We start from the raw sequence: 57,671 nt of genomic DNA on the forward strand, positions 1-57,671 counted from the left end.
CGATAGGTTTGGACACTTTAGGTGCGAAGTTCGGCGCTACGGCAGCAGCAGCTTTCTTGCCGGGAGGAAATAGCTCCTGGTCAATTATTTCCTGCGCATTGGCTACACAGTTTTCACAAATGTGTCCTTCTGCGCCAGCTATCAATATCTGCACTTCTTCTTTAGAGCGGCTGCAAAAGGAGCAACGAATTTTTGATTCTTTCATTTCGGAATAGATTATTTTTCTACGAAACTGTCATTGCCTGCAATGATAATGCAGGGTTACAAATTTACACTAAATAGCCGAAAGCATAAGTCTTATTAGCGTAAAGCTTAAAGCATAAAGCTCAAAGCTATCGTAGCGAATGATTGTAGCGATATGTATTAAAAATCCGCTATATCATTCGCTACGATAGCTTTGAGCTTTATGCCTTGAGCTTTAAGCTTTTACTGTGGTGTATCCAGATTTTTCTTTGGATTCTTCTGGAGTACGTCATCGATGATGCCGTATTCTTTCGCTTCATCCGCAGTCATCCAGTAGTCACGGTCAGAGTCTTTTTCTACTTTTTTCACCGGCTGTCCGCAGTGACCAGCAATGATTTCGTTCAGTTCCTTTTTCAGTTTAACGAACTCACGTGCAGTGATTTCGATATCTGAAGTCTGGCCTTCTGCACCGCCATGAGGCTGGTGAATCATTACACGGGCATGCTTCAGTGCGGTACGTTTTCCTTTAGCGCCAGCTACCAGTAATACAGCGCCGAAAGAGGCCGCCATACCGGTACAGATAGTAGCGATTTCAGGAGAAACTACCTGCATGGTATCGTAGATACCTAAACCAGCATACACACTACCACCAGGGCTGTTGATGTACATCTGGATATCGCGGGTACGATCAGAAGATTCCAGGAACAGCAGCTGCGCGGTAATCACGTTTGCTACGTAGTCGTTCACCGGGTCTCCGAGGAAAATAATACGATCAGCCATCAACCTGGAGAAAACGTCCATCTGTTGCATATTCAACTGACGCTCTTCAAGAATGTAAGGAGTCAGGCTGTTTAACTGGTGGCTTTTAGCGTAACTATCTACTACCAGGCTGCTGATTCCCCGATGCTGGATGGCATATTTTCTAAATTCATTATTAATGTTCATGATGGTGATGTTTATGAGGTAAATTAACAAAATCTTCTGCTTTGATTTCCTCTTCTTTCACGTTCACCTTTGCTTCAGCCCAGTCAAATAACTTGGCAGTGATCATTTCACGGTAAGTCTGGTCTACAAATTTTTCATCCTGTAACAGGCGATCCAGGTAGCTGTCTAACCATTCTGCTCCATCAGCAGCGGCGCCGCCATAGTAGCCTAATACTTTCTGTTTGGCATTTTCTTTCAGTTCTTCGAAAGAAACTTCCAGTTTATTTTCTTTAACCAGTTTATCGCTGATCAGTGTCCAACGTAATTGGTGGTCGAAACTCGGGAATTCTTTTTCAGCTTCTTCCGCAGTTTTTGGTTTTTCACCGCCTACCTGCAGCCAGCGTTTGAGGAAATCCTTTGGTAAATCTATCGGCGTTTCATGCACCAGTACCTCAAACAAGTCGTTGTGAAGGTGATTACGGCTTTCAGAATCCCAGTATTTTCCGATTTCTTCTTTCAGTTTAGCGCGGAAAGCTTCTTCTGTAGTGATTTCATCTCCCGGATAAACTTCTTTGAAGAACTCTTCATTCAGTTCTCTTTTCTCAATCAGACCAACTTTGGTAATGGTCAGTTTGAAATATTTATTGGCTGCTTCTTTATCAGTAGCTTCAAAGCCCAGATCTTTCAGGATCCAGCCCAGACGCTGCTCATCAAAAGAGGTAGCTAATTGGAATACGATGCTGTCATCGTTCTTTTTACCCTGCAGTTCTGCCTGGATAGCAGGTGAAAAGTATTTTACCAGTAACGCATTTTCTTTTACAATACCGCCTTCTACTACATTGCCTTGTGCATCTGCTTCTTCGAATTTAACGTTAATCACGTTATCTTCTGAAGTAATTGTTTCAGGTTCTGTTGTTTTACCACCTTTCAGCTGTAAACGCTGAATTTCGTCGTTTACCATTTCTTCGGTAACGGCTACTTTATATTTGGTAAGGGTGGTTTTGTTGGTTTCAAGCGGAGTAATAGCGAAGGAAGGTTTCAGACCAACTTCAAATTCGAAGGCGTAATCAGCAGGTTTGCTGAAATCCAGATCTTTTGCTGTTTTGTCCAGAGACAGCGGCTGGCCGAAGATTTCCAGCTTCTCATTCTGTACATAACCCATCAACTCTTTCTCAACAGTTTTCAGGATTTCATCACCAAAGATAGCCTGACCGTGCATCTTCTTAACCATGCCTGCAGGTACCATTCCTTTACGGAAGCCTGGTATGTTCGCATTTTTGCTGAATTGCTTTACTGCTTTGTCAAAATTAGGAAGGTAATCTTCCTGGCTCACTTTCACAGTGATCTTATCGTTCAATAAACCAATGTTTTCTCTCGTAACGGTTGCCATAATTGAATTGTATAAAAGTGTTCTTTAAGAAGCAATAATGATTCCTTGTTTATTTTTCTGCCATGAAGTCACAACGGTAAGTAGGAATGGCAGGAAACTTTTTTTGAATAAAATCAGGTGAAACTGTGTCTGAACAAGACAGAAGTGACAATGAAAGTGAGGGAGAGCATAGCATTATCACGTTGCCATATTGACGCATTGCCACATAATATTATATGTGCGGGTGGATGGAACGCATGCTGTGAAGCAGTAGATCCTATCGCTGGCCTGTTGACCGCTTTCTCCACATCCGCGCGTTTTCGTACCGTATCCTAATCTAACCTTTTTCAAATATAAACAACTAATTTTCAGGTAGTTGTAGATATCGTTCAACTTTATGATCGCGCGAAGATAGCTAATTTTATTCTGTTTTCAGGCTAATTCTGTTGTAAATGAGCACAAGAGAACGACGACCGTTTACCTCCTGTTTACGCTACCTTTGCCATGCTTCAACCAATCACGGATCAGGTTGAAAACCTGGGGGATAGTGTAAATTTTAAGCATAAAGGTTAATCAATCTAAAAGGAAGAATGCTACAGATCCAAGCCTGGCAGCTGCCCGAAAGGCTGTATCGCTGATATCGATGCTATGCTTAACACCTGCTTAGTACCTATAGAAGCAGTGCAGCAGAGGTGGACTTGATGTGGACTTGATGTGGACTTGAGGTGGACTTGAGGTGGACTTGATCCGGGGATGACGTCCGGATGTATAACCAGGATAGTATTGATATTTAGAGAATATTGAAAAAAGATATTCCCCCGTTTTCAACCTGATCCCGAATCATTCAACATGATAAATTGATCACATCGTCATTGACAAATAAAAGAATGTAAGAATAAAACCGGCATGCACTTGCCTTTTGAAGGAGGGGGATTATTAAGCATGATTTTCCCAAGCTGGCGAAAATCAAAATGTGCGGATGAAGGGACTCGAACCCCCATGCCTCGCGGCACCAGATCCTAAGTCTGGCATGTCTACCAATTTCATCACATCCGCAAAAAATTTAAGAACTTCCTTTTTGAGAGTATATGCGCCCGGAGGCGGCAAAAATACCTGTTTATTTAGCTCAAAAAGGATTGCAAAGGTATTGTTTTTTGCGAATTAACAAAATCATTTATAAGAGAACTTTACCAATCTTTCTGTGCTGATTTTAAAAAAAATTAGAATTAAGCTGCTTAAATTGGAGAGCAATTATTGTAAAAGTCTATCTGATGCTATGGCTAAAACCTTTTTCGAAGAACTAAACAGTGCAAGTGCTACCGGTGTAGCCTATAAAAATATCAACCTGAAAAAGGCTGCCCTGGCCTATTTCGCTAATACCGGCAACGCTACTATTGCAGATCTGTGTAAAGAACTGAACCTGAGCACCCCTAAGGTCACCAACCTGGTTAATGACCTGATTGTAGACGGGTTGGTAATGGATTACGGCAAAATAGAGTCTACCGGCGGCCGCAAACCGAATCTGTATGGCCTGGTGCCGGATTCGGCCTTCTTTATCGGGGTGGACGTAAAACAGGACCACCTCAACCTGGGCTTGTCGGATCTGCATAAAAACCTGGTCACCACGGTAGAGGGCCTACCATATGAACTGGATAATACAGAGGCTTCGCTGGAACAGTTATGCCTGCTCATCAATAACTTTATTGAAGGTCTCACTGTACCCAGGGAAAAAATCCTCGGCATCGGTATCAATATCGCCGGGCGTATCAACTACGCTACCGGCTACAACTATAGCTTGTTTTATTTTGATGAAAAGCCGCTCAGCGAAGTCATTGCTGCAAAAGTAGGTATCCGGGTTTTCCTGGAGAATGACTCCCGCGCCATGGCCTATGGCGAGTTTTGCTCCGACCTCGTCAATGGTGAACGTAATGTGCTGTTCCTGAACCTGGACTATGGTATCGGTATGGGCGTGCTGATAAACGGAGAACTCTATTACGGTAAATCCGGCTATAGCGGGGAAGTAGGGCATATTCCCATGTTTGACAATGAAATTATTTGTCACTGTGGTAAAAAAGGCTGCCTGGAAACAGAAGCCTCCGGCTGGGCACTGGTAAACATGTTCCGCCAGAAGCTGGCCACAGGATCCTCTTCCATGCTTTCCCGTACCCATCAGTCGGCAGATGATATTCACCTGCACGATATCATTGAAGCCGCCAACAATGACGATATGCTGGCTATAGAGCTGATTGCTAAAGTGGGAGAGAACCTGGGGAGAGGAGTAGCTTTGCTGATGAATATTTTTAACCCTGAACTGGTGATTCTCGGCGGAGCCCTGGCGGCTACGCAGGATCATATCCGCCTGCCCATCAAAAGCGCTATGAAGAAGTACTCCCTCAGCCTGGTTAGCAACGACTCCAAGCTGAAAATGTCAAGTCTGGGAGAACGCGCCGGTATCATCGGGGCCTGCCTGCTGGTAAGAAACAAGGTATTAATAAGTTAATTTGAAGAAGGCCGGGTTTTGGTTAACTTTAGTATTCACCTGAATTCCAATTTCTTACCCTAAAAAAGATTTGTTATGTCTACTACATTAACGGCCTACCTCGTTTTTAACAACAACTGTCGGGAAGCAATGAATTACTATCATGAAATATTGGGTGGCGATCTTAGGATCATGACCATGGGCGACTCTCCCATGAAAGATCAAATGCCTCCTGATGCGAAAGATCTTGTCATGCACGCTTATTTACAAACTCCCGGTTTTGATCTGATGGCTTCTGATGGAATGGTGGGAGCACCTCCTGTAAATGGTGATTCTGTACAATTAGCACTGGGCGTAACTTCTGTTGAAGATGCAGATCGTTTGTTTAGTAAACTGTCTGAAGGCGGAACAATTCAAATGCCTATCCAGGAAACATTCTGGGCACACCGCTATGGTCAGCTGACAGATAAGTTCGGGATTCACTGGATGGTGAGTTATAATAAGCCGATGTAGCTATTAGCTTTTAGCCTTTAGCTTTTAGCAAAAATGCAGCGGAGATAAACATATATACTATGTTCTCCGCTGCATTTTTGCTAAAAGCTAATAGCTATTTCTCTATTTCTTCTTTCTGAAAAAGGAAAATAATCCTCCTCCTCTCAGTTGATTTTTTTTGGATGCTGCCGGCTGAAATCCGGGATCACTGGCTACGATCAGATCAATCAGCTTTTTACAGGCGCTCACATCTCCTTTTGCTTCGTAAGCCAATGCCATAATGTACCTGATAGAGGATGCCTCTGTGTCCCAGGCCCAGTTGTTACCGGCATATATGTTCACACATTGGGTACCATAGGCGATACATTCGTCATACTCCTTTTCACCCAGCCAGGCTTCTGCGATAAAAGCGTATACCCCAAACCGGTAGTTCGGTGAATTGTCTGCCGCATCGCCGGCAGCCATGATTTCCAGTGTTTGCTGCATATCAGCAATAGCCGCTTTATACCGACCCAGTTTCAATGCAGCCTTTCCCCTGAAGTAGTAGATTTTCATTTGTGAGATGACCGGTAGTTGAGGTACTCCGCCGATGGAAATACGATTGTTGATAGCGCCAATACAATGTTCATATTGCGCATTATCAAAGTAGAGGTACATCAGGTTGAAGTAAGCATCACTGTCATCCGGTTTCTCTACCAGGTGGCTTTCCAACGCCAGTATACGCTCTGACAGATCGTCTTCACTATTGGTTCTGATAAAGGCGCGACCGGTTTTAATACGGTCAATATTGTACGTGATGGTATTGCGGTCGTACGCTTCCAACTCTTCCATGTCGCGGGCAATCCAGCTATTGTATTCCGACAGTATTTTTTCGTACAGGTCCAGTGCTTCTGTATGCCGCTCCAGTGTACAAAGGTCATCTATCATGCGTTCATGAATAGATACATAGTACGTCAGGGGCAATACGGTTGTGAAATTTTCGAGTATGGTGCTGCGGTCGTCAATAGCTTCTGCCAGTTTACCCATGCTGTGATACGCGTCGGCCCTGGATTCCAGCTGTTCCCAGAAGGGCGACATATTATAACCGATGGTATGTACATGTACTGCTTCTACAAAAATGCCGCCTTCATATAATGCAATGCCGTAGTTGTTACAGCACATCGCAAAATGATGTGGGTGGCCGGCGTAGGAGCTACCGGTATTTTCATACCAGTACGCGTGATAAATATCAAAGGCTTTCTTATAAAGAAATCTTTTCAATGGAATCGCAAACTGTTTTGCGCTGCTGTCTTTTTCCAGCTGTATAATTTCACTGAAAATAACACCGGCTGCATACCAGTCGTAGGGTACGTTATGCTCAATGTCCGGCCATTGCTCCGGGAATTGTCCCGTTACTTTATAGCTGGTGTAATACCATCTTACAATGCTGAATGGGTAAGGGCGGATGGCCAGTGATTTTTCATACCAGGGAAGCGCTTCCCGGTAGCTGCCAATGTTAAAAAAGGCCGTCGCAGTGTAATGGTAGAAGTAAGCTTCTTCCGGATACTGAGCGATATATCGTTTGCCGGTAGAAATCTGTTCCAGTGTACCTTCATCATCGTCCTCTCCAAAAAACTGTTGCCAGAATTCAGTGGTACCTTTACAAAATTCCCTGGCCAGTGCGGCATGACGCACGCCGTCTGTCAGCAGTTGCTGTACATGTTTGAGCAGGCGTAGCATCTCGTCTTTGGTGTTTTCCCCTGAGCTGATCATTATTTGCAGCATGGCCGCTGCAAAGTCGTAATCAGCCATATCGAGTGCAAACCAGGTGGTAGACAGCAACCGGTTGTTATATACGGTGCAGTCAAATGCCAGCTTATAGTACCCGAGTGCTGCTGGCCTGTTTTCGGTATGATAGTATACGTCTCCAATGCGGGTATAGCACTGGAACCTGGCTACATTGAGCTGTGGTAAATCGTCTGCGTAGAGCGACTCATATACCTGCAGATTCCGATGCATATCGGCCAGTGCCTTTTCTGTTTCATTTTTCAGTACCCATACCTGGAACCGGTAGAGTAATGCTTTGGTGGTCAGTTCCTCATCGCCACCGGCAATCAGGATATCACAATCGCTGATGGCTTCATCTCCCTTATCGGCCATTACGTTGGCGCCCATATAAGCCCGGTGTACCCTTGCCTGTGTATGGGTAGGTTCCAGGTTCAGCACCTGGCTGAACGCCTCGTAAGCGGCTTCGTACATAGCGGTGGCAAGGTCACGGTTGTCGGTGGCCTTGGCATTTTCCAGCTGGGATAAGCCCAGCAGCTGCCAGCCCCGGGCTTCTCCGGGGTTGTCCTGTAAGTATATTTCCAGCTTCGTTATTGCTTCGGTATATGCCTGCTCATTGTACAGCCTTTCCAGTTCGTCTAAATGCATATGCTGTTAATTAGGACGTGTAATTTATTAATTATGGGCCACGATGATAAATAAATTCTGAATAGTTCCGTCCGAAGATTTATATTTAAAGACCATTTATTATCAGCCAGAAACATCCAAATCCTTTGCCATGAAAGCAATAGCAGTATTGTTATTATTCCTGTGCAATACAGTCGTATATGCACAGGAATGTGATTGCAGGAAGAAATTTGACAGCGTACAGGTCTATCTCAGGAAAAATTATGTAGGATTTATTGACAAGGTAACTCCTGTTACCCAGCAAACTTATGCCGCAATGGTGGGGAAACTGCAGTTACAGGCGGCTACGATCAGGGGCGCCACACATTGCCTGTTGCTGGTCAACAGGTACCTGCGTTTTTTTAAAGATCAGCATCTTGCATTGCATATCGGTTATACGCCGGTAGTAGAAAAAATCACACTCAGCCAGCTACAGCTGGACCAGCTGCAAAAGCAGCCTGTTACAGCCGTTGCCGGCATTTACGAGTCCAACCATCTTTATAAGATTGCCCTGGTAAAAAATCCCCGTGGATTACGCAGTTATGCAGCAGTGATCCTCGAATCCTCTGTACCTGACTGGAAACCCGGAGAGGTGATCTTCGAATTGGCTGCCAGCGGAACAGATAAGTTCGATGTTATCAGCTATCAGCAACATCGGGTTGACTTTGATACGGTGACTATCAATAAACAACGCGATGGATTGTCTGCTCTTGGCTGGCAACGACCCGGTAGCACCCGCCCGCCTGTTGCCCGGGAAATACCTGCATTTGGTGATATGCCCACTGCGGCTTTCTTTTTCAGGCAGATGAATGACAGCACGGGTTATCTGCGCATCGGTAGTTTTGAAGCGGCTGATTATTACCAGATGGATTCCGTGCTTAACGCCAATGATGAGTACCTGCGGAAAAATACCAACCTGGTAATCGATGTCCGCGATAACGGGGCCGGTACAGATAAACTGACAGAACGTCTCCGCCCTTTACTGTACACACAGCCGGTGAGAATTATCGGGTCAGATTTTTATGCTACTCCGGATAATATTAAATCCTGGAGCCACCTGCTGGATGAACAGGCAGGGAAGCTGCCGGATGAATACCTGGAACAGCTGCGGAATGCGATCCATCAGGGCGATGGTTTGCAGGGCCGCCTGGTAAGTATGGGACCGGATGAAAACATGATCCTGCCTTCTCCTTTGCCCGTTCCCGCTAAAGTAGCAGTGATTATTAACGGTAAGTGCAGTAATACCGCAGAGCAATTTTTACTGGAAGCGGTGCAAAGTAAAAAAGTGAAGCTGTTTGGTACCTCTTCTGCCGGAGCATTGGATTATGCGAACGTAAATGTGGTGAAATATACTATGCCGGACTTCTCGATTGACTACCCCGTAACCCGGTCCCGCAGGGTGGCTATGGGGCAAGGTATTGATAACAAAGGTGTTCAGCCGGAAGTGAAACTGGATTTTCGCAGTCCCGGATGGCTGGAAGAAATCGTGAAAAAATTATAATGCAATAGTCGTTAAGAACGGGTTAACACTTGAGAGTACATTAATAGTCATCTTTACCTCAACAAAGCATATGCTCACGCATATATGAGGGTTTAAAAATAGTAACAATGGTAGAAAAGCTGCCTCACAATTCTTTGTGAGGCTTTTTCTTTTAAAACATCTTCTGCTGCAGTATATCTGTCAGTATATGAGTAAGTTCGTGTAAGCTGTTTGGCTTGGTCAGAAAATAAGATGCGCCCAGTTCACGGGTCTCTTTTTTGTCTGACTCATGAGAAGAAGTGGTATAGATGATTACAGGAATATGCTTTAAGTGACTCAGCTGTTGTATTTCAGCCAAAAACTGTTTCCCGTCTACCCTTGGCATATTGAGGTCCAGGAATATTAAATCAGGTATCAGGTGATTGTTTAACTTGATTAATGCATCTTCCCCGTTTATAGCTTCATGGTAAATAATATCTGGCGCCAATTCTTTTAATACTTCACCAAATATCATTCTATCGTCTATATCATCATCAATTAAAAGTACTGAGGTATATTTACAGCTATCAGGCATATCATTTTTGAATAGGGACAAATCTATGATTTTGTTGTTATTTTATTATCATTATAATTCAGTTTCGCCAGCCGTTTTGGAATGAAATGTGCATGAACCCGTCAAGGATGCTGTGTATGAATGATATTGGCTCTTAAAATTAAACAAGCTCAGGCAGATGAAGAAATTCTTTATGCAGCTTCCCTTGCCCCGGAAGTTGATGTTAATAGCGGTAATACCACTCGTCTGTCTTATTTATTTTGGAATAGAAGTATTCAATAAACAGAGTGCGGATATTGATACCATCGACAACCTGGTTCAGAAAGTAACCACGGCTACCACTATCATGAAGGTGGCAGACGAAATACATATGGAGCGCAGAAACAGCGTAAACTATGTATTACAAACAGGAACACTCAATGATCTGCTTACCCAGCGGGCCAAAACAGATCTTGCAATAGATGCGGTCAAAGGCCGGCTGCTGGCCAGTGATAGCCGTTTCTTTCAATATTCCCTGTTAAATACACTTCCCAAAAAACGAAAAGATATAGACAATAAAAGTATGCCTCAGCGGGAAGTACTTGATTATTACTCTAATCTGATTTTCCGCCTGAATGATCTGGCCAATACCAATACGCCGGATATTCCCGTATTGAAAGGGTTGCAGCAGGATATGAATGCGCAATATCTGCTGGCACAAATGTCGGCTTACCAGGGTATGATTCGTATGGATATTTACTATTTCATGCTGAAAAAGGAAGTATGGCCGGAAGACTTTGCCCGCATTGAGAACAATACGGATATGTATAATTCCCTGCGTGCAGAGCTGCTGGATAAGGCTACCCCCACCGTTGTAAAAGATTTTCAGAAGATGGAAACATCCAGTGAATACACCATCACGAAAGATTTTACTAACAGCACCATCGCAGCCCGTAAAATAGATACGCTGTTTAACGCAGATTCCTGGTGGGATAATTCTTCGCTTGCAGTAGACCAGATCAAACAATTACAACGTACCATTATTGATAAAGTGGGGAGAGATGCCAAAGCCATCTCCAAAAAAGAGAATGATCTCAAAACCCGCTATCTTATTGCCATGGTATTGATCGTGGTATTGGTCATTGTTTTCGTAACCATTACCATTAAAAGTATTACTGATAGCCTGGAGTTATTACGGATTGCTGCCGTAAACATTGCTAAAGGTGTTCCCGGCTCAGCGCCTGAAATGCATAGCAAGGATTCCATTGGCAGCCTGGCCCGTTCATTTATAGCCATCGATCAAACCAGCCAGGAATTGGCTGTTGCGGCAGATAGTATTGGTAAAGGAGATTTTAATATAGATGTAAAACCCCGTAGCAGCGGCGACTTGCTGGGACATGCCGTGGTACAGATGGCGGCAGATCTGAAAATATTGCGTTATCAGAACGACCAGAAAATATGGATTCAAACGGGACTTAATAACATCAGTGAAACCTTACTGGGTGAAAAGGATCTGACCACGCTCAGCAAGGATGCATTGACGGATATCGTACAATATACCGGTGCACAAACAGGCGTGCTGTATATTAAATATGCAGCTGAACTCCATTTGTCAGCAGAATATGCGTTGTCGCCTGCTTATCCTGCACCCGCTGTGATTGAGGTAGGTAAAACATTGCTGGGACAAAGCGTGCTGCAAAGAACACCATTATACTTACAGGAAGCACCTAATGATTTTCTGCATATAGCCGGTGCTGCAGGGGCGGCACAACCCGGGTATGTACTCATCATTCCGTTGATTCATGCCGGCATTACAGAAGGTGTGATAGAAATAGCATCTCTTTTTCCGTTTAAAGAAAATGTAATCGACTTTGCCAAACAGGCCGCAGTAAACATTGCCATTGCCCTGCAAAGCACCAGGAGTCGTACAAAACTGCAGGAACTGCTGGAAGAAACCCAGGCGCAGGCGGAAGAGTTGCAAACGCAACACAGCGAACTGGAAAGCATGAACGTAGAACTGGAAGCACAAACACAGAAGCTGCAGGTATCGGAAGAAGAACTGAAAGTGCAACAGGAAGAACTGATGCAATCCAACTCCGAGCTGGAAGAACGAAGCCGCCTGCTGGAAGAAAAGAACCAGATCATCGTGGAACGTAACCTGGATATACATAAGAAGGCAGAAGAGCTGGCACTCAGTACCCGGTATAAATCGGAGTTCCTGGCTAATATGTCGCATGAACTGCGTACTCCACTGAACTCTATCCTGTTGTTATCAAGACTCCTGTCAGAAAATCATGACCTGAACCTGAACGGCGACCAGATAGAATATGCACAGGTAATTAATAGCTCCGGTAAAGGCTTACTGACACTGATAGATGAAATACTGGATCTGTCGAAAATAGAATCCGGAAAAATGGAACTGGAATTTGGAAACGTATCAGTAGCTGATATCTGTTCCAATATGCAGGCACTATTTGAGCCTATTGCAAAAGAAAAAGGATTACAACTGATATTGCATACCGCTGATGGTGTGCCTGATACGATTGAAACAGATCAGGTGAGACTGGAACAGGTTTTGAAAAATCTGTTGTCCAATGCGCTGAAATTTACTGCCCGTGGCAGTGTAAGGTTGGAGGTGCAAACAGCAGAAACGCCGCAAGTGATCCGCTTCACCGTAAAAGATACCGGTATCGGTATACCGGAAGATAAACAGCAGGTGATCTTTGAAGCTTTTCAACAGGCAGACGGATCTACCCGTAGAAAATATGGTGGTACCGGCCTGGGGCTGTCTATCAGCAGGGAGTTAGCCAAATTACTGGGTGGACAACTAAGCGTGAACAGTGTTGTCAATCAAGGGAGTGAATTTTTCATTACTGTTCCCGTTACGCGCGAAGCAACCACACCTGTCAAAGATTCTTTCGTACTGCCTTCACCGGTAGTAGAAGAGCCGGCGGCTATTTCAGATAAGCGCCGTTTCCTGTCGGCTACTATTCCGGAAGGCATTAACGATGATCGTGGGTTAATTAGCAAAGGTGATCCCGTCATATTGATAGTGGAAGATGATACGCATTTTGCCAAAGCATTGCTGAATTTCACGCATGCCAGAGGCTACAAGGGGATTGTTACGGTACGTGGAGATGAAGCGGCGGAAATGGCCCGGATCTATAAGCCTATTGGTATTTTGCTGGATATTCAGTTGCCCATAAAAGACGGCTGGCAGGTGATGGAAGAATTGAAAAATGATCCGCAAACAAGACCTATACCAGTGCATATCATGTCTTCCATGGAAGCTAAAAAAGAAAGCCTTCTGAAAGGCGCGGTAGATTTTATCAGCAAGCCGGTAGACATGGAAAGTATGCAGCTCATTTTTGAGAAGATGGAGTTTGTATTGCAGCGTTCTACCAAAAAAGTATTGATACTGGAAGAAAATGCGAAACATGCCAAAGCCCTGGCCTACTTCCTCAGCAACTACCAGGTGAGTTCTGAAATCAGTAACAGCGTGGCAGATGGCGTTTCTTTACTACAGCAAAAGGATGTCGACTGTGTGATCCTCGATATGGGTATCCCCGATGAAAAGGCTTATGAAGCATTGGAGATGGTGAAAGAAATAAAAGGGTTGGAAAATCTGCCTATTATCATCTTCACAGGCAAAAGTTTGTCGAAGGCAGAAGAGCAGCGCATCCGGCAATATGCAGATTCTATTGTCGTGAAAACAGCTCATTCTTATCAGCGTATGCTGGATGAGGTATCTCTTTTCCTGCACCTGGTATCTGAAAATGCACCGGCAATAGCCGGAGGCAATGGCAAAATGGGCATGCTGAATGAAGTGCTGAAAGATAAAACGGTGCTGATAGCTGATGATGATGTGCGTAATATTTTTTCCTTAACCAAAGCACTGGAAAAGCATCAGATGAAGGTGTTGTCTGCCATTGATGGAAAGGAGGCATTGCAGCAGCTGAAGGAACATCGGGCAGATGTAGTGCTCATGGATATGATGATGCCGGAAATGGATGGTTATGATGCCATTGCGGCTATACGGAAACAACCGGAGCTGAGAAATCTGCCGATCATTGCTGTTACAGCGAAAGCCATGATGGGGGACCGGGAGAAATGTTTGCAGGCAGGTGCTTCTGATTATATTTCCAAACCAGTAGATGTCGACCAGTTATTATCCCTCTTACGGGTATGGTTATACGATAAAGCCATGAAATAATTTTATGGAAAAGAGGCAGGTATTAATAGTTGATGATGATATGCGCAACATTTTTGCGTTGAAAGCAGTATTGAAATCCAGGTCTATTCCCTGTTTATCAGCTGCCACGAGTGCAGAAGCGCTGCAGTTGTTATCCGCAGATCATCACGTAGGTGTGGTGCTGATGGATATTATGATGCCGGACATGGATGGTTACGAAGCCATTTCCGCATTACGGGCCATGCCCTGGAACAGTCAGCTGCCGGTGATTGCAGTTACTGCAAAGGCGATGGTTGGTGATCGTGAAAAGTGTCTGGAAGCAGGCGCCGATAACTATATTTCCAAACCAATTGATGTAGATGAATTACTCGTACAGCTACAACAATATTTATCCATGTAAAAGTGAGCAGGAACCAGATAAGTGAGCCCGAAGTAAATTTGTTGCTGAATGATGTACTGGAAAGGTATGGCTACGATTTTACGGAATATGCACCCGCTTCTATTCACCGGCGGGTGAATCATCTGTATCATGCCGACCGCTTTCCGAGCTTTGCCGAATACCGTTACCGTATCATTTCTGATCCGGCGTACGCCTTGCGTTTTGTGGAAGAGATCACCGTTAACGTAACGGAAATGTTCCGGGATCCCTCTTTCTACCAGGTTTTACGTACACAGGTGTTGCCCATACTGGCTACTTATCCGTTTATCCGCATCTGGCATGCAGGATGTTCCACCGGGGAGGAAGTATATTCTTTTGCTATCCTCCTGAAAGAAGCCAGGTTGCTGCATAAAGCCGTGATATATGCCACAGATATTAATGCCAGTGTATTGGAGAGGGGGAGGAAAGGAATGTTCCGCTTATCGCAGATGCAGCAGTATTCCCGTAATTACATGGAGTCTGGCGGAAGGGAAGATTTTTCTTCTTATTATACTGCCAATTATGAATATGCCAAATTCCGTGAAGACCTGGGCGAGAAGATCATTTTTTCACCGCATAACCTGGTAACAGATGGATCTTTCAATGAATTTCAACTGATCATTTGCAGAAATGTATTGATCTATTTTAATAAAAAATTACAGGACAGAGTACTGACCCTATTTAGTGAGAGCCTTGAACAGCTTGGGTTCCTGGCACTCGGAAGCAAGGAAACGCTTAACTTTACCAGTGTAACCGGGAAGTTCAGACAATTGGACAGCAAAGAAAAAATCTGGCGGAAGGTGCAACTGTAATAATGAAACAACAGCCCTTATGACAACAGCGCCGTATTTAATTGTAATAGGTGGTTCGGCCGGAGGGCTACAGCCCATTTTAACGCTATTGCCCGGATTGGCCGCTTCCCTCCATGCAGCTATTATTATTGTTTTACACCGGCAAAGCCATTACGAATCTGTGCTAACAGAATTATTATCTGCCAAGTCACCGCTGCCGGTGAAAGAAGCGGCAGAAAAAGAACCACTGCAGCAGGGCGTCATCTACATTGTACCAGCAGACTATCACCTGTTGATTGAAACAGATCATACCTTATCGCTCGATGATTCGGAGAAAGTGAATTTCAGCCGGCCAAGTATAGATGTTACTTTCAGTTCCGCCGCATTGGCTTATGGGAGCAATATGACCGCATTATTGCTTTCAGGCGCCAACACAGACGGCACGGAAGGATTAATAGATGTACATGAAGCAGGAGGTACCACTGCCGTGCAGGACCCAGCTACGGCGGACGTGGATTATATGCCCCGGCAAGCCATTGAACTGGCCCCGGTAGATGTTATCCTCCAGCCTTCGGAAATGGCTGCATTTATTAACGGAATTGCCGGGGTATGATTATTGTTCCCTTAGGATTTTTTAAGGAAAAGCAACAGGCAGCATTTTCCCCTGTACCTGCCGCCATAAACAAGCTTGACGTATGATTTTAATTGTAGATGATAAGCCGGAGAACATACTGTCTATCAGGAAGACGCTGGAACTGTATCAGTTTGAAGTAGATGCTGCTTTATCCGGAGAAGAAGCGCTCAGGAAAATATTGAAACATAGTTATACACTTATCATCCTGGACGTGCAAATGCCCAGTATGGATGGTTTTGAAGTTGCAGAGGCGTTGTCTGGCCACAGTAAAGCGAAAGATATTCCTATTATATTCTTATCAGCAGTTAATAAAGACAAAAGGTTTATTGTAAAAGGATATGATTCCGGTGGTATTGACTATATCACCAAGCCGGTAGATCCGGATATCCTGCTGATGAAAGTAAAAACTTTCTCCCGCCTTTATCAGCAATCCCTGGAGCTGAAACAAATGCATCAGTCGCTCAAAGAAGAAGTAGAAGTGCGAAAACTTGCGCAGGAAGCATTGATTGCACATCAGCAACAGGTAAATGAAATGCTGGAACAAAAGGTAAGGGAAAGAACAGAAGAGCTGAGAGAAATCAATAAGTCACTGGAAGCCAGCAATCATGACCTGCAGCAATTTGCCTCTGTGGCCTCCCACGACCTGAAAGAGCCCTTACGGAAAATACAGTTGTTCGGAGCCATTTTAAGAGATAAGTTTTTGCATACGGACCCTAACGCCCTGTCGTATATGGAACGTATTGTAGGGTCTTCAGAACGCATGGCAAAGCTGATTAATGACTTATTGAACTATTCCCGTTTATCGGTAACAAGCATATACGAAATAACCGACTTTAATGAAATGGTCAAAGAGATTCTCAGCGACCTCGAATTGATGATTTCAGAACGGGATGCGGTGATATCTGTGGAAAAAATGCCCCAGATTGAAGCGGTCCCGGGGCAGGTAAGGCAGGTATTTCAGAATATTATCAGTAACGCACTGAAATTTTCCCGCAAAGACATTTCCCCCGTTATTCATATTACCGCCGATGTGGTCACTGATTTGAACCCGGAAAGTGCGGCCTTTACAGGAGGGCAATATTGCCGTATTGTGATCCGTGACAATGGAATAGGATTTAATGAAAAATATCTCTCCAAAATATTTACCATTTTCCAGCGTCTGCATACCTCAGAACTCTACGAGGGGACCGGTATCGGCTTAGCGATTGCCAAAAAAGTAATTGATAAACATGGCGGCATTATTACGGCCAGCAGTAAAGAAGGAGAGGGGTCGGCATTTGTGATTGTATTGCCGCTTAGACAAGGGAAGAATAACTAAAAACAAAAAAGCCTGTAAATCTTACGATCTACAGGCTTTATACCGTGGAGGATATCGGACTCGAACCGATCACCTCAAACATGCCATGCTTGCGCTCTACCAGATGAGCTAATCCCCCGTATTTCAAATTTCCCCTTTCGGGAGTGCAAAAATATATTTTTTCCTGATAACACCAACATTTTATAGGAAATCTTTGAAAATTCCTTCTACAGTATCCTTTAGATCTTTCAGCAGCAAGGGTTTTCGGAGCAATTTAATTACCATTGGATTGGCATTGGTGCGGGTAATATCGCTATAATCCAGGGAAGATGACACCATTACGATGTGGCATTGGGACTTAATTTTATGTGGATAGGCATCAAATGCCTGCAGGAATTCAAACCCATCCATCTCCGGCATTTGTATATCCAGCAGGATGACAGTAGGCGGAATTTTAGGTAAGGTAATATTGGAAGATAAGAATTCAAGCGCCTTGTTGGCATTGGCAAATGAAAGCACCGTTCTGCTGATTTGTTGAAATCCGATCAACTTCTCATGCAGCAATAAATCAATCTCGTTGTCATCTATCAATATGACACGCAGGTCAGGTATCGAATTCATTTCTGTTGGGGATGGTAATTTCAAATTGGGTGCCTTCGCCATATTTAGACTCTACATTAATTGTTCCGCCTATTTTGCTTAGCGCTTCCTTAACAATATATAAGCCAATACCACTGCCCGGTTTATTATTGTTTTTGGATCGGAAAAACATCTTGAAAATATTGTTCAGATGCTCACTCAAAATTCCAATCCCATTATCACGAATGCAAATGGTGGCTCTGTGAGGCTCCACTTTCACCGCGAGGTTCACCATTGGATTCGTTTCTTCCGGCTTTTGGTACTTAACAGCATTAGAAATCAGATTGTTTAAAATAACGCTGATCCTGAAAGTATCTCCCCGGAACTCTATCGCCTGTTCCACCTGGGTTTGAAAGCGGATATCGGTGTTCTGTGGCTTAAATGCGGTGATACAGTCATTCAGCAGGTTTCGGAAATCAATTTTTTCATACTCTACTTCCAGGCGGGAATTGCGGTAATACTCTATAATCTTTTGTATAAAATCATCCAGCTTTAGCACGCAGGTTTCTACCATGTTAACATACCCATTGGGATCTACCACCGAATTATCCAGCCTGGAGAGGTTAATGATACCCAGCACAGACATCAGTGGTGAACGCAGATCATGAGAGGTGGAATAGATGAACCGGTTTAACTCATCATTCGTTTTTTCCAGCTCCTCTATCTTTTCCCGCAGTTGTTTCCGCGTGCGGTATATTTCATACGCGTTGTTGATGGTTTTGTGCAGCTCATGTTCATCCCATGGCTTTTTGATATAGGAATAGATATGGCCTTTGTTAATGGCATCTATAATATCCTCCACATCAGTATAACCGGTCATCAAAATACGCATCGGCTCAGGAAGCGTATCTTTTATTTCATTAAAAAATTCCACACCGGTAGATACAGGCATCTTCTGATCGGCGATAATAATATGCACCATGATCTCCTTCAGCAGGACTTTCCCTTCCTGCGCTGAAGTAGCCGTATAAATTTCATAACTCCTGCGAAAAGCCGCTTTGAATGCGTTTAAGTTATGAATTTCATCATCTATGTATAATATTCTTATTCGGTTTTCTCTCATTAAAAGACCTTATGGTTAATTACGATAAATGATTTGTTATGTCGAGCGGTAAATATATAATAAATTCTGCTCCTTTGTCCGGTGCGGAGTTTACTATAATTTTACCCTTATGCTTTTCAATGATACTGAACACAATAGATAATCCAAGCCCTGTACCTTCCCCTACATCTTTGGTAGTAAAGAATGGATCAAAGATTTTCTCCCGTACTGATTCTGACATACCAATCCCGGTATCTTTGATAGTAATAACAATAAAAGTACCTTCCAGTTCTGTTTTTATTGAGATGAATTCATTGTGATGTTCTTTCTTGGTTTTGATCGCATTCAGGGCATTGGAAAAGATGTTCATGAACACCTGGTTTATTTTCCCTGCATAACATTCTATCTTCGGTAAACTGCCATATTCTTTTACAATATTTACGTAAGGTGGGATACCATTGCGTAACAATACCAGGGTAGAATCCAGTCCTTCATGGATATCGATGGATTTGACTTCGCTTTCATCCAGGCGGCTAAACGTGCGTAATCCTTTCACAATTTCTGCGGTACGGGCAGCGCCATCTTCAATACCCTTGATAAGGGAAGAAATTTCTTCGTGTATATAATCGATATCAATTTCTTTTTTGAACAGCTCAATATCCGCCAGCGATTTAGGGACATCCGTGCTGGTAGGTAGCTGGTCATAGCGGTTCAGCAGTTCTTTCAGGTCTGCAATATCCAGCTTCAGTGGTTTGATATTCGATGTGACGAAGTTGATCGGATTGTTGATTTCATGGGCTATACCGGCTGTTAGCTGACCCAGGGACGCCATCTTCTCTTTTTCTACCAGCCTGGTCTGGGTATCTTTCAGGTTGTTCAGTGCATTATTCAGTTCGAGGTTGGTTGTCTGCAGATCTTCCGTTCTGTCTTTTACTTTGCTTTCCAGTATGATATTCTGTTCTCTTACCAGTCTTTCATTTTCCTGTGAAATAGCCAGTGCCATTTGCTGAGAAGCCTCTTTTTCTGCTTTGAAAACGTTGATCTTATGTGCCAGCGCAAACGACAGCAACAGTACTTCTACTGCGGATCCTATCTGCAGTGCATAGTATGTGAAGTTGTTGTAAGGCAGCATATTGAAATTGCGTAACACAAATACGAAGATGCTGATCAGGAATATTGACCAGGCCAGCAGGAAGAACCGCGCGGCATTTACTCCTTTCAGGCTGATACGGTAAGCTACAATGAAAGCCATGATGGCTGCCAGGAAAGCACTCATCTGCACCAGTATCTGCGCGTAGTTGTATTTATTCAGGAAAGTAGGAATAAAGCAAATCAGGTACAGCACAATAACAACATTCAACAGCTTATGTCCCAGCGGGTAATTTATTTTAGTAGACAAAAACTTTTGAATGAATATGACGGCAGTGAGTCCGTTGAAAACCGGGACCAGCACCGTGGCATGCATCGCCAGCCAGGGGCTGTTGGGATAAAGGAAACGGAACGAATAGCCTTGCAGGGTTACCTGTGTAAGCCCTACGCAGATAATGTAGCTCACATAAATCAGGTAGCTATTATCCCGGGTAGATATATAAATGAAAAGATTATAGAATGCCATGGCGAGAATAACGCCAACGTATATACCAAAAATCAGTTCCCGCTTATTGTTTTTCTCATATACTGTTTCAGATGTACCCAGGTAAACGGGGAGCTGTAACTGTTCACCCGCCTTTACTTTCAGGTAATACTCTCTTGTTTCATTCGTAGGAACCCGGATTTCAAACTGGTAATTCTGATGATCATAACCACGGCTTTTATACGAGGTGAATTCTCCGAGCCTGGTACTTTTGGTAGTACCATCCGGAAGTAATTCATAGAGGGTAATATCATCGATGATCGGGTATTCTACTTCCAGTAAAAGGTGTTCCGCATTGGTTTGATTAAGAATGGAAAACTTTGCCCATTGCGTATATGGTGTGATCTGCAGATTAGGTACATCCTGTCCGGAAGGCTTAAAGGCTATTTGCTTTGCACCGTCTATGGTAAGCATGTTGTCTTTATCGGTATACAACGCAAGATGGCTGCCTATCTGTAATAGAGACTTGCTGTTTTTATATACAACAGGTTGCGCTGTTGTGGGAAACAGGAATAATAGGGTAAAGATTGACCACAATACTACAATCTTAGACAACATCAATTAAATAGATTAATTATGAGGCTTGAATTTAAATTTATTTTTTTGTAATTATCTGTTTACATAATAGAGTGCGCATGAGTAGGGATCTTAAGGCTGTAATTTACGTCATAGGATCCTTTTGGCCCCACTTCTATTTTCGACTGAATCGGATTTTCCCGCAGATCGGCAATCAGTAGTTTCTCTTTAGGGTCTGCATAAGGCAGGTCATAAGGGTCGTTGATTACCATTGCAGTAGCCAGGAAGTCATCTTTCGGATAAAAGAAAGTGCCATTGTTTCCCAGCGACTCGTCAATAACAAAGCCAACACGTTTGCCAACACGGGTTGTAATAGGGGCACACAGTACATGATAGGTGTCTATCGGTAGCTGGGCGCCCAGTACTACGCCTACTCTGGCCAGTACCTGGCTGCCAATCCCCATTCCCGCTACTTCTTTTGAATTCCACATTCCGCATATCTCCGCACTTCCTTTCTTTACGTAAGAGTATATCTTTTCATCGTATTTACCAATTGCCGTTTCAATGGGCAGTGGTAATACGCCGTCTGCAATCTGAACACGCGCTCCCCCATATGTTTTGGTACGGCTGTCGTCCTCAACAATGATCACTATTGTGTTTTCGTGTTGCATCCAGTCGGCGCTGCCGGATGTTACCTGGGCAATACCAAAATAAATTTCCAGCAACTTGAGGTGACCGGTGTAAAATCTCATACAAGCCTCAGGATCATCCGGAGCCCTAAATACCCTTACATTAATCATGACATTGCGGAATAGCGCTTATACAAGGCATAAGTATGTTAAACAATCAACTGCTCAAAATCTATGTAATACCTGCCTGAACTCTTTAGCTGATCCAAGGCTATGCGTCGACATGTATCGGCCACCAGTGCGCCTCCTAAAACAACGGAAGAAGCAAGCTGGGGCCAGGTAGTAATGGTTTTACCAATCTCACCCAAAGAGAATTTCATTCTGGCGGAAGCATTTTCCAGGGCCAGCATAGGACTGAAGATGGGAAGCTTTTCCGCATCTGTCAACCCTTTTAGTGTAGTAATATCGACTTCCGGAATAAGCCCGTGCATAAGCGGCCTGTCCGGTTCCAGATCAAAACGTTCAATATCTATCATCCCCCTATCGTTCATTTCCATTACGACAGGGATCTTCAACTCTTTTGCTTTTATTCTGCTTAGTATTTTAATATCTACACCATCGCATTCTTCCACAAAAATATCCAGTACGCCTCCGGTTGTGAAGAAGTCATCCATATTGGCTTCCGTCATGCCATCGCTATAAATCTTTACTTTGATAAACGGGTCGAGCTCTGCAATTTCACGGGCAGCTATCACCACTTTAGATGTTTGTAAATTATGAACCCCACAGCGAATCCTGTTCATATTGGTGAGTTCCAGTGTGTCGAAGTCTGCCAGTCTCAGTTCTCCACAAACTCTTTCCATCACCAGCGTTAATGCGATCGATTGCCCAACTGATAAGCCGACAATGCCTATCTTCTTTTTTGATAATATAGCAATTTCTGCTGCTGTGATCTTATGTTGATTCCGGCTGGTTCGTAATTCAATAAAATCAGCTTCATCTACCAGGTGTACCAAACGGTCGATCCAGGAATAATATACCCAGATACCGAATTTCTCCATTGGAATATCTCCCAGGTAGGCTTGTATCTGTTCTTCTGATTCTTCTGCGGTAAGGCGCTTAGTAGGATTCCTGATTTTCATCAGTTCCCGTAATTGGGAATAAATATTATCATTGATGCGTATCTGCGGACGGGATTTCAGAAGGGCTTCAAAAGCCTGAAGATCTTGTGCATGCTTCAAATCATAAAAAACAGGCTTATAGTCATTGCTTTCATCCTGTTGTTGCCTGAGGTACTCTTGTATCATGTTTCCTGCTTTATCGAGGTAGTGCTCTGTTTGCTCGCACTAGATTACTTTGTAATATCATTGTGTACAGCAATTCCCATTGCTCTGTAGTATTTGCTTCTTATTATATATATTTATGTAGTCGGTAATATGTTGGCTTAATTGGCGGGTTAATGAACAGGTTTACTTGTTACCTGCCAGGCCCGGGATAAATATGTCTGGCAATCATAAAGTTAATTACAATTAATAATTGTAACTATGATATGAATGTATGGTAAAATAGTAATTTAATATGAAAACAACCTAAAAGTTTTCCTTTATTTTGATATTAAATTCCTGTTTTTATACTTTTACCTTAGTTTTAATATTACTTTTCATCTCTTCCCACCAATGAGATTTGGTTTAATATTTGTGGCCTTTCGCGGCTGACTTCGATCTTTATTACACTATAATATATCTAAAAAAAATAAATATGGATAAGAGAGAATTTCTCAAGCTTACCAGTCTTGCCGGCGCTGCTATTCTGAGCGGGCCATTGAGCAGTCTGGCCACTTCTTCTGTATCCGGCCAGCCGGCTTTTGCCGATCCTAAAGCACCCTTTGTACTTCCTGCTTTACCTTATGGATACGATGCACTGGAACCCAATATCGACAAGCTCACAATGGAAATCCATCATGATAAACATCATGCCGCCTATGTGAAAAACCTGAATGACGCCATTGCCGGCAGTGCTTTTGCCAGCCTTACACTGGAAGAAATACTCAGGAAGGTGACGGATAAAGACAAAGCCATCCGCAACAACGGCGGAGGACACTATAACCACTCCCTCTTCTGGACCTTGCTGTCGCCCACTAAACAATCGCCTTCAGCAAAACTGAAAACAGCCATTACCAATGCCTTCGGCAGCTGGGAAGCATTTCAGACAAAATTCAATGATGCCGCAAAAACCGTTTTTGGCTCGGGCTGGGCGTGGCTGATCGTTACGCCGGATAAAAAACTGGCTATCATCAACACCCCTAACCAGGACAATCCTTTGATGCATAATATCGTGAAAGACAAAGGCACACCTATTCTGGCGCTCGATGTATGGGAACATGCATATTACCTGAAACATCAGAATAAACGCCCTGAATATATTGATGCATTCTGGAATGCAGTTAACTGGGAGGAAGTAGAAAAACGCTATAACGCTGCATAAACACCGTATGCTGTTTAAATAATGAAGCCCTTCCGGTGTACCGGAAGGGCTTTCTCTTTCGCGTCGTACAACGCTTTACAGCGATATATTAAAATCGTTATTTCCGTTTCAGGAACACAAATCCATTTTTCTCCCCAATCACTTCCAGGTTAGGATGATGGCGGTAAGGCTCACTATCCGTAATACGGCAAATGAAGTAGGCGGGCTTATCTATCTGACCGTTCAGCAACCATTCCAGGTCATAATAATTTTTATTGGCATGCGGTTGTTCCCTTGAATAATAATGTTGTGCATAGCTGTGATAGCCCAGTGCTTTTACATATACATCTTTGCCCTGTAAGGAAATGAAGTAGTCAATGGCTGCCCGCTGTGAGTAAGCTTCTATCTTAGGTGCAAAGTGTAACACCGTAACCTGTATTACCAGGATGGAACTGATAAACAGGCAAAGCAATCCTTTGGTGATTTGCTTCCGCATCAATAACACACCACTTATAATCACTAAAATCATATAGCCGGCACCGTAGGCGGCTTCTGCAGCAGACCAGGGCACTACAGCCTGCAGGTTTGCTTCGGCAAACTTATCACCGATGTAAGGAATCAGCATATCCTTGTAAACACCCACCAGTGGTAATACGGCAATTGCCAGGCCCAGTACAAGCCCGATAAACAGGATCAGTGCAATATTCCAACCCCGTAATTGCTGTTTACCTTCAGATAGTTTATACACCTGCCATGCAGCCAGGAAAGAAAGCGGGAAATAACAGAGAGAAGAATAATGAACAATCTTCGTTTTTACAATGGAAAACAGGATCAGCACTACCCAGAATAGCACCCACATCCATATTTTGAAATCTTTCATTTCAGTAGCAGCAGGAGTGGAGTAGATGGTTTTCTTTCTGCTCTGTAAATAGGTGAACAGGAAGGTACTGGCGGGGAAACACCCTATCAGCAGTACCATCCAGTGGTAGAAGAAAGGACCACCGTGACCGGCGTCTTCTGTTGTCAGCAGGCGGATCTGGTAAGCCACAAATTCATTTACAAACCACCAGCCATGTGCGATAATTTCATAGCCAAACCATAAGAGGGTAGTTAAGCAGGCAAATAAGGCAATGAGCCCGATATGAGAAAAACGGATACTTATTTTTCCCTTGTTCCAGATCCAGTATACAAGCAGGGTGAGCAAGGCCACGAGTATGGCCACAGGCCCCTTGGTTAACACGGCCAGTCCCAGGAATAAGCCACTGAGAATGGCCATGCGGAAGGTTTTGTTGTTGTAGCCTATACGATAGGCAAAGTAGATGGAAAGGAAAATAAAGAAATTAAAAGTAGGATCTATGATGCCTGACTTAAAATAGAAATGTGGTAACCAGGAACCGGCATATACCAGGGCCCACCAGAAACCAAAATTTTCATCTTTTAGTTTTTTACCAATGGCAAATAAACTGACAATAGTGGCAATGCCGATAATAGCATTGGGAAAGCGGGCCGCAAAGTCGTTTACACCGAATATCATCATACTTCCAACCTGCATCCAGATAAACAGCGGTGGTTTTTCCCAGAAGGGACGGAAGTCTATTTGCACCTGGCTATAGTTGTGACTCACTATCATTTCCCGTGCTGCTTCAGCAAAGTTTATCTCGTCCCAGTCAAATAAATGTACAGCACCTAAAAAAGGTATGAATAGTAAAGCCGCCACCAGGGCAATCAACAGATATTTCATTGACAGTTTTTAAATATTTAGTATTACAAATACCCAATTACAAAAGACGGATTTGCAGATAGATATCAGCGAATGATTTATTCGCATGATGATCTACCCGCAAATCCGTCATCTATAATTCGTAATCTGTAATTTTTTTACGTAGTGGTATTTGCCTGTAGTATTGCTTCCGCACATACTTCCGGCGATGACGTGGTATCCCTGAATTTAAAAAATCCGTATACCGTAATAGTACTAAGGGTGCCCACTATACTTCCCACATAAACATCTGCAAAGAAATGCTGTGCCAGATAGATACGGGAGTAAGCAGCACATAGCGCCATCACTATTAACACTAAACCCAGCTTTTTATTGCGCGAAATCAGCGCCAGAAAGCTGAACATACCAAATGCAGCAGCAGAGTGTCCGGACGGGAAACTGCAGCTACTATGTACATTCACCCATTTTACCGTGTGTACCAGGGTGGCCGTTTCAGCGCCAAAATAGCTGATGGGCCTGGGTGCATCAAAATAATGTTTGGCTACCTGCACTATAATGGTGACCAGCAGTAACACTGCCAGTCCTATGAAAAATAATCTGAATCTTTGCGTAATCAGCATCAGAAACAAAACTATTCCAAACATAATACCATCACCGAGGTAAGTCAGCCCGGTGACAATCACATCGCCCCATTCGGAATGTTCCCCGTTAATACTGAGGAATAATTCCCTTTGGCTGTAGGTTGCCAGCATCACTCCTCCTACTATCAGCCATAGTAAGAAGGGCAGAAAGAAGTAGGTATTCTTCCTGAACAGTGTAAACAGCGTTTTCAAGTCTGTAGGTTTTAAATTGTAGGTTGCTTTTTAAATCTCTGTAAGAACTTTTTTACTCGTTGAATAATGCGAAAATAATATTCTTTATTAAATAGCTGTGAATCGTTCATAGCCTTAACAATAAGGAAACCTGCAATAGGCAGCAAAACCATATTGGATAACCACATTCCCGACCAGGTAAACATCACGCCACTTCTGGCCATTTTTTCCCCGATCATGAAAAACACGTTAAAGATAACAAAGAATATCACTGCAAAAACCAATGGTGTACCGAGGCCTCCTTTTCGAATGATAGAACCCAGCGGGGCTCCGATCAGGAACATCACAATGCAGGCTGCTGCCAATGTGAATTTACGCTGCCATTCTACTTTATGCATCAGGATGAGACCGTGTTTGTCTTCATACTCCTGTGTAGGCTGCTCCAGGGCGCTCTGTGTTTCACGTACATTCTGTTCTGCCCTTTCCAGCACCGAGCGCATGTTTTTTTCCGGTATAATCCCTTCAAAACTTTTTGCTTTCAGCGGTGGCGCACTGGCGGCCCACGCTGTATCCTTCCATTTAAAAAACGGATAACGTACTGTTACATACGAATTTATTGTTTTACTGAACTGAACCTCTGCTTTTTGCATAGAATCTATCGCCACATCCAGCTGCCGTACATTCAGCATTTGCTGGTTAGACGCGAACAAATCCATGTTTAACCGGTTAAAGGCAAAAGAACTAAGGTCAAACGCTTTACTATATTTTTTAAAGCCTTGTCTTATCATGTCTCCCGGAACGGTGTATCCCCGGTTGCCTCTTTCTTCATAACGCCAGCCATTTTCCAGTACAAAATACAGGAAACGTTTATTGGCTGTCAGTACCATCTGCCCTTTCTCTGCCAGGATCATGGCATTACCGTTTTTATGGTCGATGATCATTACCTGGTGGATGGTCTGATTGTCTTTGTCCTTCTGCGCTACTTTGATGGTATAGTCAGGAATGTCTTTATAAAAAACCCCTGCTTTGATATTAAACGCAGGTTTTGAGTTTGTAATATCGTAGAGCAAAGATTTTGCCTGCAGGTTAGCTACGGGGATCACATAATTGGCAAATAAGAAGGCCAGAATACCGATGATGGTACAAACAAACAGTAAGGGGCGTATGAATCGCAGGAGGGAAATACCGGAAGATTTCAGGGCTACGAGCTCAAAACTTTCGCCGAGGTTACCAAAGGTCATGATAGAAGACAGTAATACCGCCAGCGGCAGGGCCAGGGTAACGAGTGTGGCGCTGGTATAGGATATCAGCTGAATGATCACACCTGTATCCAAACCTTTACCCACCAGGTCATCCACATACTTCCAGAGGAACTGCATTACCAGCACGAACAAGGTGACAAAAAAGGTGGCAACAAAAGGACCCAGAAATGTTTTGATGATTAGTTTGTCGAGTTTTTTCACTGATAATGCGGTATTAAAAAAAATGGAATCCCGATATTCGTATTTTACTATTCAGGATGCTACTAAACGGTAAAGTTAGCACGATTTCACAAAGGAGTGCTAAGCGTCACCTGAAAATACCGTTAAAATTATATGGAAAATTTTGATTTAACGCCTGAAGAGGCTTCAATTATAGGCAGCACTCACTTTATTCGCTTGAAAAACAGCGCAATAGACAAAGTAATGGGGCTGATGGGAAATTTGCAGACAGCCCTGGCGGCTTATGACCGGGACACAGATTTTCCCTTTGAGCCGGAATGGCTGTTACAGGGTGGTAAAATTTCGAGGGGAGAGCAGTATAAAGGTTTGCCATGGGTAATGCTGGACTATCCTCGGTATTTCAGTAAAACAGATGTATTTGCCTTCCGTACCATGTTCTGGTGGGGACATTACTTCAGCGCTACCCTGCACCTGGCGGGTAAAGTAAAAGCGCATTTCAGCACTACCTTGGAAAAAGAGTATACGAAGCTGGCGGAAGCCGGATTTCAGGTCTACGTGCAGGAAAATCCCTGGGAGCATGATTTCGAAAATGAAAATTATTGTTTCATAGACACGCTAAGTTTAGATGAGTGGAAGACGCTGGTAAGCCATAATGATTTTATTAAGTTGGCTAAACCCTTCGTGATCGGTCATTGGGGCGAAATAATTACTGATGTAGTAGCAGCATATGCCACGCTACTCAGTATACTTGACAATAAGCGGGGCATTTAGCTGCCGATGCGGTGGAAGAGATCTTTCACCTGGTATTCCCACAGTTGACTTTGGTCCTTCACTTCTTTCTTCTCTGCGAAATCTTTTACTATCAGGATAGTTTCATTCGTTACTTCAGAAATTTGTATGCGGAACTCAAAATATTCCTCTTTGGGAGCATGCGTCCAGTGCAGCCGGATGTACTCATCTTCCTCTTGTTCCAGGACTTCTGCTTCTTCAGCAGTGCCGTTCCAGGAAAAGGAAAAAACATTATCTCTGAAATCAACTCTATCTGCAAACCACTCCTGTAAACCAGCGGGCGTAGATAAGAATTCATACAGGATACCGGGTGAGCACCGTACCGGAAATTCTAACTCATAAAGCACTTTCTTAGACATCTCTCAAATAATTAGTAAATCAATATCATCCAGTTGCAATTATAGAAAATATTTTACTCTGTCAAAATAATTTACGGTTTTTTTTTATAGAATAGATAAAAACTTTATTCGCCTTAGTAAAACTATATATATTACATTTTTAATAAATATTAAAATTAGACATATGGAAGGGCCACGTGTTTTGCCTCCATAGTGGCGAATTTCCACGAGAATTGCAAGCCCTTAATGATCAATCGATTTTATTTGGAAATGATTTAAAAACAATAGATTTTTTTTGGTGGCTATCTAAAAAAAGTTATTTTTGTCAGGCATTCATCAAATCTTAACTTTTTATTAACCTGTAACTGTTCCGACTCTATGTCAATGCGCCAACTTAAAATCACTAAATCCATTACCAACAGGGAGTCTCAATCCCTGGAAAAGTATTTACAGGAGATTGGGAAAGTGGATTTAATTACGCCGGAAGAAGAGGTAAACCTGGCTATCCGGATCAAGCAGGGCGATCAGAGAGCGTTGGAGAAGCTTACTAAAGCAAATCTTCGCTTTGTGGTATCCGTTGCGAAACAGTATCAGAACCAGGGGCTGTCGCTCAGTGACCTGATCAACGAGGGGAACCTCGGGTTAATTAAAGCTGCTCAACGTTTTGATGAAACGCGCGGTTTTAAATTCATTTCCTACGCCGTATGGTGGATCCGTCAGTCTATCCTGCAGGCTCTGGCAGAACAATCCAGAATTGTTCGTTTACCACTTAACAAAGTGGGCCTGAGCAACAAGATCAGCAAAGCGTACTCCCAGCTGGAACAGGAATATGAAAGAGAACCATCTCCCGATGAACTTGCTACCATCCTGGAAATTAATACGGAAGAAGTGGAAGCTACCCTCGGTGTAGCCGCCCGCCACGTGTCTATGGATGCGCCGTTTATTGATGGGGAAGACAATTCCCTGCTGGATGTACTCGAAAACCCGAACGCCGTTAGCGCAGACGAAGAACTGGATCATCACGATTCACTCCGCCGCGAAATAGAACGTTCCCTCTCTACTTTAACAGACCGTCAGAAAGACGTGATCATGCTGTACTTCGGCATCGCCGTAGAACATCCCATGTCACTGGAAGATATCGGCGAAAAATTTGGCCTGACCCGCGAACGCGTTCGTCAGATCAAAGACAAAGCCATCACTAAACTAAGAACCACCTCCAGAAGTAAATTGCTCCGCAATTACCTGGGATAAAGAATGTTGTCTTGCACAGGATAAACAACCATTGTCCTGTTTTTTTAGTTGATTTTGTAAAGATTTTATAAAGATTAGCGAAGACAGATGCGATATCCGCAACGGTCTTCGCTAATCTTTTTTAATCCCTGAAGGGGTAAATCCGGGAAATCATCTAAATCAGTATAATCCTGGGGAAGACAAATTCCGCTAAAAAAATATACTTTTGCAGTCCGTTTAAAATACCAACAATGTTTGAATCATTATCAGAGAGACTCGATTCCGCGTTTAAACAGCTTAAAGGGGAAGGCCGGATTTCCGAAATAAATATAGCCACTACTGTTAAAGAGATCCGTCGTGCATTGGTAGATGCGGATGTGAACTATAAGATTGCCAAGGAATTTACTGATAAGGTAAAGGATAAAGCACTGGGAGAGAAGGTATTAACCTCTATCTCGCCCGGACAGCTGATGGTGAAGATCGTGAAGGATGAGCTAGCGGAACTGATGGGCGGTACTGAGGCTGAATTTGACCTCAAATCCAATCCTACTGTAGTCCTGATAGCAGGTTTACAGGGTTCCGGTAAAACCACCTTCTCTGGTAAACTGGCCAGTTTCCTTAAAACCAAGAAGAATAAAAAGCCTTTACTGGTAGCAGCAGATATTTACCGCCCTGCGGCGATTGATCAGTTGAAAGTACTGGGAGAGCAGATAGGTGTAGAAGTATATAGCGAACCGGAGAATAAAAATGCGGTTCAGATTGCTGAAAATGCCATCAAACACGCAAAAGCAAACAGCTTCAACGTTATCATCATTGATACTGCCGGCCGTTTGGCGGTGGATGAAGCGATGATGACCGAGGTAGCGGCCGTGAAAGCAGCCGTTAAACCGCAGGAAATTCTGTTTGTGGTAGATTCCATGACCGGCCAGGATGCGGTAAATACCGCCAAAGCGTTTAACGAACGCCTGGACTTTACCGGGGTGGTACTGACCAAGTTGGATGGTGATACCCGTGGTGGTGCGGCGCTGACGATCAAATACACAGTGGAAAAGCCCATCAAATTCGTGAGTATGGGTGAAAAACTCGATACCCTCGATGTTTTCTACCCTGAACGTATGGCGCAGCGTATCCTTGGGATGGGTGATATCACCACCCTGGTAGAACGTGCACAGGAGCAGTTTAACGAAGAACAGGCCAAGAAGCTGGAAAAGAAAATCCGTCAGAACCAGTTCGATTTTGACGATTTCAAGGAACAGTTGCAGCAGATCAAGAAAATGGGTAACCTGAAAGATCTGATGGGTATGATCCCGGGAGTAGGGAAGGCAGTGAAAGACTTAGACATCAGCGATGATGCTTTTAAGGGCATTGAGGCCATGATCAACTCCATGACGAGGGCAGAGCGTGCCGACCCCGATATGATCGACGGAAGCCGCCGTAAACGCATTGCAAAAGGAGCAGGAAAAGACATTCAGGATGTCAATCAGTTCATGAAGCAGTTCGAGCAAATGCGGCAGATGATGAAGATGATGAATAAATTTGGCGGTGGTGGTAAGGGTTTGAAGGGAATGGTGAGATAATAAGATCAGATTGACATAAATTTTTTTTGCAAATATCAACTTACTGATTACATTTGCATCCCTAATTAAACAATATTTCCTAACTCGCAAAAAATAACTCGACTTATTTATGCCAGTAAAAATCAGACTGCAGAGACATGGCGCGAAGAAGAGGCCTTTCTATTTTATCGTAGTAGCCGACGCACGCGCACCAAGAGATGGTAAATTCATCCAGAAAATTGGTACTTACAATCCTTTAACAGTTCCAGCTTCCATCAACATCGATACCGAAAAGGCATTGCGTTGGTTGCAGAAAGGTGCACAACCTACTGACACTGTTAGAAGAATCTTGTCATTCAAAGGTGTATTGTATTTGAAACACTTGTTAAGAGGTGTTACTTTGAACCTGTTCGACGAGCCTACTGCTTACCAAAAGTTCGCACAATGGCAAGCTGAACACGAACAAAAAGTTTCTGCCCGCCGCGACGGTCACAAAAAAGCACGGATTGCTGCTCCAATCGTAAGAAAGGTAGAAGACGTTCCAGCTGCTCCAGCGCCTGAAGCACCAGCAGCAGAAGGAGAAGGTACAGAAGCATAAAACGGCAACGTTTTAACAATACCTGAAAAAGGAAATATTTGCAACCGCAAATATTTCCTTTTTTAATTTTTATTGAACCAGCTCTTAGCCATTGGCTTTTAGCTGTTAATAACTCGCTAAAGGCTAACTGCTAAAAGCTAATGGCTAAAAGCCGGGAATATGAGTAATTATTTTAGTATAGGTAAGCTCGCATCAGCGCATGGTTTGCAAGGGGATCTGGTTTTAAGACACAGTCTCGGCAAAAAATCAACCCTGAAAGGAGTAACCGTTATTTTCCTGGAAGAACGGAAGAACAGCTTTATTCCTTACTTTATTCAGCAGGTAACCGTGAAGGACAGCGAAAGTGTGTATATAAAGCTGGAAGGCATTGATACCAAAGAAGCTGCCCATAAACTGATGCCAGCGCAGGTATTCCTGCAGGAAGATGACTTTAAACAACAAACCGCTTCCTCAGCTCCCCTGGCTTTACTGGGGTATGCCGTGGAAGATCAGCAATATGGCCCTCTGGGCACCATTGAAGAGGTGATCGAGATGCCAATGCAGGTACTCGTGAAAGTATTCATTAAGGGCAAGGAAGCCCTGTTGCCGGTGAATGAACAGTCATTGGTGAAAGTAGACAAGAAGAATCAGACCGTGCACCTGAATCTGCCGGACGGTTTGATTGAATTGTACACCGGATAGCTTTTAGCTGTTAGCTATCAGCCATTAGGCTAAAGGCTAACAACTAATTGTTAAAAGCTAAAACAAGCTATGCGAATAGATATAATCACTGTATTACCGGAACTGCTGGAAAGCCCATTGTCTCATTCTATCATGAAAAGAGCACAGGCCAAAGGTTTACTGGAAATACATGTACACCCTCTCAGGCAGTATTCCAGCCTGAAACACAGCCAGGTAGACGACTACCAGTTTGGCGGTGGTGCAGGGATGGTCATGATGCTGGAGCCTATTGTAAATGCGATTGAATCGCTTCAGGCAAAGGTGCAGTACGATGAAGTCATCTACCTCACCCCTGATGGCGAAACACTGAACCAGAAAATGGCCAACCAGCTGTCGCTCAAAGGTAACCTGTTGATGCTATGTGGTCACTACAAGGGAATAGATCAGCGTATCCGCGATCATTTTATCACGAAGGAGATCTCCATCGGGGATTACGTGCTGAGTGGGGGAGAGCTGGGAGCGGCCGTACTGGTAGACGCCATTGGCCGCCTGTTACCGGGTGTGCTGAACAACGAAACCAGTGCCTTAACCGACTCATTCCAGGATAATTTGCTGGCGCCTCCGGTTTATACCCGCCCGGAAGAATTCCGTGGCTGGAAAGTTCCGGACATTCTCCTCAGCGGTGATCACAAGAAAATCGATGAATGGAGACACCAGGAATCAGTAGAAAGAACAAAACAACGCAGGCCCGACCTGTTATAACTTAATGATACATAGGTCATATAGATCGCTTTACCATTTGAATAACATAATTTCTTGATTTTTAATTTGGTAAATGCTATTTCTTGACTTACTTTTGCACTCCCATAAATATTTGAAAGATGAACGCAATTTCGTTTGTTCACGAACAACTGACAGCTAACAAACAGTACCCGAAGTTTAAAGCAGGCGACAACGTCACTGTCAACTATAAAATCGTGGAAGGTAATAAAGAAAGGATTCAGTCCTTTAAAGGTGATGTGTTGAAAATCCAGGGTACAGGATCCACAACGTCTTTCACTGTTAGAAAAATTTCTGATGGCATTGGTGTGGAAAGACTGTTTCCGCTTTACTCTCCTCATATCGATGGTATCGTGTTGAACAAGGTGGGTAAGGTAAGAAGAGCTAAGCTTTACTACCTGCGCGAACGTGCTGGTAAGAAAGCCCGTATCAAAGAAAAAAGGGTTTAGTATAAATACAGGGAAATTTGTTAAAAGCGGGACCTTACCGGTGCCGCTTTTTTCGTGTGCTTAAAATGGTATTAAAACTCAGGCCGGATAACGCAAAGGGGTGAAAAAGCCGATTATATGCTCTATCTTTGTCGCCTGAACAATATAAACATTTGAGAAGATGACTGCTGTTTTTGTTAAATCATCATTTTTGATTCTTCAGGATATAGGAATGTCCGAGCTGCTTTTAATTGCTGTGGTAGTATTGCTGCTTTTCGGAGGCAAGAAAATCCCTGAATTAATGCGTGGCCTGGGTAAAGGTATCCGTGAATTTAATGACGCCAAGAACAATGTGCGCCAGGAAATAGAAGAAGGTATGAAAGAAAAGCCTGTAGCTCCTTCAGCACCAGCAACCACAGATGCTCCGCATAGCAGCTCAACTGTTATACCGGATAATCCAAGCCATAACGCACAGTAATCGCCAACGTTCTAAAGAGCGTGTATTCCTGATTTAGTTTAATTTTTAACTGGTTTAGTCTTGTCTGAATTCAGCAGTATAATTACTTTCCATAAAGCATTATACGCCGGCAGCACAAGCTGTACGGAGAGGGTACGTTATTACCTGGACCGTATAGCCCAGCTAAAACATTTGAATGCCTTCCTGGAAGTGTATGAGGAGGAGGCCCTGGAAAAGGCACGTGAGCTTGATACCCGCATTAAAAACGGGGAAAAGCTGGGTGCACTCGCAGGTGTGGTGGTTGGTATTAAAGATGTAATCTGCTATAAAGGCCATAATGTAAGTGCCGCTTCCCATATACTGGAAGGGTTTACTTCCCTGTTTTCTGCTACCGCAGTCGAAAGATTGTTGGCGGCAGATGCTATTATCATTGGGAATCTTAACTGCGATGAATTCGCAATGGGTTCTACCAATGAAAATTCTGCTTTTGGACCTACCCTGAATGCCCTGGATAATACCCGTGTACCGGGTGGCTCCTCCGGTGGTTCCGCGGTAGCTGTGCAGGCAGATTTATGTCAGGTGAGTCTTGGCAGCGATACCGGCGGCTCTGTTCGCCAACCGGCGGACTTTTGCGGTATAGTTGGACTAAAGCCCACCTATGGCCGTATTTCGCGCTACGGGCTCATTGCTTATGCCTCTTCATTTGATCAGATCGGTATTTTTGGCAAGGATATTGCCGATGTGGCGTCTGTTCTACAGGTGATCGCAGGACCAGATGAGTTCGATAGTACTGCTTCTCAAAAAGAAGTGCCTGACTATAAGGAAAACCTGGAGAACAATAAATCGTTCAAATTTGCGTATTTAAGAGATGCCCAGTACCACGATGGTCTGGACGCAGAGATGAAAGATGGCTATATTGATTTCTTTGAAAGTTTGCAGTCACTAGGTCATACGGTATCAGGAAAGAGTTTTGAATACCTCGATCATGTAGTTCCAGCCTATTATGTGCTTACTACCGCAGAAGCATCCTCTAATTTATCCCGGTTTGATGGGGTGAAATATGGACACAGGACCAATGAGAAAAACCTTGATTTGACAGAATTTTACAAAAAAAGTAGATCTGAAGGGTTTGGAAAAGAGGTAAAACGTCGTATATTACTGGGGACTTTTGTGCTGAGCGCCGGCTATTATGACGCATACTATACTAAGGCACAACAGGTTAGGCGTCTTGTAACAGATAAACTCAACGATATATTAGAAGAATACGACGCCATTTTAATGCCAACTGTGCCATCCACAGCATTTAAGTTAGGGGAAAAAACAGATGACCCTATAGCTATGTACCTTGCAGATATTTATACGGTACTGGCAAATCTGGCAGGGGTTCCGGCTATATCCGTTCCTTTGTACCGGCATTCAAACGGGATGCCATACGGTGTACAGATCATCACAAAGAAGTTTAGCGAAGCAAACTTGTTACATATAGCTCATCAGGTGATGGCTAAGGAGCAGGTTACTGTTGTTTAAAATAAATTGTATGAGAAAAATCTTTTTACTACTGCTGTTGCCAGCAACAAGTTTATTGAGTGTGAGTGCGATGGGGGGCAATAGCAATCCTAAAGAGACGGTGTATCCGATTGGAGCGCCTGATACTTCTGTACTGAAATTGAATCACAAGGTACGTTTACCGAAGGATACAACTGTACAGGCGTCACCGACCTCCGTGGCCGTGAAAAAAGCAGCACAAAGTCTGCCTAATACTATTCGCAGCGCGAAAGTATATGAACAGATCAATAATAACCTGGTTGCCGGTTACGTAAGTAACTATGCTACCCGGTATAGTCAGCATTTACAAATCATGATTGATAAGGGCCAACCTTATTTCAACATGATTGAAAAAGTGTTCCGTGATAATGGTATCCCTGAGGAAATGAAATACCTCGCGGTAATTGAATCCAGCTTTAACACCAATGCCCGCTCCAGAGTGGGTGCTGTAGGTGCCTGGCAATTTATGGCCGGTACTGCCCGCATCTTTGGTTTAAGCGTAGGTAAAAAAGTAGACGAAAGAAAAGATTTCTATAAATCTACCCTGGCTGCCGCTCAGTTCCTGAATCAACTGTATGCACAGTTTGATGACTGGTTGCTGGTAGTAGCTGCTTACAACTGCGGTGCAGGTGGTGTACAACGCGCAATCAATGCCAGCGGACGTAAAGACTTCTGGGGCATGCAATATTTCCTGCCAGCAGAATCACGCAACCACGTATATAAATTCATCGCTACCGGTTATATACTCGACAGATTCAATAACTTCTTCGGTGTAAGTGACGATGTAAATCCAACTATTACGGTAAATATGCCGGCTGCTGATAACGTATCTGCGCCTATTGCAAGAGGTCCGTTAACAGAAGACGAAATATTCAATACTGTTGAAATCAACGTAACCGGCAAATACCGCCTGGAAGCTATTGCAAAGAAACTGGATATGCAGGTGGCAGAATTAGACTGCTTCAATCCTGGTTTTACCAAAGCAATGAGCAGCGCTGAAAATAATTATGACCTGCGCATCCCGAAAGAAAAGATGAAGCTGTTCATGGCCGAAAAAGATGAAATGCTGAAAGAATCCGTTCAGCTTACACTGGATGATAAAGCAGTAGGTGTAGATAAATCCAAATTCCCACCACCAGTGAGAATGGCAGACAAGAGCACCACAGTAGCAAAGAAAACAACGACTACTTCCAGAAAACATTATACTGCTAAAAAGCACCACAGCGCGAAAAAGCATACTGCGGCTAAAAAGAAGCATACTACTAAAAAGAAATAATCACCATCACTGGTGTAACGACATAAAAAAAGAGCGTGTATCCTATTGATACACGCTCTTTTTTTATGTCGTTACTGGTGGAAGTTGGTTATTTGTTATAACAGTTCCCCAGGTTTTAAATGTTGTATCGCAACATCATTATATCACATCTGCTACACTGTCATTAAGCTTTTGCGCTTTTCACTGAAGGCCACCAGGTCGAGCAATGGACCTGTCATAAAGGTAGTAGCCAGTGCCATCAACACCATCATCGCAAATATTTCAGGAGATAGGATACCAAGATCAAAACCAATGTTGAGTACTACCAGCTCCATTAATCCGCGGGTATTCATCAGGGCGCCGATAGATATCGACTGCCGCCAGGTTTGACCCATAAGTTTTGCGGTAAAAGTACTGCCACCGAATTTGCCTGCCACTGCTACCAGCATAATCATGCCGCATACGATCCAAAGATCTCCGTGGTTCAATAAACCGATATGGGTTCTTAAACCGGTATAAACAAAGAAAATAGGCAGCAGCAACATAACGCTTACATCTTCCAGTTTATCCGTCAGCAGTGTCTTGATATTGGTGTTGGCAGGCATGATTACCCCAGCCAGGAAAGCGCCAAATAAAGCGTGTATACCTATTACTTCCGCCAGCCAGGCAGATATCAGGAGTACGAAAAATACCAGGGATACCGATGCTTTCTCTCTTCCTTTTGCCATTTGTGCTGCGGTAATTCTGGCCAGCCAGGGACGTACCAGCAGCAGCATCACCGTTACAAATACCAGTGCCAGCAAAATGGTGACTACCGCACTTAATACACCACCAGCATTTACGATAGCTACTACTACGGCCAGAATACACCAGGCGGTAATATCATCAGCAGCGGCGCAGGTAATAGCCATAATGCCCAGTGGAGTATGGGTTAGCTTTCTTTCCTGAACAATACGTGCCAACACCGGGAATGCAGTAATACTCATCGCAATGCCCATAAACAAGGCAAAAGATAAAAAGCTAACATTAGCAGGGGCAAAGCGGGTAAAGAGGAAATAAGCCAGCCAAACGCCCAGGAAAAAGGGGACTATGATGCTGGCATGACTGATCATGACAGCATCGTGGGCTTTATTCCTGATTTTACTGAGATCCAGTTCCATGCCTACAATAAACATAAAGAAGGCCAGCCCTATCTGGCTAAGGAACTGTAAGTTTTTAAGGGATTCTACAGGGAACAGGAAGTTGGAAAAGGCTGGCATGGCCCAGCCTAATAGGGAAGGCCCCAGTAATACACCGGCGATGATTTCGCCTACTACTGCAGGTTGCTTTAATTTATTGGCGATAATACCAAACAACCGGGCGGTGAGCATAATCGCAATGATTTGCAACAACAGCAGTCCCAGTGGATGTTTCAGATTGTCGAGGTAGTGCCACCAACTATGTGTATCTACAGCAGCCGATACCGGCGCAGCAGGAGCGATGGCGTGTGGGTTAACGGGGAGAGATTGTCCCTTCTGAAGGATCACCCAGATCAGCGCGGCGAAAACACCGATGATGGCGGGGTACCATAGAAAGCGTTTGTTCATGACAAAAAGTGTTAATGATTGTCTGCAAGATATAAAAAAGCAGAAATCGGAAGGCATAAAGCAAAAAGCTATTGTAGCGAATGACTGTCACGAAGATTAAAGAATTATTCGCTGTTATCATTCACTACAATAGCTTTTTGCTTTATGCCTTCTGCTTTTCGCTTATTATGAGATAGCAGCAATTCCCGGCAGTTCTTTTCCCTCGAAGAACTCCAGCAATGCGCCACCACCGGTAGATACGTAACTTACCTTGTCTGCGATACCGAACTGGTTTACAGCTGCTACGGAATCACCACCACCTACGAGGGAGAAAGCTCCTTTTGCAGTGGCAGTAACAATAGCGTCAGCTACACCTTTGGTACCAGCCTGGAATGCAGCCATTTCAAATACGCCCATAGGACCGTTCCATAAAATAGTGTTGGAAGCGGCAATGGTTTCTGCAAACAGTGCTATAGACTTAGGTCCTATGTCAAGGCCCATCCATCCTGCCGGGATGTTATCATTGGAAACTTCCTGGGTATTGGCATCAGCAGCAAACTTATCAGCAGCAATGGAATCCACTGGTAGTATCAGCTGCACACCTTTTTCTTTTGCTTTTGCTACCAGTTCATTGGCCAGGTCCAGCTTATCATTTTCGCAAAGGGAGCTGCCTATTTCTTTGCCTTGTGCTTTCAGGAAAGTATAAGCCATACCGCCACCAATAATGAGGTTGTTGGCGCGATCCATCAGGGTTTCAATGATCAGTATTTTATCACTCACCTTGGCGCCACCGAGAATAGCGGTGAAAGGAGAAGCGGCATCATTGAGTACTTTCTGGGCGCTGTTTACTTCTGCTTCCATCAGCAAACCAAACATGCGGTTTTCCGGTGCATAGAATTGTGCAATAACGGCTGTAGAGGCGTGTGCACGGTGTGCAGTACCGAAGGCATCATTTACATAAACGTTGCCCAGTTTAGACAGTTGTTCTGCAAAAGACGCATCTCCTTTTTCTTCTGCTTTGTGGAAACGCAGGTTTTCCAGTAACAGCACTTCGCCCATCTGCAGGTCGGCAGCCGCTTTTTCAGCCACCGGGCCAACACAGTCTTCTGCAAACTTTACAGTAACACCACCTAATAAAGAAACGAGGTGATATACCAGGTGTTTTAAAGAATATTTATCGGTAGGACCATCTTTAGGACGACCCAGGTGAGACATCAGGATAACAGCACCACCATCTTTCAGAATTTTCTGGATGGTAGGTACAGCTGCACGCATGCGGGTATCATCGGTGATTTCAAATTTATCGTTCAGGGGAACGTTGAAATCCACACGAATCAAGGCTTTGCGGCCATTGAAATTATAGTCAGAGAATTTGCTCATATGTATCAATTTAAGATAACGAGAAAGGGGTATCATTAAAAAACCGCGGTACCAACAGCGCAAAGCGAGTATACAACCAAAAATTTCTGGCCAATTGCTGCTATGGTGTAGTCCCGCGGAAATTTAAAGACTCCCGGTTTGCGCCGGGAGTACTTCGTATAATTATTTGCTGATCAGACCGGCAAAGTACTTCACAGTACGCACCAGTTGTGATACATAGCTCATTTCGTTATCGTACCAGGATACGGTTTTAACCATCTGATGCTCACCAACTGTGAGAACTCTGGTTTGAGTAGCATCAAACAAAGAACCGAAGTGAATACCGATGACATCAGAGCTTACAATTTCATCTTCAGTATAACCGAAAGATTCGTTGGAAGCAGCTTTCATGGCAGCGTTTACTTCTTCAACAGTTACTTTTTTGTTGAGGATGGTAGTCAGCTCGGTTAAAGAACCGGTGATAGTAGGAACACGTTGTGCGCTACCGTCCAGTTTACCTTTCAGTTCAGGCAATACCAGTCCGATTGCTTTTGCAGCACCAGTACTGTTAGGTACGATGTTAGCAGCAGCAGCACGTGCACGGCGCAGATCACCTTTTGGATGTGGGGCATCCAGGGTGTTCTGGTCGTTAGTGTAAGCGTGTACAGTGGTCATTAAACCGGTAGCAATACCATAGCTGTCTTGCAGCACTTTAGCCATAGGAGCCAGGCAGTTGGTGGTGCAGGAAGCGCAGGAGATAACAGTTTCGCTGCCATCCAGGATTGCGTGGTTAACGTTGAAAACGATCGTTTTCAGATCACCTGTAGCGGGAGCGGAGATAACAACACGTTTAGCACCGGCAGTAATGTGAGCAGCAGCTTTATCCCTGTCAGCAAAGAAACCGGTACATTCGATTACTACATCGATGTCATGCTCTTTCCATGGAATTTGAGACGGATCTCTCTGTGCATATATTTTCACATCTTCACCGTTCACATTGATTGCGTTTTCAGAATGCTTAACGTCTGCATCGAATCTACCCTGTGCTGAATCGTATTTCAGCAAATGCGCCAGCACGTTAGGGCTGGTGAGATCATTGATAGCTACCACATCAATGCCGGGCATTTTGTAAATCTGGCGGTATACCAAGCGGCCAATGCGACCGAAACCATTAATACCAATTTTGAGAGTAGTTCCCATTTTACATCGTGATTTGAGTATGAAAAAATCGAGAGCGAATTTACAACCAATACCCTTATTAATCAATATAAATTTAGGTTATGAAAATATTTTTTTGGAAATATAAAATAACATCCTACATTTGCAATCCGAAAATGATGCGCCGCGTTGGTCAAGGGGTTAAGACGCCTCCCTTTCACGGAGGAGTCACGGGTTCGATTCCCGTACGTGGTACAAGAGAATATCTCAAAAAATAAAGCCTGCACTTACACAAGTGCGGGCTTTATTTTTTGAGATATTTCCAGTTACAACCATCTCAAGGTTTTCTTTATCTGAAATCTTACACTATTTCTCTTAAATTAGAGAATAGGAACCCATAATTGTTTTTTAACCTAAAACCTATATTCATGGATGATCAACAGATGTTTGACAGGAACGCCGGATTTTTATGGAACGCAGCAAAATGGCTATTAAAAATATTGATTTATTTCCCACTCATTCTCACATCATATGCCATCGTATCATCAATAATGAAAAAAGACATAAGTAGCCTATTGGGATTTGCAGTAGTCATTCTTGTTAGCTTTATCCTTTATTTACTTGTTTATTTTGTTAAAGGAATACTTATCGGTTTGAAGAGCAATAATAAACTGTTATGGATTTTACTATTTATTATTTGTGTCACGTTTACCTGTGTATTGCCGGTATATCTTGTTTTTGATCCTATCAGCTCCCTAGTAAAAAGTTCAAGTCATTCAGGTAATCCTAATAGCATACTTAAATGGATCTTTTCACTGGCTTTCGGTGTTTACGTTTACTTCAGATATGACTTCCTTACTAATAAAGCGCMTTCTATTGCTTTTCCTGCATATCAGGCGGGTATTGATATTACAGTGTCAATATTAAACCGGTCTTATCGTGTCAAAGCACAGAAATCCGATGACTCAATTTAGTGTACAACAAAAAGAGGAACATAGCATTTGCATTTAATGCTTTTGTGGCGCCTTTCTTTGCTTTATTAGGTAGTACCTATGAGGAAAACTTCGTTCGCAACCCATACTACTAAAAAAAAACGACAGCTTGATACCATGCCAGATTATTATCAGTATCGTTACTTTTATTAAATAGTGTTTTGGTTTAATACATATTTTATTTTATGTAAAATAATTAATACGCTTTGTTCTTTTTGTGCATTTTCGTTTATTTTTTCTGCCTATTCATTTTGTTCATTGTTGCCCTACATCTGCTATGACGCTGATTATTCGGCTACATTAGTCGTACCGAACCCGATTTCCCATTAGCGACTAAGTATCCTTATGCGATTCCCATTGTGTGTCTTGAATGCAGATTTCATTACAACCTTACCCGTTATCAACAGGGGGACGCGATATGCTATTATAGTAAGCTTCTTTTGCTTATTCACTTTCCCGCTTTCCACAATAGCTCAGAGTGGATGCCCGGTACCTAAAATCAGGAAGTATACTTCCGGGCAACGGACAGAGGGGGTGCTTGGGGATGTGCTGAATCCAATAAACGCCATAGATGGGGCACCCGCCACGTATTCAACATTGAATGTGTTAGCCTTGTTAGGGCTTACTTACGCCAGGCAGTATCTTAATTTTGACGCCACCATTGCTGCTGGTACCCCGGTGAGTGTAAAAATAATTTACCCGGTCAATCTCGTGGGAGTAGGTACTGCTGTTACGGTCCAACCTTTTATTTACGATAGTCATCATGTTGAAAAACCTGCAGGCGTTGCCTCTTCTGTAGGAGACCTGCTATCGTTGATCAGCGGCTCCGGCGACATGGAAATTACATTGACCCCAAAAGATGGGGCTGGTAACCCGGTAGCTTTCGATGGCGTATGGATAACACTGAGCGGCGTATTATCAGTTGGCGCCAGCATGGGCATTTACGATGCATGGATTCAACAGGATGCTCCAGGCAGTATTAATTGTAATAACCCGGTAGACGTGTTGGCGGGTATCCGCGCCGGGGGCATTAGTTTATTAAACGCCACTGGTAGTGTAGATAATAAATGGCTGGCGATAGATGATGACCCGGGACTTACTACTTATGCCCAGCTTAATACTGGTGTGCAGGTACTGAGTGAAGTATTTGAAACAGTTGTATTCAGTACCCCATCCAAAGCAGGCGACTCTATTTACATCGTATTACAGGACCCCGGCAGCGGGTTGCTGGACCTGAGCTTACTGACAGGATTCACGATACAGCCTTATCTCGGCAAAACAGCCATAGGTAGTCCTATTACCAATACCGGTTCATTACTTAGTCTGCGCCTGTTAAGTGGTCCGGGCCGGAAGTATGTGCTCTCCGCAGCTATACCGGCTGCTTTCGACCGCATAGATATTAAAATGGGCGGGCTCCTGGGAGCACTAAGCGCCATGCGCATTTATGATGTAAGAATGGTGAAACCGGTGCCATCTTTCTCTCTTAACCTGGATGGAATTCCCAACGCAGGACCCATCTGTATAAGAGATGTGGGCAGGTTGAAATTTACGATTACCAGTCCTGATGCCTGTGCAACATACAACTGGTATAAAGCAGACAATACCCTGCTGCTGGCTAACAGTCTTTCGTTTACCCCTGTTATCACCGCCGCAGGTACCTATACTTATTATGTGGAAGCCATCAGAACCGGCTGCAACGGAAATGTGAAAAATCGTGTGCCCGTTACCGTTACTGCTGTTCCCCGACCCGGAGCACCGGTATTAACCATTCAATTAAACCCTTGATATATGAAAATTGCTACTATCGGAATGCGCCGGCCTTTCCATCCTGTTTTACTGATCCCTGTTATTCGTATTGTTAAATGTTTTCTGTTGGCATTATTGGTTTTGTCTGCTGTTCATGTGAGTGCACAAACGGGAACGAAAGTGAAAACGCCGGCAGAACTATCTGTTGGAGATGATCCCGCAAAAGGTACCTCTACCGGCACCGGGACCACCCTGTTTTGTGCAGACCAATCAGGCTTTACATTAACCTCCAGTACGAAGGATCCGGGTAATCCTGCTGTAAGTTATACCAGCTGGTTATGGCAGGAACTCGATGGTACCGGTACTGCTGCTGCTTTGCCCGCTACGGCTACCCCCACGAATGAAAAACTGGTAGTTGCTTCTGCTACTCCCGGTTGGCATACTTACCAGGTAACTGCATCTGCCGGTACGGCCGAATGTCCGGCTGACCCGGTAATTTTCACCGTCTACGTATTACCTAACCTTACCATTACCGCAGCGGTAGATCCGGCCAATAACCCGGCGCTGACTTATTGTGCTGCGAATGGTGCGCCTACAGATCCCGCTAAGGCTATTAACCTGAAAAGCGCAGTGGTATTTGCTATTACGCCGAGAAGTCTCCCTGGTTTAAAAGACTATCAGCTGAGTGATTTTGAATTAAAATATACATGGACAAAAATCAACGTAGCTACCGGCGATAAAGTAGATGTGAGTACAGATCCTAATTATACGATCACTGACCCTGCTGTAACAGGTGCTGGTACACAACAACAGTTTAAGTATAGTGTGAAAGTGGTGTATACTGTTAAAGGCTGCAGCGATTATGTTGCTACTACTCAGTTTAACGGCACTGATGCTGTCATCACTGTTACGCCTAAACCAGGTAAACCAGTTATTACGATCCAGTAATCTGTGTATGCGGAAGAAAGTATCTGTTATCATTTTATTCCTGGTTTGGTGGATGGGGGCAGCGATGGCTCAGCAGCCACCGATCAGGTATATTATGCCCGGTCAGCAGGTAAAATTAACGGCAAGCCCTGTAAATGCCCCCCGGTACCAATGGTACCGGGATGGCATGGCTATTAATGGAGCATTCCTGCAGGAGTTGATCACTGCTGTACCGGGCAGATATACCGTGGAGATATATAACAGAGAAGGATGCATTTCTGACCTCTCTGATCCGGTGATTATTGCAGAAATCACAGGCAGAGGACCTGGGGCAGATATGCAGATTAACAAAACCGCTGATAATGGATCTTTTAAAATAAACACCACGTTTAACTATTATCTCACTGTAGTAAACAATGGCCCGGCGGATGCCACCGGTATTGTTGTGACAGATAAACTACCCCGACAGGTGGCGCTGGACCTGTTGTCTGTTCCCACTGTAGGCACAGCGGCTTATCAGCAGAATGATCATACGGTGCTATGGAAAGTGAATAGTCTGCAGGCAGGTATGACTGCTTCACTGGCTATCCGGGTGAAAGTACTGGAAGCCGGACAGATAACGAATACCGCTAATGTTGCCGCCGTAGAAAAAGACAGTGTATTGCAGAATAATAACAGCACGCATCAGCTGCTGGTATTGCCCCTACACATCCCCAATGCGATTACGCCGAATGGTGATGGTGTGAATGATGTGTTTGTGATTAGCGGATTGGAACAATATCCGGAAAATGAACTCACTATTCTGAATCGTTGGGGGAACCATGTATTTGAACAGAAAGGCTATACGCAAAACTGGAGTGGTAAAGGATTGAATGAAGGAACTTATTTCTATCTACTGCGGGTAAAAGATGGAAATGGCCGCTGGCAAGACTTTAAAGGATATATCACTTTGTTGAAGCCATAATAATTTACTATGTGTGTCATGAAATATGTTGTTTTCCTGGTAAGCCTGTTATGCTGTTGGCAGGATGTATTTGCACAACAGGATGCACAATTCAGTCAGTACATTTTTAATGGGATTTATATTAATCCTGCTTATGCCGGTTACCGGCAGGAGTTGAATGCACACGCCTTTTACAGAAGTCAATGGGTGGGAGTACCCGGTGCACCACAAACGATGTCGCTGGCAGTAGATGGGAGTGTGAATAATGACAGGGTGGGACTTGCATTGCAGGTGTCGCATGATAAGATTGGCGCGCAAAGCCAGTTGGCAGCGTATGGTAATTATGCGTATCGTATTCCACTTGGCAATGAAACCGGCCGGCTGGCATTCGGCATTGGTGCCGGCATTGTGCAGCAGGGACTTAATCCCAACGAACTTGATTTCACCAATCCCAATGAGCCTAACCTTGCTGGTGCAACGCAGCATATGATGCTATTTGATACCAGGGCAGGTATATATTATTCTACCGCTAACTGGTTTGTTGGTTTTTCGGCAGATAATCTTACGGCACAGTACCAGGCGAAAAATAAACCATTGGGCCATTTTATCCCGGTGCCTAAGCCGCACTATTATTTAACCGGTGGAGCCTTACTGCAAATGAATGAGGACGTATTTTTAAAACCTTCCTTTTTATTGAAAGATGACAGGGCCGGGCCTACCAGTCTTGATCTGAATATGTTTGTATTGCTGAAAGAGGTGGTATGGGTTGGAGGTGGCTATCGCACCGCAGTTAATCTTTATAACAAACCCGCGTTACAACCGGGCTTAACAAAGTCCAGTGCGGTGGTGGCTATGGCAGAAATATTTGTTTTGCCGGAGTTGAGAATAGGCTATGCTTTTGATTATGCGTTGAATAGGTATCGTTCCTATAACAACGGCACCCATGAAATTTCTGTTGGATACTACTTTAAGAGAATGGATAATGCCAGACGAACTTCATTAAAACAAGTCCGTTGTTCGTACTTCTGACAGGGTAATAATACTGTTTCCATATACGATTTTTTAGTAGTAGGTTTGTCTTGATTAGAAAGAAGAACCTATTGTTTAAAAGTTGTAGCCCATGAAAATTATATCTGCCATTCTTTATTTTCTTAGCCATCATCCGGGATGGTCATTCCCGATTATTCTGCTATTTTTTCTATTATTATTTGCCTGGAGAAAGAAGGCCGTATATGGTATACTTGCACTCCTGATGCCTATGGCCAACATCTTTCTGGCGCATATGCTGAATGCCTGGTTTTTAAATGCCTATGGCGTAAAAGGTTCTGCTATTATCACAAAGGAAGAACAAACCAATTCCACGCTCAACGACCAGTATATTTATGACTATGATGTGTTGGTGAAAACAGCGGATGGACAAGATGTGCTGACTGGTTTTTCTACGATGTCTGCAGCTATTTATCCGATCAGAAACGGCATCCTTATTCCAAATGTGAATGAAACTTTCCTGGTGAAATATATTCCGGGTTATGAAAAAAATATTGTGATCTTAAGTGATGAATCCAACTATGGTATTGTGAGAAAAATGGCAGAGAACCAGCAGGAGGTGCAGAAAGCGTGGATACAGTATAAGGCGAGTCCGCAGAATAAAGCTTTCAAAGAAGAATATCTGCGGGAGTTAAAAACATATGTGGCAGATAGTGATAACGCATCGGATCCGGATGTGATCAACAATTATAAATCCATCATTCAACAGCTGGAAGCAGAAAAGTAAAATTAGTGATAAAAGAAAAGGGGCTATCTCATAGAGACAGCCCCTTTTTCTATGCTAAAAGTTAACCTTTAAAAGCTCAGACTCAATCTTGCAAACAGGAACCGGCCATTAAAGCCAAATTGCTGTGATGCGCGGGAGTAAAGGAACCGGCCGGAACTCTGGTTAGCCAGAGATAACTCGTCAGGGTATACATCCAACAGGTTATTGGCGCCAATGGTAAGTTGTAAACCGGGAATGAAACGATAGCTCGCACTCAGATCGGTGACTACTTTACCACTGTATACATCCTGGTTAGCTACAATATTAGTGGCTTCCGTTACTTTTCCGAAGTATACATTACGCAGGAAGAAACCCCATTTCTGAATAGAATAATTCAGTGACAGATTCGCTTTTGTTTGCGGTACGGCAGCCTCCAGGTAGATGCGGCTGGCCTCATCAAAGTAAGTACTTTCCAGACCAGCTAACTGCGAGGAAGAATGGATAGGACCTGCCAGGGATGTTTTCGTAAATGTACCGGAGAGGTCTGCCTTAAAATTGCCTTTGCCCGGATGTGCCGTGTAAGTGATCACTACATCCACGCCTTTTGTTTCTGTGTTGATAGCATTGGCGAAGAACCGCGCTGTTTGCGCGTTGGCAGAGCGGAGAATATTATAAATTTCCTGTTCTTTCGGTGTACCGTTTTGTTTACCGGAGAATTGACCGGTATACACAATCCGGTCATCTATCCGGATATAATAACCATCTACTGTTAGCTTCAGCGGTCCGAGATTGCTGGTGAGGCCGGCGCTGTAGCTCCTGGAAGTTTCCTGTTTTAATTTAGGTATTCCCAGCAAAGCAGCTACACGGCTATCGTTGGTGAAAGTACCTGATTCCACAAATGTACCATCTGTGAATATACTGGAGGTAGCATTGAAGTATCGCTGATGCAGGGATGGTGCTCTGAAGCCCGTGCTGGCAGCAGCTCTTATCAGGAGTTTAGGACTGAACAGGTAACGGCCTGCCAGTTTCCAGTTAAGCGTAGAGCCAAAATCGGAGTAGTTTTCAAAGCGGAGCGCACCATCTACCAGTAGCTTTTCTGTAAAGTTTACTTCCACATCTCCATAACCGGCAATAGCTGTACGGGAGGCGTTGGTGGCATTATCCGGACTGAAACCCGGAAAGCTTTGTGAACCGCCGGCAAAGGCGTTACCATTGGCTGCAAAACGGGTGGAGATATTTCCTTTAGGATCCGGAATTAATATAGGTTTTCCGGTAGCATCCGTACCAATTTTGAGCGCATTGCCGTAGTTGGTATAGGAAGATGTTTCACCAGGCAGTATGCGATAATTTTCATAGCGATGTTCTGCACCAAAGGCAACGTTGATGCCACTTAACGGATCACTGAAAAAACGGCTGAAATCGAGGTTGGTGGTGTTTTGCTGAAAGCGGTAGCCACCTGCTTCAAACGAAGTAGGGGAGGCTTTCAGCATAGATGCGTTGAGGGTATTATCTACGGTGAAGTCAACACCGTTTTCGCCGAAAGTATTACTGAAGTCTACTTTCCATTCATGCAGAGCGCCCCTGATACCTGCTGCCAGTGACTTGTCGCGGTTGTCGGTAACAATCAGCGGCAGAAAGCCATTGGGATAGATCGTATCGTTGTTTTGTGTAAGCTGCGAAGGTGTTCTGAAAAAAGCAGCGGCTTCGGCGTGACGATAATTTAAACCACCAAATGCATACACTTCTGCTTTATCGCTAACAGGGAGCGAAGCATTGAAAAACAGGCTGCCACCGCGGTTGGCCGACTGCCCGATTCTTGAATTAAAGTCATTGCGGGTCAATCCTCTTTTAGCAAGTTCGGCATCGGTGATATCTTTTCCCGTAGGTGTACCGGGAACGGTGGCCAGTAACGGATCATTATAATCATTGAAGATGGTGCCGGTGAAGGTGCCCGTGCGATTGGTATAATTGCGGTAGTCGTAAGAACCGGCCAGGTTAATGAAACCGCCTTTGTCACCCAGTGGGAGACCATAGTTGATATTGGCTTGTACATTCTGTCCGTCCAGGTTGTTTTCTGAATGCTTTGACACGTATCCGCCGGTAGATACATTCACATTTACCTTATTTACTTCATCATTCAGAATGATATTGATCACGCCTGCAATGGCATCTGAACCGTATTGTGCAGCCGCGCCATCACGCAGTATTTCAATTCTTTTGATGGCGGCAGTGGGAATGGCGTTGAGGTCTGTACCTACAGATCCTTTACCAAAGCTGCCGTTTATATTAACCAGGGAAGTAGTATGTCTTCTTTTGCCATTGATCAGTACTAATACCTGGTCGGGGCCAAGACCGCGCAGGGAAGCGGGATCTATATGATCCGTTCCATCAGACAGGGCCTGGGTATTGGAGGAGAAGGAAGGTGCCACATAATTGAGTATCTGGTTAATACTTACCTGTGGGGAGTATTGTGCTATTTGTTTTACATCCACTACATCTACGGGTACAACGGTGGTGAGCTGACTTCGGGGAGCACTCCTGGAACCCAGTACCACTACTTCATTCAGGTCATCGGTGGAGTTAAGGATAAAGTCCAGCGATGCGTTTTGACCGGCGGCGACCGTAACATCTTTTGTTGCCGTTTGGTAGCCTATGTAGCTGACACTCACTTTATAGGTGCCGGGTTGAATCGTTATTTTATAGTGTCCGCCAAGGTCGGTAGCGGCGCCGGTATTGCGCCCCACTATTTTTACAGAAGCGCCTACCAATGGTTGCTTTTTATCCGCAACAATTCCTTCAATTGTTTGTCCATAAGCAGTATAAGACAATAGGAAAAGCCATACAAGGGCGTACAATTTTGGTTTCATACAATTTTTTTTATTACTGAGATGATCGCTAAAGGAGTTTGCTCTCTTTAGGAAATAGGGAACAAGGATTATTATTTATGGATGGCCCGAAGGCAGGGTGGTGGTGGCGGACAGCATCCTGTTTGTTTGCGGGCGACTGGTTGTTTGTCTGCAGTCATAGACTTTGATTAATGTTATGCTAAAGTAGCTAAATTGAATGACCCAAACAATAGTCTACTAAATTTATAGGATAATAATTTAGGAGCATGATACGTATGCTTTGAAAAACAGGGTTATCTTTAAACAATAAGCAATCTGTTATGAAACATAAGAAAGCCGTTAAGTTGTTGGTAGCTATGCATCCCATGCAACGAATTCTGGTGAGCCTGGGCTTAGCTGTGTTGGTTTTTGTAATTTTATTTTTTACCAGGGTAGCCCTGCACCCATTGATTATATATGGGATATTATGGGATGTATTTGCGCTTTCCTACATTACCACTGGCTGGGTTGTTTTTTATAACCGTACGATAGACGAAATACGAAAGTGGGCCAGAGTGGATGATGGCAGCCGGCTCTTTGTTTCTTTCATCGTGTTGGTAGCATCTGTTGCGAGTCTGGTGATTGTTTTATTGCTGATGTTATCGAAGGAGATTTCCGGCGGATCAAAACTGATCTATCTGCCGGTGGCGATTACCGGCATGCTGGCTTCCTGGACCATGGTGCATACTACCTTAACGTTTCACTATGCCAACCTGTATTATGACGACGATGAGAATGATGTTACCAAACATGCCGGGGGGCTGGAGTTTCCGAAGGAAAAATGTCCGGATTATATAGATTTTGCTTATTTCTCCTTTGTGATAGGGATGACGTTCCAGGTATCGGATGTGGAAATCAGTGCGCGGGTGATACGGCGTACGGCACTGGCCCATGGATTACTTTCTTTTGCATTGAATACATTCGTAGTGGCATTAACCATTAACCTGATTGCCGGACTAAAACAATAGGTCGTATAGCCTTGAGGGTTAGGCCCAGGTACCTATCTCCCCCAAAAAAATAATGGAAGAGGATGGATGGTGGAAATGAAGTGCAAAATTAGTGCCTAAATGCCCGTTGGTAGCGGGAAGGGATGGGGCGGCCTGCAGTGTAAAACCGAAAAAAATGCCGCTGAAAATCACGGAAATTCTTACCTTTATAAAAGAATCGAAAAAAAATTTTGGATTGTAAAACATTTTCCTATCTTTGCAATCCCAAACGAAAAATGCCGCGTTGGTCAAGGGGTTAAGACGCCTCCCTTTCACGGAGGAGTCACGGGTTCGATTCCCGTACGTGGTACAAGAAAAAGGACTTCTGCAAAGAAGTCCTTTTTTTATTTCGCCGATTTATTCCCGCACCTGAATTTTAGTTTGCCAGCAATCGTCTGGTATGCTGCATATTCACAACAACATTTAGTACTTTTATTCCTACACTGCTTCTTTCCCGGAAATTGCAATGATTCTAAGGCATATCAAGGCTAAAGCCCAACGATGGCAAAATGCAGTCAGGTATATCATTTACCTGCTGTGGATACTTGCATACCTTCCTGCCTCCTTTGCCCAGCAACCTGGGAATGTATCCTATAACTTTTCCCACCTGGATATCGGCAACGGACTGGCCAGCAACCACGTTTCTGCCATTATGCAAGACCGGAAAGGGTTTATATGGATTGCCAGCACCGCCCTGCAGCGATATGACGGTACCAACCTGGTGACCATCGCCAGCTTTGACCGTGTGCCCGGCTCCATCTATTATGATGACATCTGCCTGTGTGAAGACAAGAAAGGTCGTATCTGGATGGGTACCCCCGATAATATTCGTGTATACGACCCTGTTACAGACCAGGTAAGGGCATTGAAGATATCCGACAGGGATATCCGGCCGGAAGGGCTGCAATGCAGCCAGATTGTGCAGGATCATGACGGTATCATATGGGCTACCACCCATGATGGGCTGCTACGCTTCAACGAAAAAGCATTTAATTTCCAAAAAGCCGCCATTATCCCCGAAGCCGACAGGATCCAGATGATGGATGCTATCATGGAAGATGAATCAGGTAATCTCTGGATCAGCGGAAAAAAAGGGGTTTATATACTGGATCGCCAGCGTAAACATTTGTACAGCAGGGCCAACAACCCCGAACATCTGTCTGTATTGGATATCGACAATACCTTTAAGAAAATATATACGGATGCCTACCACCAGATATGGCTGGCTGGCAGAAGTGCACAACTGTACTATTATGACCCTGTTACTCATAAAGTAAACAACTATATTTTCGACAAGCCAACCGGTAAACCAAACTGGCAAAAGCCCGTTTATGGCGATGCCATCTTCGATATTATCTCCGACAAGGAAAAAAATACCTGGATGGCTACGGAAAAGGGGGGCGTTTTCCGCTATAATGGGGCCCTGAAGACTTTTGACCTGAAAATCATAGCCAACAATGCAGATGAAAAAGGCTTTCATTATACCTATGAAGCCAACTGCTTTTTAACTGACCGGGAAGGCCACCTCTGGATTGGTACAGATCGCGGGATAAATATTCTCAGTCTGCATAATAAAACATTCCGCTTGCTGGATGACCGCACGAGATTTCCCAATACCAAAGAACATCTCCCGGCAACAGAAGTCACCGGCATTTACCAGGCCACCAATGGCAATGTATACGTAGGCTACTGGGGGCAAGGGTTCAGCCGCTTAACAGCAGACCTGAATCTGATCCAGAATTATGTACACAATGATGGCGATCCAGGCATAACAATCCCGGAGGAACGCGGACTGGTATGGAGTTTCGCCGAATTAAAAGATGGCACCATCCTCGTGGGACAGGAAAACGGGAACCTTTCCCTTTTCAATCCCACTACCGGTAAATTCATCAAACACCTGTCATCGCCCACCTTCTATGAACAAACGCTGCTGCACCTACAGGTGCAAAACGATACCACCGTTTGGATTGGCTTATATAAAAGAGGGCTGGCCAGCTGGAACCCGGTGCGAAACACTTTCCAGGCTTTCAATCAAATAACCGACTCACTGAAACGACCAGTATCTGTAATGGATATTGTGCCACAAGGCGATACCTCCCTATGGCTGGGGACCAGCAGCGCAGGGCTTATGCTCTTCAATACCCGCACACGTAAGATCGCCATCAGGGAATCGTTTGCCTGGAATGCGCGTGTGTACAACAATATAACGTGTTTGCTGCCTTATAACGACAGCACGCTGTTGGCCGGAACAGACCACGGCCTGTGGATCTATAATCCCCTGAAACATACTTATAAACCATTGCTAACGAACAACAAACTGTTTGATCAGTGGGTGCTGAGCATGGAAGAAGGAGGGGCCGGTGAAATCTGGTTTACTACGCAATATGGCTTCTTCCGGTATTTTCCGTTGGACAACAGGCTGGAAACATTTATCCAGGGAGATGATATTATTGACAACGCGCGCAAAGTGCGCCGGCGAATTGTTAAACTAAAAAACGGCAGTCTGCTGGTAGGTGCATCCGATCACTTTGTTTCTTTCGATCCGCAAAGTCTGCGCGTGGCTCCCCCACCACCGGATGTAACCATCGTAAACCTCCGGGTACCGGATAGCGTGGTGCTTATCCAGGCGGCCCTTCGGGATAGCGTACCGGTGAACCTGACCCATAAGCAAAACTTTATTGGCATCGAATTTAAAAGCCTGCAATATCACCAGGAAAGGATCCGTTACTACTATCAACTGGAAGGAGTAGACGAAAACTGGGTGCTGACAGATAACATCCTGGTTGCTAAATACACCAACCTGCCCCCAGGCAATTATGTTTTCAAAGTGCGTGCGGTGAATACAGCCGGAACGTTTTCTGATCATATCACTACACTGCTGTTATTTATTAAACCTGCTTTCTGGCAAACCGGTTGGTTTAAACTGTTATGCTTTCTGCTGGCGGTATCGCTGGTATATCTTTATTTCAAATTGCGTATTCACGGTATCAAAAAAGAAGCAAAACAACGGGAGGCCATACAACAACAAATAGCGCAACTGGAAATGAAAGCCCTGCGGGCACAAATGAATCCACACTTTATTTTTAATGCACTGAATTCCATCCAGACATTTATGATGAAGAGCGAAACAGAACAGGCATTGTCCTACCTGAGCCGCTTTGCGAAATTAATCCGTAATGTACTGGACAACTCACAACTCAATAACATCACAGTTGCGCAGGAAGTAAGCGTATTGGAAAACTATATGGAACTGGAAAAGCTGCGCTTTACAGATGAATTTGAATACGAAATTATTGTAGACCCGTCACTGGATGCCCATATGGTAGAAGTACCTACCATGATCATCCAGCCTTTTGTGGAAAATGCTATCTGGCACGGATTACTGCATGAAAAAAACAAGGGTAAACTGACCATCATCTTCAAAAAAGTAGATGACCGCATACGTTGTACAATAGAAGATAACGGTATTGGCAGAGAAAGGTCTGCCGCCATGAAACGATTAAATAAACCCCGGCATCAGTCCCGTGGACTACAAATTACCAGGGACCGGTTATCGCTGTATAACAGCCGTTTCAATGTAGATGCCAGCTTTGATATTGAAGATCTTATTGATGAAGAAGGAAAGGCAACAGGGACCAGGGTTAATTTGTGGTTTCCATTTGTAGAAGAGTAAGCACTGTGATGAGTTGCTCATCACAGTGCCCTGTTATTTAACTGAGTCCCAGCTCAAAATGCCGCTCAGGAATTTCAATATCCTGGAAGCCTTTTTTCAGCAACCAGTTTCTGAAAATCTGTTGTACTTCGTATTCTCCATGTACCAGGAATAATTTCTTCACTGCTTTCGGATCCTGACAGGCGAGCCACTGACTTAAGTCTTCATAGTCGCCATGTGCACTCATAGAGCGAATAACGCCTACTTCTGCATTTACCTGGAAACGGGTACCATAAATAGATACTTCTTTGGCGCCGCGCATCAGGCGACCACCCAGCGATTGTGGTTCACAGTAACCAACAATGAGAATGGTATTCTGTGGATTATCGATGTTATTGGCGATGTGATGTTTTACGCGTCCGGCTTCGGCCATGCCTGATGCAGAGATGATCACGCAGGGTTCCTTGCGGAAGTTCAGTGCTTTGGATTCATCTACTGACTTGATATAACGCAGGCCCGGGAAGTCGAATGGGTCATCATCTCTTTTCAGGAGATCGGATACTTCTTTGTTGAATACTTCCGGGTGTGCTTTGGTGACGGCGGTGGCTTCCGTAGAGAGCGGGCTATCTACAAAAATATCCACCTTAGGCAAGATACCTTTTAACTGTGCATTGTTGAGGGCATACAGCAATTCCTGTGTGCGGCCCACGCTGAATGCAGGGATAATGAGCTTACCTCTTTTTTCTACGCAGGTTTCGCGGATGTAGCGGAGCAGTTCATCATCAGCAGGTGCGGCATCGGCGTGCAGGGTGCTGCCGTAGGTAGATTCTATCAGGATATAATCTGCCTGCGGGAAGATAGCCGGTGATTTCAGGATAGCATCGTTATAACGGCCTATATCGCCGCTGAAAGAGATCTGTTCTGTTTTACCGTTTTCCGTAATCCGCAGATGCACAGATGCGGCGCCTACAATGTGGCCGGCATCGGTAAACATAAGTTGAATATCCGGATCTATATGGGTCCAGGTGTTATAGCCCATGGGCTTTAAGGAGCCGATGGCAATTTTGGCATCCTCCACGCTATACAGTGGTTGTATGTAGGGGAGACCTTCCTGGGCCATTTTTTTATTAGTGAATTTTGCGTCTGATTGTTGTATTTCGGCAGAATCCATTAACAGGATTTCTGTCATATCGCGGGTAGCAGGCGTACAGAAAATATGGCCACCATAGCCCATTTTCACTAAGCGGGGAATCAGCCCGGAGTGATCGATATGTGCATGCGACAACACCATGTAAGTCACTTCGTGCGGATCAAATCCGAAGTCCCTGTTCAGGGAATCAGTTTCTTGTCCCATACCCTGGAACATGCCGCAATCCAATAAAACCTTTTTACCATTCTTGAGTGTGATCAGGTGTTTTGATCCGGTAACGGTGCGCGCGGCGCCATGAAATGCAATCTTCATATCTGTGTTTTAGGGTGAACCGGGTTCACCATTTTACGATTTACTTTTAAACGACCAGGTGATCGCGAAAGAGGCAATTAATATGCCGTCTTTATCTCTGCCTTCACTATGGAGGATAATGGTTTCCGCTGCGCCAGTGTTCAGTGCTTTTTCAATGGCAGCTCTTAGCAGGGGCAATTCTGAACAGGTAAAGAATGTGAGGCCGGTGGCCTTTTTGACAAAAGTAGATTCCATGCCGGTAACGAGCATGGATACACGCCGTGAGGTGCTGCGCACATACATCATTGCCGGTAGCCCGGTGCTGAGCTCTGCGGCCATGGCCAGGCAGGCAAAGTAAGTAGATTTGAAAGGGTTCTGTGATAACCAGCGAAAAGGTACGGAGGTAACACAGGTATCTGCTTCGAGTGATTGTAGCCGAACGCCGGAAAGCCATGCTGCCGGAAGTTTCCAGAACAAGTAGGCCGAAAATTTAAACGGATGCTGCGCAAAC

General features: G+C 44.1%; 47 protein-coding genes and 4 tRNA genes (2 of these 51 cut by a window edge). 29 read left to right on the top strand and 22 right to left on the bottom strand.

The annotated features are described in order from the left end of the window. From clpX to AC1DCV_RS32530, 4 genes are all read right to left on the bottom strand, one after another. A protein-coding gene (clpX, locus tag AC1DCV_RS32515) for an ATP-dependent Clp protease ATP-binding subunit ClpX (RefSeq protein WP_441576528.1) crosses the window boundary here: on the bottom strand, positions 1 to 205 show its 5' end (the start). It extends 1,040 nt beyond the left edge of the window; only the first 205 of its 1,245 coding nucleotides appear in the window; the start codon lies at positions 203 to 205; its stop codon lies off the left edge, out of view. Between the two features lie 221 nt (positions 206 to 426). Then, positions 427 to 1,128, bottom strand: coding sequence for an ATP-dependent Clp endopeptidase proteolytic subunit ClpP (clpP, locus tag AC1DCV_RS32520; RefSeq protein WP_211973853.1), 702 nt, complete (start codon positions 1,126 to 1,128; stop codon positions 427 to 429). Then, the gene (gene tig / locus AC1DCV_RS32525) at positions 1,118 to 2,497 is read right to left on the bottom strand and encodes a trigger factor (RefSeq protein ID WP_477027082.1); all 1,380 of its coding nucleotides are present in this window, start codon (positions 2,495 to 2,497) and stop codon (positions 1,118 to 1,120) included. The genes clpP and tig overlap by 11 nt, the downstream gene beginning before the upstream one ends. 953 nt (positions 2,498 to 3,450) lie before the next feature. After that, positions 3,451 to 3,532, bottom strand: a tRNA-Leu gene (locus tag AC1DCV_RS32530). A gap of 220 nt (positions 3,533 to 3,752) precedes the next feature. Between AC1DCV_RS32530 and AC1DCV_RS32535 the strand changes: the two genes are divergently transcribed. Together AC1DCV_RS32535 and AC1DCV_RS32540 are read left to right on the top strand one after the other, a co-directional pair. Next, the gene (locus AC1DCV_RS32535) at positions 3,753 to 4,976 is read left to right on the top strand and encodes an ROK family transcriptional regulator (RefSeq protein ID WP_477027083.1); all 1,224 of its coding nucleotides are present in this window, start codon (positions 3,753 to 3,755) and stop codon (positions 4,974 to 4,976) included. A gap of 75 nt (positions 4,977 to 5,051) precedes the next feature. Beyond that, positions 5,052 to 5,468, top strand: coding sequence for a VOC family protein (locus tag AC1DCV_RS32540; protein ID WP_477027084.1), 417 nt, complete (start codon positions 5,052 to 5,054; stop codon positions 5,466 to 5,468). Between the two features lie 102 nt (positions 5,469 to 5,570). Here the strand turns inward: AC1DCV_RS32540 and AC1DCV_RS32545 are convergent, their stop codons facing one another. Next, positions 5,571 to 7,859, bottom strand: coding sequence for a hypothetical protein (locus AC1DCV_RS32545; protein WP_477027085.1), 2,289 nt, complete (start codon positions 7,857 to 7,859; stop codon positions 5,571 to 5,573). 130 nt (positions 7,860 to 7,989) lie between these two features. On the opposite strand from AC1DCV_RS32545, the gene AC1DCV_RS32550 reads away from it, so the two are divergent. Then, on the top strand, positions 7,990 to 9,378 hold the full coding sequence (locus AC1DCV_RS32550; RefSeq protein WP_477027086.1) for a S41 family peptidase: 1,389 nt from the start codon (positions 7,990 to 7,992) through the stop codon (positions 9,376 to 9,378). 151 nt (positions 9,379 to 9,529) lie between these two features. On the opposite strand, the gene AC1DCV_RS32555 is transcribed toward AC1DCV_RS32550, so the two are convergent. Then, positions 9,530 to 9,952 carry a response regulator gene (locus AC1DCV_RS32555; protein WP_477027087.1) on the bottom strand — a complete coding sequence of 141 codons (423 nt, stop codon included), beginning with the start codon at positions 9,950 to 9,952 and terminating at the stop codon, positions 9,530 to 9,532. 136 nt (positions 9,953 to 10,088) lie between these two features. Here AC1DCV_RS32555 and AC1DCV_RS32560 point away from each other — a divergent pair, with 136 nt between their 5' ends. From AC1DCV_RS32560 to AC1DCV_RS32580, 5 genes are all read left to right on the top strand, one after another. Further along, a complete protein-coding gene (locus tag AC1DCV_RS32560) occupies positions 10,089 to 14,102 on the top strand; it encodes a response regulator (RefSeq protein WP_477027088.1) in 4,014 nt (1,337 codons plus the stop codon). A gap of 4 nt (positions 14,103 to 14,106) precedes the next feature. Continuing rightward, positions 14,107 to 14,481, top strand: a complete 375-nt coding sequence (locus AC1DCV_RS32565) for a response regulator (protein WP_477027089.1) — start codon at positions 14,107 to 14,109, stop codon at positions 14,479 to 14,481. Positions 14,482 to 14,483: 2 nt separating this feature from the next. Then, positions 14,484 to 15,311 carry a CheR family methyltransferase gene (locus AC1DCV_RS32570; protein ID WP_477027090.1) on the top strand — a complete coding sequence of 276 codons (828 nt, stop codon included), beginning with the start codon at positions 14,484 to 14,486 and terminating at the stop codon, positions 15,309 to 15,311. 19 nt (positions 15,312 to 15,330) lie between these two features. Continuing rightward, positions 15,331 to 15,903, top strand: coding sequence for a chemotaxis protein CheB (locus AC1DCV_RS32575; RefSeq protein ID WP_477027091.1), 573 nt, complete (start codon positions 15,331 to 15,333; stop codon positions 15,901 to 15,903). An 82-nt stretch (positions 15,904 to 15,985) separates the two neighbouring features. Then, the gene (locus tag AC1DCV_RS32580) at positions 15,986 to 17,242 is read left to right on the top strand and encodes a hybrid sensor histidine kinase/response regulator (protein ID WP_477027092.1); all 1,257 of its coding nucleotides are present in this window, start codon (positions 15,986 to 15,988) and stop codon (positions 17,240 to 17,242) included. 45 nt (positions 17,243 to 17,287) lie between these two features. Here AC1DCV_RS32580 and AC1DCV_RS32585 read toward each other — a convergent pair. From AC1DCV_RS32585 to AC1DCV_RS32610, 6 genes are all read right to left on the bottom strand, one after another. Further along, a tRNA-Ala gene (locus tag AC1DCV_RS32585) sits at positions 17,288 to 17,360 on the bottom strand. 62 nt (positions 17,361 to 17,422) lie between these two features. Further along, positions 17,423 to 17,842, bottom strand: coding sequence for a response regulator (locus AC1DCV_RS32590; protein ID WP_477027093.1), 420 nt, complete (start codon positions 17,840 to 17,842; stop codon positions 17,423 to 17,425). Next, a complete protein-coding gene (locus tag AC1DCV_RS32595) occupies positions 17,826 to 18,923 on the bottom strand; it encodes a sensor histidine kinase (RefSeq protein WP_441576541.1) in 1,098 nt (365 codons plus the stop codon). The genes AC1DCV_RS32590 and AC1DCV_RS32595 overlap by 17 nt, the downstream gene beginning before the upstream one ends. A gap of 19 nt (positions 18,924 to 18,942) precedes the next feature. Beyond that, the gene (locus tag AC1DCV_RS32600; RefSeq protein WP_477027094.1) at positions 18,943 to 21,093 is read right to left on the bottom strand and encodes a sensor histidine kinase; all 2,151 of its coding nucleotides are present in this window, start codon (positions 21,091 to 21,093) and stop codon (positions 18,943 to 18,945) included. A 59-nt stretch (positions 21,094 to 21,152) separates the two neighbouring features. Further along, positions 21,153 to 21,803 carry a hypothetical protein gene (locus tag AC1DCV_RS32605; RefSeq protein ID WP_477027095.1) on the bottom strand — a complete coding sequence of 217 codons (651 nt, stop codon included), beginning with the start codon at positions 21,801 to 21,803 and terminating at the stop codon, positions 21,153 to 21,155. An 86-nt stretch (positions 21,804 to 21,889) separates the two neighbouring features. After that, a complete protein-coding gene (locus AC1DCV_RS32610) occupies positions 21,890 to 22,987 on the bottom strand; it encodes a ThiF family adenylyltransferase (RefSeq protein WP_477027096.1) in 1,098 nt (365 codons plus the stop codon). Between the two features lie 451 nt (positions 22,988 to 23,438). On the opposite strand from AC1DCV_RS32610, the gene AC1DCV_RS32615 reads away from it, so the two are divergent. Next, on the top strand, positions 23,439 to 24,164 hold the full coding sequence (locus AC1DCV_RS32615) for a superoxide dismutase (protein ID WP_477027097.1): 726 nt from the start codon (positions 23,439 to 23,441) through the stop codon (positions 24,162 to 24,164). 97 nt (positions 24,165 to 24,261) lie between these two features. Here AC1DCV_RS32615 and AC1DCV_RS32620 read toward each other — a convergent pair whose 3' ends face one another. The 3 genes from AC1DCV_RS32620 to AC1DCV_RS32630 all read right to left on the bottom strand — a co-directional run bounded on the left by AC1DCV_RS32620 (position 24,262) and on the right by AC1DCV_RS32630 (position 28,138). Further along, positions 24,262 to 25,884, bottom strand: coding sequence for an ArnT family glycosyltransferase (locus AC1DCV_RS32620; protein ID WP_477027098.1), 1,623 nt, complete (start codon positions 25,882 to 25,884; stop codon positions 24,262 to 24,264). Between the two features lie 137 nt (positions 25,885 to 26,021). After that, on the bottom strand, positions 26,022 to 26,696 hold the full coding sequence (locus tag AC1DCV_RS32625; RefSeq protein ID WP_477027099.1) for a phosphatase PAP2 family protein: 675 nt from the start codon (positions 26,694 to 26,696) through the stop codon (positions 26,022 to 26,024). Positions 26,697 to 26,707: 11 nt separating this feature from the next. Further along, positions 26,708 to 28,138, bottom strand: coding sequence for an LptF/LptG family permease (locus AC1DCV_RS32630; protein ID WP_477027100.1), 1,431 nt, complete (start codon positions 28,136 to 28,138; stop codon positions 26,708 to 26,710). Positions 28,139 to 28,270: 132 nt separating this feature from the next. On the opposite strand from AC1DCV_RS32630, the gene AC1DCV_RS32635 reads away from it, so the two are divergent. Further along, the gene (locus AC1DCV_RS32635; protein ID WP_477027101.1) at positions 28,271 to 28,888 is read left to right on the top strand and encodes a hypothetical protein; all 618 of its coding nucleotides are present in this window, start codon (positions 28,271 to 28,273) and stop codon (positions 28,886 to 28,888) included. Here the strand turns inward: AC1DCV_RS32635 and AC1DCV_RS32640 are convergent. After that, positions 28,885 to 29,265: an START-like domain-containing protein gene (locus AC1DCV_RS32640; protein ID WP_089888975.1), complete on the bottom strand. Its 381-nt coding sequence runs from the start codon at positions 29,263 to 29,265 to the stop codon at positions 28,885 to 28,887. The genes AC1DCV_RS32635 and AC1DCV_RS32640 overlap by 4 nt on opposite strands. A 363-nt stretch (positions 29,266 to 29,628) precedes the next feature. Here AC1DCV_RS32640 and AC1DCV_RS32645 point away from each other — a divergent pair, with 363 nt between their 5' ends. The 9 genes from AC1DCV_RS32645 (at position 29,629) to AC1DCV_RS32685 (ending at position 37,774) form a co-directional block, all read left to right on the top strand. Further along, positions 29,629 to 30,495 carry a sigma-70 family RNA polymerase sigma factor gene (locus tag AC1DCV_RS32645; RefSeq protein WP_079473598.1) on the top strand — a complete coding sequence of 289 codons (867 nt, stop codon included), beginning with the start codon at positions 29,629 to 29,631 and terminating at the stop codon, positions 30,493 to 30,495. A 230-nt stretch (positions 30,496 to 30,725) separates the two neighbouring features. Then, a complete protein-coding gene (gene ffh / locus AC1DCV_RS32650; protein WP_477027102.1) occupies positions 30,726 to 32,051 on the top strand; it encodes a signal recognition particle protein in 1,326 nt (441 codons plus the stop codon). A 109-nt stretch (positions 32,052 to 32,160) separates the two neighbouring features. Continuing rightward, the gene (rpsP, locus tag AC1DCV_RS32655; RefSeq protein WP_477027103.1) at positions 32,161 to 32,628 is read left to right on the top strand and encodes a 30S ribosomal protein S16; all 468 of its coding nucleotides are present in this window, start codon (positions 32,161 to 32,163) and stop codon (positions 32,626 to 32,628) included. A gap of 159 nt (positions 32,629 to 32,787) precedes the next feature. Continuing rightward, positions 32,788 to 33,309 carry a ribosome maturation factor RimM gene (gene rimM / locus AC1DCV_RS32660; RefSeq protein ID WP_477027104.1) on the top strand — a complete coding sequence of 174 codons (522 nt, stop codon included), beginning with the start codon at positions 32,788 to 32,790 and terminating at the stop codon, positions 33,307 to 33,309. A 69-nt stretch (positions 33,310 to 33,378) separates the two neighbouring features. Beyond that, positions 33,379 to 34,050, top strand: a complete 672-nt coding sequence (trmD, locus tag AC1DCV_RS32665; RefSeq protein WP_133807269.1) for a tRNA (guanosine(37)-N1)-methyltransferase TrmD — start codon at positions 33,379 to 33,381, stop codon at positions 34,048 to 34,050. A gap of 119 nt (positions 34,051 to 34,169) precedes the next feature. Then, entirely contained in the window at positions 34,170 to 34,517 is a 348-nt protein-coding gene (gene rplS, locus AC1DCV_RS32670; RefSeq protein WP_133807268.1) for a 50S ribosomal protein L19, read from the top strand. A 160-nt stretch (positions 34,518 to 34,677) separates the two neighbouring features. Then, positions 34,678 to 34,974: a Sec-independent protein translocase subunit TatA/TatB gene (locus tag AC1DCV_RS32675; protein WP_477027105.1), complete on the top strand. Its 297-nt coding sequence runs from the start codon at positions 34,678 to 34,680 to the stop codon at positions 34,972 to 34,974. Positions 34,975 to 35,034: 60 nt separating this feature from the next. After that, on the top strand, positions 35,035 to 36,480 hold the full coding sequence (gene gatA / locus AC1DCV_RS32680) for an Asp-tRNA(Asn)/Glu-tRNA(Gln) amidotransferase subunit GatA (RefSeq protein ID WP_477027106.1): 1,446 nt from the start codon (positions 35,035 to 35,037) through the stop codon (positions 36,478 to 36,480). Positions 36,481 to 36,490: 10 nt separating this feature from the next. Continuing rightward, complete coding sequence (locus AC1DCV_RS32685) at positions 36,491 to 37,774, top strand: lytic transglycosylase domain-containing protein (RefSeq protein ID WP_477027107.1); 1,284 nt, start codon at positions 36,491 to 36,493, stop codon at positions 37,772 to 37,774. A gap of 152 nt (positions 37,775 to 37,926) precedes the next feature. Here the strand turns inward: AC1DCV_RS32685 and AC1DCV_RS32690 are convergent, their stop codons facing one another. The 3 genes from AC1DCV_RS32690 to gap form a co-directional block, all read right to left on the bottom strand. After that, entirely contained in the window at positions 37,927 to 39,339 is a 1,413-nt protein-coding gene (locus AC1DCV_RS32690) for a cation:proton antiporter domain-containing protein (protein WP_477027108.1), read from the bottom strand. Between the two features lie 165 nt (positions 39,340 to 39,504). Continuing rightward, entirely contained in the window at positions 39,505 to 40,698 is a 1,194-nt protein-coding gene (locus AC1DCV_RS32695) for a phosphoglycerate kinase (RefSeq protein WP_441576557.1), read from the bottom strand. Positions 40,699 to 40,860: 162 nt separating this feature from the next. Next, on the bottom strand, positions 40,861 to 41,877 hold the full coding sequence (gene gap / locus AC1DCV_RS32700) for a type I glyceraldehyde-3-phosphate dehydrogenase (RefSeq protein ID WP_441576558.1): 1,017 nt from the start codon (positions 41,875 to 41,877) through the stop codon (positions 40,861 to 40,863). Between the two features lie 141 nt (positions 41,878 to 42,018). Here gap and AC1DCV_RS32705 point away from each other — a divergent pair. The 7 genes from AC1DCV_RS32705 to AC1DCV_RS32735 all read left to right on the top strand — a co-directional run bounded on the left by AC1DCV_RS32705 (position 42,019) and on the right by AC1DCV_RS32735 (position 48,217). Continuing rightward, positions 42,019 to 42,090, top strand: a tRNA-Glu gene (locus AC1DCV_RS32705). 173 nt (positions 42,091 to 42,263) lie between these two features. Further along, entirely contained in the window at positions 42,264 to 42,809 is a 546-nt protein-coding gene (locus tag AC1DCV_RS32710) for a hypothetical protein (protein ID WP_477027109.1), read from the top strand. 363 nt (positions 42,810 to 43,172) lie between these two features. Continuing rightward, positions 43,173 to 44,612 carry an immunoglobulin domain-containing protein gene (locus AC1DCV_RS32715; protein WP_477027110.1) on the top strand — a complete coding sequence of 480 codons (1,440 nt, stop codon included), beginning with the start codon at positions 43,173 to 43,175 and terminating at the stop codon, positions 44,610 to 44,612. Positions 44,613 to 44,615: 3 nt separating this feature from the next. Then, the gene (locus AC1DCV_RS32720; RefSeq protein WP_477027111.1) at positions 44,616 to 45,521 is read left to right on the top strand and encodes a hypothetical protein; all 906 of its coding nucleotides are present in this window, start codon (positions 44,616 to 44,618) and stop codon (positions 45,519 to 45,521) included. A gap of 7 nt (positions 45,522 to 45,528) precedes the next feature. Continuing rightward, positions 45,529 to 46,464 carry a T9SS type B sorting domain-containing protein gene (locus AC1DCV_RS32725; RefSeq protein ID WP_477027112.1) on the top strand — a complete coding sequence of 312 codons (936 nt, stop codon included), beginning with the start codon at positions 45,529 to 45,531 and terminating at the stop codon, positions 46,462 to 46,464. 18 nt (positions 46,465 to 46,482) lie between these two features. Beyond that, positions 46,483 to 47,472 (top strand): PorP/SprF family type IX secretion system membrane protein, encoded by a 990-nt coding sequence (locus tag AC1DCV_RS32730; protein ID WP_477027113.1) that lies wholly within the window; start codon positions 46,483 to 46,485, stop codon positions 47,470 to 47,472. Between the two features lie 91 nt (positions 47,473 to 47,563). Further along, positions 47,564 to 48,217 carry a hypothetical protein gene (locus tag AC1DCV_RS32735; protein WP_477027114.1) on the top strand — a complete coding sequence of 218 codons (654 nt, stop codon included), beginning with the start codon at positions 47,564 to 47,566 and terminating at the stop codon, positions 48,215 to 48,217. 68 nt (positions 48,218 to 48,285) lie between these two features. Here AC1DCV_RS32735 and AC1DCV_RS32740 read toward each other — a convergent pair whose 3' ends face one another. Continuing rightward, on the bottom strand, positions 48,286 to 51,063 hold the full coding sequence (locus AC1DCV_RS32740; RefSeq protein WP_477027115.1) for a TonB-dependent receptor: 2,778 nt from the start codon (positions 51,061 to 51,063) through the stop codon (positions 48,286 to 48,288). A 299-nt stretch (positions 51,064 to 51,362) separates the two neighbouring features. On the opposite strand from AC1DCV_RS32740, the gene AC1DCV_RS32745 reads away from it, so the two are divergent. From AC1DCV_RS32745 to AC1DCV_RS32755, 3 genes are all read left to right on the top strand, one after another. Then, a complete protein-coding gene (locus AC1DCV_RS32745; RefSeq protein WP_477027116.1) occupies positions 51,363 to 52,049 on the top strand; it encodes a DUF1345 domain-containing protein in 687 nt (228 codons plus the stop codon). A gap of 256 nt (positions 52,050 to 52,305) precedes the next feature. Next, positions 52,306 to 52,377 (top strand) — tRNA-Glu (locus AC1DCV_RS32750). Between the two features lie 156 nt (positions 52,378 to 52,533). Beyond that, complete coding sequence (locus AC1DCV_RS32755) at positions 52,534 to 55,740, top strand: ligand-binding sensor domain-containing protein (RefSeq protein WP_477027117.1); 3,207 nt, start codon at positions 52,534 to 52,536, stop codon at positions 55,738 to 55,740. A gap of 37 nt (positions 55,741 to 55,777) precedes the next feature. Here AC1DCV_RS32755 and AC1DCV_RS32760 read toward each other — a convergent pair whose 3' ends face one another. Next, positions 55,778 to 57,181: an MBL fold metallo-hydrolase RNA specificity domain-containing protein gene (locus tag AC1DCV_RS32760; RefSeq protein WP_477027118.1), complete on the bottom strand. Its 1,404-nt coding sequence runs from the start codon at positions 57,179 to 57,181 to the stop codon at positions 55,778 to 55,780. Between the two features lie 33 nt (positions 57,182 to 57,214). Then, positions 57,215 to 57,671: the 3' portion of a DUF4442 domain-containing protein gene (locus tag AC1DCV_RS32765; protein ID WP_477027119.1), read on the bottom strand. Its footprint extends 53 nt past the window's final position; only the last 457 of its 510 coding nucleotides appear in the window; its start codon lies off the right edge, out of view; its stop codon occupies positions 57,215 to 57,217.

This window comes from Chitinophaga sp. 10T418, from assembly GCF_056394125.1.

What these genes read in the sequence shown, in the direction of transcription:
- AC1DCV_RS32725 (WP_477027112.1), top strand. Translation starts at nt 45,529, where the DNA reads ATGCGGAAGAAAGTATCTGTTATCATTTTATTCCTGGTTTGGTGGATG.
- trmD (WP_133807269.1), top strand. Translation starts at nt 33,379, where the DNA reads ATGCGAATAGATATAATCACTGTATTACCGGAACTGCTGGAAAGCCCA.
- AC1DCV_RS32695 (WP_441576557.1), bottom strand. Translation starts at nt 40,698, where the DNA reads ATGAGCAAATTCTCTGACTATAATTTCAATGGCCGCAAAGCCTTGATT.
- AC1DCV_RS32685 (WP_477027107.1), top strand. Translation starts at nt 36,491, where the DNA reads ATGAGAAAAATCTTTTTACTACTGCTGTTGCCAGCAACAAGTTTATTG.
- AC1DCV_RS32645 (WP_079473598.1), top strand. Translation starts at nt 29,629, where the DNA reads ATGCGCCAACTTAAAATCACTAAATCCATTACCAACAGGGAGTCTCAA.
- clpP (WP_211973853.1), bottom strand. Translation starts at nt 1,128, where the DNA reads ATGAACATTAATAATGAATTTAGAAAATATGCCATCCAGCATCGGGGA.
- AC1DCV_RS32550 (WP_477027086.1), top strand. Translation starts at nt 7,990, where the DNA reads ATGAAAGCAATAGCAGTATTGTTATTATTCCTGTGCAATACAGTCGTA.
- AC1DCV_RS32735 (WP_477027114.1), top strand. Translation starts at nt 47,564, where the DNA reads ATGAAAATTATATCTGCCATTCTTTATTTTCTTAGCCATCATCCGGGA.
- AC1DCV_RS32560 (WP_477027088.1), top strand. Translation starts at nt 10,089, where the DNA reads ATGAAGAAATTCTTTATGCAGCTTCCCTTGCCCCGGAAGTTGATGTTA.
- AC1DCV_RS32740 (WP_477027115.1), bottom strand. Translation starts at nt 51,063, where the DNA reads ATGAAACCAAAATTGTACGCCCTTGTATGGCTTTTCCTATTGTCTTAT.
- AC1DCV_RS32730 (WP_477027113.1), top strand. Translation starts at nt 46,483, where the DNA reads ATGAAATATGTTGTTTTCCTGGTAAGCCTGTTATGCTGTTGGCAGGAT.
- AC1DCV_RS32755 (WP_477027117.1), top strand. Translation starts at nt 52,534, where the DNA reads ATGATTCTAAGGCATATCAAGGCTAAAGCCCAACGATGGCAAAATGCA.
- AC1DCV_RS32620 (WP_477027098.1), bottom strand. Translation starts at nt 25,884, where the DNA reads ATGAAATATCTGTTGATTGCCCTGGTGGCGGCTTTACTATTCATACCT.
- AC1DCV_RS32590 (WP_477027093.1), bottom strand. Translation starts at nt 17,842, where the DNA reads ATGAATTCGATACCTGACCTGCGTGTCATATTGATAGATGACAACGAG.
- AC1DCV_RS32615 (WP_477027097.1), top strand. Translation starts at nt 23,439, where the DNA reads ATGGATAAGAGAGAATTTCTCAAGCTTACCAGTCTTGCCGGCGCTGCT.
- AC1DCV_RS32745 (WP_477027116.1), top strand. Translation starts at nt 51,363, where the DNA reads ATGAAACATAAGAAAGCCGTTAAGTTGTTGGTAGCTATGCATCCCATG.
- AC1DCV_RS32715 (WP_477027110.1), top strand. Translation starts at nt 43,173, where the DNA reads ATGCGATTCCCATTGTGTGTCTTGAATGCAGATTTCATTACAACCTTA.
- AC1DCV_RS32610 (WP_477027096.1), bottom strand. Translation starts at nt 22,987, where the DNA reads ATGATACAAGAGTACCTCAGGCAACAACAGGATGAAAGCAATGACTAT.
- AC1DCV_RS32565 (WP_477027089.1), top strand. Translation starts at nt 14,107, where the DNA reads ATGGAAAAGAGGCAGGTATTAATAGTTGATGATGATATGCGCAACATT.
- rimM (WP_477027104.1), top strand. Translation starts at nt 32,788, where the DNA reads ATGAGTAATTATTTTAGTATAGGTAAGCTCGCATCAGCGCATGGTTTG.
- AC1DCV_RS32545 (WP_477027085.1), bottom strand. Translation starts at nt 7,859, where the DNA reads ATGCATTTAGACGAACTGGAAAGGCTGTACAATGAGCAGGCATATACC.
- AC1DCV_RS32600 (WP_477027094.1), bottom strand. Translation starts at nt 21,093, where the DNA reads ATGTTGTCTAAGATTGTAGTATTGTGGTCAATCTTTACCCTATTATTC.
- rplS (WP_133807268.1), top strand. Translation starts at nt 34,170, where the DNA reads ATGAACGCAATTTCGTTTGTTCACGAACAACTGACAGCTAACAAACAG.
- AC1DCV_RS32675 (WP_477027105.1), top strand. Translation starts at nt 34,678, where the DNA reads ATGACTGCTGTTTTTGTTAAATCATCATTTTTGATTCTTCAGGATATA.
- AC1DCV_RS32595 (WP_441576541.1), bottom strand. Translation starts at nt 18,923, where the DNA reads ATGAGAGAAAACCGAATAAGAATATTATACATAGATGATGAAATTCAT.
- AC1DCV_RS32580 (WP_477027092.1), top strand. Translation starts at nt 15,986, where the DNA reads ATGATTTTAATTGTAGATGATAAGCCGGAGAACATACTGTCTATCAGG.
- ffh (WP_477027102.1), top strand. Translation starts at nt 30,726, where the DNA reads ATGTTTGAATCATTATCAGAGAGACTCGATTCCGCGTTTAAACAGCTT.
- AC1DCV_RS32535 (WP_477027083.1), top strand. Translation starts at nt 3,753, where the DNA reads ATGGCTAAAACCTTTTTCGAAGAACTAAACAGTGCAAGTGCTACCGGT.
- tig (WP_477027082.1), bottom strand. Translation starts at nt 2,497, where the DNA reads ATGGCAACCGTTACGAGAGAAAACATTGGTTTATTGAACGATAAGATC.
- AC1DCV_RS32760 (WP_477027118.1), bottom strand. Translation starts at nt 57,181, where the DNA reads ATGAAGATTGCATTTCATGGCGCCGCGCGCACCGTTACCGGATCAAAA.
- rpsP (WP_477027103.1), top strand. Translation starts at nt 32,161, where the DNA reads ATGCCAGTAAAAATCAGACTGCAGAGACATGGCGCGAAGAAGAGGCCT.
- AC1DCV_RS32640 (WP_089888975.1), bottom strand. Translation starts at nt 29,265, where the DNA reads ATGTCTAAGAAAGTGCTTTATGAGTTAGAATTTCCGGTACGGTGCTCA.
- AC1DCV_RS32540 (WP_477027084.1), top strand. Translation starts at nt 5,052, where the DNA reads ATGTCTACTACATTAACGGCCTACCTCGTTTTTAACAACAACTGTCGG.
- AC1DCV_RS32690 (WP_477027108.1), bottom strand. Translation starts at nt 39,339, where the DNA reads ATGAACAAACGCTTTCTATGGTACCCCGCCATCATCGGTGTTTTCGCC.
- AC1DCV_RS32720 (WP_477027111.1), top strand. Translation starts at nt 44,616, where the DNA reads ATGAAAATTGCTACTATCGGAATGCGCCGGCCTTTCCATCCTGTTTTA.
- AC1DCV_RS32635 (WP_477027101.1), top strand. Translation starts at nt 28,271, where the DNA reads ATGGAAAATTTTGATTTAACGCCTGAAGAGGCTTCAATTATAGGCAGC.
- AC1DCV_RS32575 (WP_477027091.1), top strand. Translation starts at nt 15,331, where the DNA reads ATGACAACAGCGCCGTATTTAATTGTAATAGGTGGTTCGGCCGGAGGG.
- gap (WP_441576558.1), bottom strand. Translation starts at nt 41,877, where the DNA reads ATGGGAACTACTCTCAAAATTGGTATTAATGGTTTCGGTCGCATTGGC.
- AC1DCV_RS32605 (WP_477027095.1), bottom strand. Translation starts at nt 21,803, where the DNA reads ATGAGATTTTACACCGGTCACCTCAAGTTGCTGGAAATTTATTTTGGT.